This is a genomic window from Bacteroides sp. AF32-8BH (assembly GCF_003435205.1).
GTDB lineage: Bacteria > Bacteroidota > Bacteroidia > Bacteroidales > Bacteroidaceae > Bacteroides > Bacteroides ovatus.
In genome coordinates this window covers 115344-173014 of sequence record NZ_QVLZ01000009.1, presented here as the reverse complement: position 1 = coordinate 173014, position 57671 = coordinate 115344, and the positions used below count along the sequence as shown (strand labels likewise).

The window sequence follows — 57671 nt, the reverse complement described above, 5'->3', positions numbered from 1 at the left end:
TCAACGGGAAGACGGAGTAGAATATATTCTTGATGCGGATGTATGGCAGGGAGAAGACGGAACCTGGCCTGCATTCAATCATGCACAGCTGCCGTTAATGGGAGAATGCAATGCAGAGCTTAAATTCCTGTTTATGCCCTACATGGCACAAACGGACGAAGTGATAGCCTGCCTGAAACATCATCCGGAAGTAGTGATTGTTTCCCAAAGCAATCATCCGAACCGTTTGGGTGAGCACCGTGCACTGGTACATCAACTAATGACGGAAGGTTTGCAAAATCCGGTTGTCTTCTTCCAGCATTATTCGGAAGATGATGCGGAGAATTTGCAGATAAAGTCCGCAGTCGATATGGGAGCCTTGATTTTTGACGGTCTTTGTGATGGCATCTTCCTGTTCAATCAGGGTAACTTGAGCCATGCCGTCGTTGATGCTACTGCTTTCGGAATCTTGCAGGCCGGACGTACCCGTACCTCCAAAACAGAATATATATCTTGTCCCGGTTGCGGCCGTACACTTTACGACTTGGAAAAGACTATTGCCCGTATTAAGGCAGCCACTTCACATTTGAAAGGGTTGAAGATCGGCATCATGGGGTGTATCGTGAATGGTCCCGGTGAGATGGCAGATGCTGACTACGGTTATGTAGGAGCAGGACGGGGCAAGATCAGTCTTTATAAAGGTAAGGTGTGTGTAGAGAAGAATATTCCTGAAGAAGAGGCGGTGGAACGACTCTTGGAGTTTATCCGGACAGACCGGGAAGAAAACCAGCAATGATATTATATTGGGCACGGAATACAGGTGATGGGGTACTAAGCTCATAGAAAAACTGTAATCCGTGCCTGACTAAGTACTACATATCTTCCAACGACAAACACATTGTTTCAATGGTATAACGAGGCAATAGCTTTTTCTTCAAATGTTCAACTTTCTGTTCCAGCAACTCCGGCTTAAAGTTTTTACGTTGGCGTTTTACTTCAGCAACTACTGCTTTGTTTTTTTCAAGACCGAGTGCAACAATATCTATTTCGTTTTGATTCCCTTTGGTTTCCCACCATGATCCGATAGCACGGAATTGATAACTTTCCGCGAATTTCTGTTTGAAGTAAAGTTCTAATATCTTTCCGCTGTAGGTTGGATAATCAGTTTCTATGATATTACGCAGCCCTACAAAGTTTTTAATTTCTATCAATGAACGGTTACGATCGAAGTAATTGAACCAAAACCTAATAAAATTATCGCATATTTCATATCGGACAGTTGTTGAGCTTTCTTTAGCTAAAATGGGACGTTGGCGTATGATAATATTATAATCGTCTATCAGACGTTTCAGATAGCCGCCTACGCTTTTTTCTCCTAGTGTTGCCTCAATTTCTGCTTGTGTATTTCTACCTCCGGCAATTGCACTTAAAATAGAAAAGTAGGTCCCGTAATTTTTCCCAAATTCTTCTATCAACAGATTTTTTCCTTCTTCGGTAAAGGGAGAATTATCACGAGCCATAAAATGGATCATGCTTTCCACGTGGAGCGTATGGTTGTCACAAAAAAGTTCTACGTATTTAGGCACCCCGCCAGTAAAAGTATAAAGTGCTAAAAGGTCATCATTCGAGTGTGTCGGGGCATATTCACACATGATTTCTTTCAGGACAGAGAGATTGAATGCTGACAGCTTGATTATGTTATCAGCTCTTCCGAAGAGTGGCTCTTTATTGTCTTGGAAAATTCTCTGCATCAGAGAATAGATGGAACCACTGACGATCAAATTCATGTGTGAGGACTTCCGGTATTGGTCCCAAATATTTTGCATATCGCTGAATATGGATTCATTAATAGTATAGAATTCCTGAAATTCATCAATAACCAGATTGAAAGTCCGTTGTGTCGAAAGCTGCATTAGGTATTGGAATAAGTTTCGGAAACTTCGGATTTCTGTCGGAACAAAGATTTGCAGGGCTTGTGCGATAAGTGGGATGAATTCTTCGCACAAAGTTGCCTCATTTTTACGTCCTATAAATAGGTAGACAGTGGGAGTCTGTTCAACAGCTTTCATGATGAGGCTTGTCTTCCCAATTCTACGGCGGCCGGTAACGACTGTCATTCTTGAACTTTCCTCAAATGCCAATTTCTGAATTCGTTTTAGCTCTTTTAGTTCTTCTTCTCTATTATAAAACCTCATAGTCAGTGAATTATATTAGTAACTGTGGTTACTGTAACCACGGTTACAAAGATATTTATTCTTAAGGGAACGGCAAACTTTTTCTTTCTTTTTATAAATTCTTTACCCTTCCCAATTAAAAATTTTATGATCGTTTCTATTGATTTATATCAGTCTTATTGTCAAACTGTCAGGATGATATTTAAGTATCTGAATAGCAGTACTATATCACCTGACAATAGATGCTGATAATAGGCTGACAATAAAATATCTCTACTTTTACTGTCAGCCTTATTTTTATCTCTTATCATACTTTTATGACTTGATAAATAATAGCTTTAGAAGCATGTTCTGAAGTAACGTCGCATTTTAATAACAGCCTTCCAAAGTGATATCTACCTATATAGTTCCATTAACGTGCCTATGTAGTTGCCCTTGAGTGCCAGTATAGTTCTACTAAAGTACCGCTATCTTTACTTTGTCACGGCCGTGGTGACTTCTTCCCACAGCCGTGGCGAGTTCCTACCACGGTCGTGGAAAGATCTCGTCACGGCCGTGGAGAGTTAACAATACTGATGCTTTAATGGAACAATACCTACTTGTTAAGTGAAAGATACCGGCTATATAACATTCATTTAGTAGGAGGGTTCATTTTAAAAAGCTGCTTTCTATGTGAATGGTATTGTTACTGCAAGCGATGATGTCCTTCGGGTGCTTATAAAATGGATCAGGCTGGGAATTAAGTCAGAGTATATCGCTGGATTGAAACGAATCCTATAATCCTGCCCCAAAGCAATCAAAGAACAGGCTGACAATAAAAATTCTAATTTTTTATTATCAGCCTATTGTCATGGCTTATTGTCAGCATGTAAACCGATGATAATCATTATACTATCGGGGAAAAACTTTGGTTGACAATAAGAATCATTAAATTTATATGTAGGCCTAATGTCTGTCTTTCCAATAGTACACATCTTTACAAAAATAGAGTGGAACTCCTGGATGAATCCATTTGTTCCCCTCGAGGGTATTGCTAGCCTTTACCTCTTATATTTTCAAAGGCAAGTAGCAACATCTAAATGTTACGTTTTCGACTTTGCAGCCGTTCGGGTGCCGCTCCACCCGAATTGACTTGCCTTTGTGATTATTACTAATTTGTCGTTTGTATCTATTGCAAATTTATAGGCACAAAAAAAGCGGAGAGCATTTGCCTATCCGCCAGAGAGGGAGTCCAAGCCCTAAACACACAAACAGGAAACACTCCCCGCGTATTGCAAGGAGCATCTATCTGCTTCTCTGTGTGTTTGGAATTTTGGACTTTTCTCTGGCACAGAAATCAGCTAAACGCTTTTTTCTTAAAACAAACAATACAGTCGCACTACGACTGATTGTGCAAAGATAACAATTAATTAAGTTATGCAGTCTTTCATTCTTTATTTTTTCTCTGTACAGAGTGTTTTTGTTCTATGTTCCATAAAATCGTTTGAAATAGTCTGGTTTCGTCTACGCAAATTCAACAAGCTTCTAGTAACAAGGGCAAATGTTACGGAGGTTTTCTCTTTGGTGCCGGCGAGAAGCTCGGCTGGTGTGACGAAAGTCTTGCTACAATGGGCTTTGACTACGGTCAATTGAATGGCTACGATCGTTGCTTCGGATTTAAAGTTCGTCCTGTAAAGGATAAGTAGCAGTTGATAACTGAAGAAAATATTAGCTGTGGTTGGAAAGAAAAGGAAGCCTTGCTTAATATATTAAGCATGTTTTTGCTATATTTTTGCAATATAAAGAGCATATTTATGGAAAAGAAGATAGAGTGTTCTTTTATAATAAGGGTATTGAAGTAGACTTTTATCATTACTTGGGATGAAGAAAGGACAATTTCAGGGAATGAATTGGATATAGAAGTAGTGCCTGTTTGAAAATGGTTGCTGCGGTAGTGAAACTTATCGCAGCTATTCAAACAGGTATTACTCCATTGTATAAGATATGTTGAGAAATTATTTATCCATTAAAAAACGCTTATTCCTCTATGCGTTTACATGTTATTACTCTGAAAGCTGTTTCTTCAGGTATCGTATTGATTGGATAACTGAATACTAATTTTTCAGATGTAACATCTCCGATTAACGCATCAATAGTTGTCGGAATATTATTCATCGGGATTCCCTCTGTTCTGACAATGTTTATCATCAATTGCTTATCGTTTTTTATCCAATTGAATAATATTTTGGCTTCAGGATGCCAATCGGCATCAGGATCCTCTGTCCCATCATCCACATCACCGTAATGCATCCCAGTTTGAATACCGGATCTATCCGACTTAAACTCGAATGTTCCAGGATGTTCGCAACGGTAAACAGTTTGGCTACCATCACTATTGTTAATATAAGTATCAATTTGTGTTATGACTTGCCATTTTCCAACTAAAATCTCATATTCAGCACGGTCGTCAGATACCATTGTTTTATCATATATTTTGAATAGCGGGCGGACATAATAATTTTTTCCCTCTTCTAAATTCTCTATCTCAAATTTAAACACTCGTTTTCCGGCTTCCATATCACTTTTCACGTAATAACTATCTTTCAATACCATGCGGATTGGCTGATCATTCTCATCATCTAAATCATATAAGGCGTATCCCATCTGTACAGATTCTGTGAAAAGACACCCTGAACATTGATAGGAAAATATCGCTTTATGCTGCTTATGCTGTACATCAAAATTTAAATCTTCAAAAGCAGGTAAAAGTTTTCGTTTCAGAAGTTCTTTTTCAGGGAATATAGGTTCCTCCCAACTACCTTCAATTTCTATTTCCTTTTTCTTATCCTCATCCTTTTCCTTATCATTAGAATCTTCTTTTTTCTTTGTTATTAAATTGCAAACAGCTTCGGCATATACACAAGCCTTAAAGATGCAAGATAATTCATTTTCATTTAATGAAGCGTATGCTTCTCCATTCTGCAATGAAGCTTTATTAAAGTAGTTAAGCCTGAATTTAGCCTTTTCTGTAAATATTAGACGAGTTCCTAACTCAATACGTATATTTTCATAATTAAAAAGACGAGCCTGAAATGCAAGAGCTAAACTTTCATTTAACTCCGCCTCCATTTCAATGCCATTCAATTTGAAGTCTAACAATGGCCATGCTGGGTTTTCTAAGCCACAACCAAATTGTCCTTGATTATATTGTATGTATGGTTGCATTCGAGAACTAGCCGTTAATGATGCGCTTAATGAAACCTTACCGTTGCCATCCAATTGAGCATACACCACAATGACTGGAGTAATTACAACATTGGCAGGAATTACTCTTATTATAAATTCGCCTATTTTCTTAGGAGGTGTAGCTGTTGCCGTTTTCTTAAATTCAACTTCTTTTGTAAATGAAACGTTCAATTTACTTTTTATCTCATAATCTAAGTCAACTCGAAAATTATGAATATCTCCACCTGAAAAAAGTATTTTAGCTTTCATGTCAAAAGGACCTTCCACAGACCAACCATCTCCCTTAAGTTTAATATTGACTTCTGTCCCGGGTTCTATTCCTTTTGTTATAGGATTTATTGCATAATGTTTTTGTACTACAGCTTCTTCTCCGTCTGACTGGACAAACCCTGTAATATAATCAGCCATGTCAAAAGTTTGATCAGGAAGTGATGTAAAAGCTTCACTGAGTGGAGCCCATTCCGTACTTACAACAAAATGAGCATTTTCTTTATTCACTTGTGCTACCTTTCCATAAAAGCCTGAAGGAAATTTATCTGAAAGTTCATTTTCAAGGATAATCTCTCCCGTAGTTGGCAATAGTTCAGTAGGCGTATTAGCATTAAAATATAATACTCCTTCATTACTATCAATAATATGTTCCTTCTGATTACTTGTGAGACAAACGACATCGTCAGTTACCCACTCTTTTAGATTATCAGGAACAGATGGATTGGTTTTATTTTCCGGAACATCCTCATCTTTACCACATCCTGACAATAAAAATAAAAACAGAAAAATGTATTGTTTCATATATAGATGATTAAAGTACAAAGATATGATAAAATGAACAAATAATTTCTCCTTTATTTCTCATATATGGAATGAATAGCAAATAAGGGAGATTAAATGTTTAAAAAACGAGATTATTTGGATGTTTTTTTTCAGTTCCATGATTATAGTAATATAACATTCACCTTATTTGAAATCACTTTTGCAACTTAGTTGCACGAATCATTCGCTACCTTTGTATCAGAAATAAAAGATGAATAAGTATGGGACATTGTAGTTGTTGCGCACATACACATGAATGTGTAACCGAAAAATATGAAGATAAAAAGAAAAGGATATTCCATGAATATTGGAAAGTAGGACTTTCGTTTATCTTGTTGATAAGCGGTATCGTGATGAATGTGACGAATTTAGCTTTCTTTCGTGAAAGACCAGTCGCTTTAGTTTGGTATCTATTAGCCTATCTTCCGGTAGGAATTCCGGTGATGAAAGAAGCCTGGGGAAGCATCAGGGAAAAAGACTATTTTAGTGAGTTCACCCTAATGGTTATTGCTACTTTGGGAGCTTTCTATATTGGCGAATATCCGGAAGGAGTAGCCGTGATGCTATTTTATACAGTAGGAGAACTGTTTCAGGGTAAAGCGGTAGATAAAGCTAAACGTAATATCGGAGCCTTATTGGACGTAAGACCCGAAAAAGCGTTGGTATTTAGAGAGGGTAATCTTGTTATTGAAAGTCCTAAAAAGATAAAAGTCGGCGAAATCATAGAAATAAAGGCAGGCGAACGAGTGCCACTTGATGGAACCATGCAGAATGAGGTTGCCGCTTTTAATACAGCCGCATTAACGGGCGAAAGCGTACCTCGTAATATCCGGAAAGGAGAGGAAGTGCTTGCCGGAATGATTGTAACCGACAAGGTAATCCGACTCGAAGTGACGAGACCTTTTGACAAGAGTGCACTCGCCCGAATATTGGAACTTGTTCAAAATGCCGCCGAACGCAAAGCCCCGGCAGAATTGTTTATTCGTAAATTTGCCCGTGTTTACACACCGATTGTTATCATACTGGCCGTATTAATTGTATTATCTCCATTTGTCTATTCACTTATCAATCCTGCATTTGTATTCACATTTAATGATTGGCTATACAGAGCTTTGGTCTTTTTGGTGATTTCATGTCCATGCGCATTGGTGGTTAGTATTCCATTAGGCTATTTTGGTGGTATCGGAGCGGCATCCCGATTGGGGATTTTATTCAAAGGCGGTAATTATCTGGACGCTATCACTAAGATCAATACGGTGGTATTCGATAAAACAGGAACCCTGACAAAAGGAACCTTTGACGTGCAGGCTTGTAAAAGTGCAGGCGATATTTCGGAAGAAGAATTAGTGAAACTGATTGCTTCGGTAGAAAGTGATAGCACACATCCGATTGCCAAGGCTGTTGTAAACTACGCAAAAGAACAAAACATAGAACGTGTAGCTGTTATCGATACGAATGAATATGCCGGCTTCGGATTGGAAGCAACGGTAGACGGAATACCGGTTCTGGTTGGTAATTGCCGGTTATTGTCCAAGTTTGATATATCCTTTCCGCAAGAATTATTGAAGATAACGGATACCATTGTAGTCTGTGCTGTTGAAAACCGTTATGCAGGTTATCTGCTGCTGGCTGATGCCCTGAAAGAGGACGCAAAGGTAGCTATTGACAATTTAAAAGCTTTAAATATTGAAAACATCCAGATACTATCCGGTGATAAACAGAGTATTGTTACTAACTTTGCAGAAAAGCTCGGTATATCGAAAGCTTATGGTGACCTGTTGCCGGAAGGAAAAGTGAATCATCTGGAAGAGCTGCGGCAGGATGAGGCAAACCGGATCGCATTTGTCGGTGATGGAATGAACGATGCACCGGTGCTCACTCTAAGTCATGTTGGCATTGCTATGGGAGGACTGGGTAGTGATGCGGCTATTGAAACAGCCGATGTCGTGATACAGACAGACCAGCCGTCGAAGGTAGCCGAAGCTATCAAAGTAGGAAAACTGACACGAAGAATTATTTGGCAGAATGTATCACTGGCATTTGGAGTGAAATTACTTGTATTGATTTTGGGAGCCGGTGGAATTGCTACTCTTTGGGAAGCTGTCTTTGCAGATGTGGGTGTTGCGCTACTTGCCATTATGAATGCTGTCAGAATACAGAAAATGATAAAATAGGAGAAAGATGGAAGAAGATATTTATTTGGATAAGTTGGATAGAAGAGGTATCAAGCCAACTGCCATAAGGCTTCTGGTGATAAAAGCGATGATGCAGGCAGAGCGTGCGGTGTCATTGCTCGATTTGGAAACACTGCTCGATACAGTCGATAAATCGACTATATCCCGTACCATCGCTCTCTTCTTGTCTCATCACCTCATACATAGCATAGACGATGGGAGCGGCTCGTTGAAGTATGCCGTTTGCGACAACTCCTGCAATTGTGTGGTACAGGATTTACATTCGCATTTTTATTGTGAGAAATGTCATCGTACATTCTGCCTGGAAGGTACACATATCCCGGTGATTGATTTGCCTAAAGGATTTACTTTGCATAGTATAAACTATGTACTAAAAGGAGTTTGTTCCGAATGTACTTCTCAAAAATGACAGATATTTTATAAACTTCGATGCGCAGTTTTATTCCATTCACTAATTTGGATAGGATAATCACTATATTTCGCACTTTGAGTACCTGTAACTTCAGTTTAGGTACTTTCCCCATTTTGTCTATTTTTTTAATTGACGAATTATCCCCAACTTTGCATAGTCATTTGAATTGGAGTCTTGAAAGATTTATAGACTAAGTGGGGGGTATATGTGATATGTAAGTAATTGGAATAAAAGCCGAAAAAGAGATGTATTTTCTCTTTTTCGGCTTTTTGCTAATATTGTTTGATTAGTCAATATTGGGATTCAATGCGTGCCAGTCTTTAATAGCTGGGATGATCCCCATTTCAATCACTTCATCACGAAGTTTGCATAAATGCTCGTAGCTTTTTTCCAATTCTTCCTGTTCGGCAGGAGTTCCGGCTACTTCTTTATAAGTGACGCCGTCTTTAGTTATTGAAGTTTCCATCGCCATCATGATATGGTCGAACTTACTGTTAGAAACATACGTTCCGGCAGGCCAGCGGAAAGGTTGTCCACCCATAGCAGCGGCAATCATTTCGATAGAAAGATAAGCCGGGCTTTGGAAAGAAGAACGACCGCGCAGGTCGATAATATGCTTACCACCCTGGATGACACGTACTTTCAGTGCTTCCCAATCTGCCAATGGAAGACGGGTAGTGCCGATGAAATCGGTCAAAGGCTCTCCTTTTATTTTGGTTGTAGATGCGAATACAGCCATTTGTTCGCCATGACCACCATACGTACGGCAATTCTGAATGTCGGAAGCCGGGATATGGAAGAATTTCACCAGTTCGTTTTGCAGACGCGTGCTGTCCAGGGCAGCCAGTGTAGAAACTTGAGAGGGTTTCAAACCTGAATACAACAAAGTAATCAATCCGGTGATGTCTGCAGGATTAAAGATCACAACGATATGTTTTACGTTCGGGCAATATTGATGAACATCTTTACCGAATTGAGCGGCAATTTCTGCATTTCCCTTCAGCAAATCTTCGCGGGTCATACCTGCTTTACGGGCAGCTCCACCGGAAGAGACAATGTAAGAAGCTCCTGTCAGCGCTTCTTTGATATCGGAAGTAAATGTAAGGTTGACACCTTCAAAACCGCAGTGATACAATTCTTCAGCTACTCCTTCCAGAGCCGGGGCAAATGGATCATACAGGCAAATATTCGGAGTGAGTCTCATCATCATGGCTGTTTGTGCCATATTGGAGCCGATCATTCCGGCAGCTCCTACAATCGTAAGTTTCTCGTTGGTTAGAAATTCCATAAGTTTATATGTTTAAAGGTGAATAATTTACTTTTTCTTTTTGTCGCTACAAAGTTAACATATTAGAAAGCAGATTGTTCATTGCAAATAGTTTTGCCCGATAACGAAAAGTTATGGCTGACTGTTTGAGAGATCTATTCAAAATAGATTATCTTTGTGTCTTATTACAATAAATAGATAAGAATATGAGCATCGAATTAGGAAAGTTCAATCAGCTTGAAGTCGTGAAAGAAGTAGATTTCGGCGTATATCTCGATGGTGGGGAAGAAGGTGAGATTTTGTTGCCTACCCGCTATGTGCCCGAAGACTGTAAGATAGGAGATTTTTTGAACGTGTTTCTTTATCTGGATATGGATGAAAGACTGATTGCTACGACGCTGACTCCGTTGGTGCAGGTAGGTCAGTTTGCCTGTCTGGAAGTCTCCTGGGTGAATCAATACGGAGCTTTCCTGAACTGGGGATTGATGAAAGACCTGTTCGTTCCGTTCAGTGAGCAGAAGATGAAAATGCAGGTTGGGCGGAAATATGTGGTCCATGCGCATTTGGATGAAGAGAGTTATCGTATTGTGGCTTCAGCAAAGGTGGAACGTTATCTGTTGAAAGAAAAGCCGGAATATACTCCGGAAGCAGAAGTGAATATCCTTATCTGGCAGAAGACGGATTTGGGCTTTAAAGCGATTATAGATAATAAGTATAGCGGTTTGCTGTATGAAAATGAAATATTCTGTCCGTTGGAAACAGGAATGGAGATGAAAGCTTTTGTGAAACAGGTGCGTGAAGATGGTAAGGTAGACCTGATTCTTCAGAAACCCGGTTTTGAAAAGATTGACGATTTTTCGAAAACGCTGCTCGACTATATCAAAGCGCATGGAGGACGGATCAACTTGAATGATAAAAGTCCTGCGGAAGATATTTATGACACGTTTGGTGTTAGCAAGAAAACCTTTAAGAAAGGAGTGGGCGACTTGTATAAGAAACGTCTGATTACCTTGCATGAGGATGGCATTGCTTTGGCGGATTCCTAAACAGAATAGGAATTTCCCTACATACGAATAGAGAGAATCATTGGGGTGGGGAGTTTCCTCACCCTATTTTTGTGCTATCAGATTAAAGATATAAATAATAAAAACTAGATAAGCTATGCGTAAGATTATAATAAGTTTCTGCATCCTGTTCGCTGCCCTCTCCTTACAAGCGCAGTCTGTTAACGGAATCCGTATCGATGGCGGGAATACTCCGATTCTTGTTTACCTGGGAGGGAGCCAGATATGTTTACCTACTACTACCTGCTTTATAGCCAATTTAAATCCCGGACATTATACTGTTGAAGTGTTTGCCACCCGCTTTACCCGTGCGGGAGAGCGAGTATGGAAAGGAGAAAAATTATATAAAGATTTCGTTTATTTTGATGGGAGGGGAGTGACAGAAATATGGGTAGACGGACGTGATAACATGCGCCCGGAAAGACTCGGCCGTCCCGAACAGGGAGAACATCGTCCGGGATATGGTTACAACAGGGTGATGAACGATCAGCTCTTCCAAACGTTTTATAAAGAGATGAAGAATGAGCCTTTTAAAGATGACCGTATGAAGTTGCTCAATGCTGCATTGGCTGGTTCTGATTTCACATCTGCCCAATGTCTCCAACTGACCAAACTATATACATTCGATGATGACCGGATGGAGATTATGAAGATCATGTATCCCCGGATTGTAGATAAGGAAGCTTTCTTTACGGTGATTAATACCCTGACATTTAGCTCCAGCAAGGAAAAGATGAAGGATTTTATCATAGGGTACGGTAAACGTTGATACTATTAACTAAAAACGATACGGTTATGAAAAAGATACATATTATGCTGTGTTTGGCGTTGGGAATATTGGTCAGTGGCTGTTTTACCAGCTATGTATCTACCAAACAGATGATGGGTATATATCAGGGAATGACTCAATCGCAGGTAGAGTCCGTTTTAGGAAAACCTGATTTCCGGCGTTTTGACGGTGATATGGAAGAATGGGAATTCCATCGTGATAACGGTACGCCTGTACTTACTTCGGAACCTGTGACGATAATCGTTCAGTTTGTAAATAGAGAGGTGGTTAGTATGGATACGTTCAAAGGTTATGGCAGACCTGCACCAATGCATTCCGTTGTAGTACCGCCTGCTGTGAACACTACCGTTGAAGTCTTTCCTAATCATGAACAAGTGGAAGAAGCTCGTTTGATGACTGATCCGGAGTTTGATGAATTTATCAATAAGCTCAAAATAACGGTTATGAATGAAGACCAGAAGAAGCTTGTCGATCGGATGTTGAGAACGTATGATGTCACTTCAAATCAATGTGTGAAAATAGTGAAGGAGATTTCGTATACTCCTGACCAGGTGGAGATGATGAAGAAGCTGTATCCTTATGTAAGGGATAAAAGAAATTTTAATAAGGTGATCGATATTTTATTTTCTAATGCATATAAAGATGAGATGCGTAAGTTTATTGAGGAATATCATCAGAATAATAAATGATAGGAGATTGAATTATGAAACGAATACTGTTTTTACTCTTTGCTGTCGGTCTGACTGCCAATATGACCGTAATGGCTGGAATGAGCACTAGCAAGGTACGTAAGGAGACGCGTTTTCTTACCGATAAGATGGCATATGAATTGAGCTTGAGTACACAGCAATATAATGATGCGTATGAAATTAATTACGACTTTATTTATTCTGTCCGTAATATCATGGATTACGTAGCACGTGGTTACGAATGGGCATTGGATGATTATTATGAAGCGTTGGATATCCGTAACGACGATCTTCGCTGGGTATTGAGTGATGCACAGTATCGCCGGTTCCTCGGTGCCGGGTATTTCTATCGGCCAATCTATGTAACCGGAGGGAAATGGAGTTTCAGGGTTTATGTTAATTACCCGAATCGTAGTTTGTTTTATTTTGGTGTGCCTTACCATTACCGTACTTATTGTGGAGCACATTATCGTCCACACTTTCACCATGTGAGTTATTATCGGGGCAGATATACTAATTTCAACCATTATTCTGCACCGCATCGGGTGAGAGATCAGCGAGTATTCCACTCTTATCGTCGTTCGGATTTCGGTTCTGTCCGGTTCCGTCCGAATACTTCCACTCGTCCGCATAATGCACCGACACGTCCGGGTAATTCTTCCCGTCCGGGTTCATCGACAACGCGTCCTGGTACGTCTCGCCCAAGTACCTCTACTCGTCCTGATACTTCTACTCGTCCCGGAACGACAACAAGACCTGGTACGTCAACACGTCCCCGTCCGGAATCTGGAGGAGATCGACCTTCGACTTCTGTCAGACCATCTACACCGTCCGGAAGTGGAAGACCTGGTAACAATGTTGCTCCTGATAAAAATGGGAATACGAATAGAGTAGAAAGTGATCGTAATTCTGGTCGTCGTCCGGAAACAGGTTCCGGTTCTTCAAGCTCTAATCGCAGACCAACAAGCGGAAGTTCAACTGGTTCCAGTTCCTCCAATCGTGAAAGTGGAAAAACAAGTAGCAGTTCGAGAGAAAGTTCAAGTAAACGAAACGATAGTGGTTCCTATAATAGAAATAACAGTTCCGAGAGAAATAATAGCTCTTCCGGTTCCAGTCGCGGTAGTTCCAATCGTAGTAGTTCCAGTCGCAGTGATTCTGGTCGCAGTAGCGGTAGTACTACCAGTCGTAGCAGCAGTACCACTTCTAACCGGAGTAGCGGTAGCTCGAGCTCTACCCGGAGCAATGTTTCTAGTGGACAAACAGAAAGACGCTCTTCTTCCGGAAGTACGAGAAGCAATAGCACTCAAAGTTCTTCCCGTTCCTCTGAAAGAAACAGCAGCAGTTCAAGAAGATAACCTATTCCTTTATTATTTATATCAATCTCATTACTCCTCAGCGGAAGGAGAACTAGACTCCGGGTTTTCACCGGCTAGACTATTCCGGGCAGCGCCCGTAACTTGGATATCGGGGCGGATACTATCCGCCTCGATTTCACTTATTACTCCTTTCTGTGCAAGCCGCTTGGCTATCAACTTATAATAGCCTTCCATATTCTCCTTTAACTGTCCGCCTTCAGCAAAAGAGCTGCGGAAATGCTTGGGCTTCGGGATAATGGAAGCCAGGAAAATACTTTCTTCCGTGTTCAGTTGTGAAGGGCGTTTATTGAAATAATAAGCAGAAGCTTCCTGAATACCATAAACGAGCGGTCCCCATTCAACAATGTTCAGATATACTTCGTACATGCGTTCTTTAGAAGTTAATCTTTCATTTTCTATTAGCCATACAATCAATGCCTCTTCCAATTTACGTGCAAAGTTCTTATTACGGTTCAGGAATACATTCTTTACGAGTTGCATGGTGATCGTGCTTCCTCCACGTGCAAAGCGTTTCACTTGCAGGTCGTAAATCAATGCTTCCCGTAGGGCATCGGGCAGGAAACCGCGATGGTAAAAGAATGCTCCATCTTCACTTTGCATAACGGACATTCTTAGGATGGGTGAAATGCTATCCAATGGTGTAAAGTGTTTGCACGAGGGACCAATAGGAAAAGTCCGCACCGGTATTCCATTCTCATAAGCTGTATAAATGAACTCGCCGGACATTTTGGAGAGTGAAGTGGCTCCATAGCTTGTGATGCGGAAGTCTTTCTCTTTCAGTTCGGATTCCAGTTTGAGACTATCTAGTTGTGCAAAATCAATATCTAATAGAAAATGATAGGCCAACTCGCCACTTGTCTTGATGCCTTCCAGATTGCTGAATAATCCTTTGGGGAGAGAGCTGAACAGATCATCTGCCGGAAACCAGGATTTGTTGACCGCAGCAGTGAAATGCCAGTTTCCTTTCTCTTTCTCGGCTCGCAAATAAGGATGAAACTGGAGTTTGTTGAAATCAACAATGGTCGTACTATCCAGTTCGAGTGAGTGCCCGCTAATGTTCATCTCGTAACAGAGTTGTCCACGATCGAGATGAATTACTTCAGGAGAGAGAGCTTTATGAAATACGTCAAGTCCGTTCACTCTCGCTTTTCCTTTGAGGAGCAGTTGATTGGATGCACGCTTATCTTTAGTCATATTATAAGATAGGGTGTCGAAAGTGACTTCTGCTCCAAAACGGCGGGTAATATAAGGTAGTGAGATTTTTCTTTTTTCCGGGGCAAAGAGAGATGCTTTTAATGTATAGTCTCTTCTGTTTAGTTCGCCGGTCGCTTCCCATAGTTGTTGAGGCAGTGTATCTTCTTTTATCTGAATGGTTGATTGGAAATGATTGTTCTCAATAATAAAAGAAGGAATGTTGACTGCAACGAAATTACTATCTTTACGTTCGGTTATATTGATTTGCCTGAGTTGCCCGTTTTCAGGCAAGAAACCGTAAATGAGGTTTAATATCCGGTCAATACGGTTGGCATAGTCACTTTCTATGACAGGTTGGAGTTCTGCTTCTTGTTGCCGTTTAAAGAACAGGAAATCGTAGTTAGCTATGCTATCATGCTTGATGAAGTTGATTGCAAGGCCATTCATAAGCACATTCCGTACTTCGATTTCTCCTTTTAGCAATTCCCAAAAACTTAGTTTTACATTGACGGATTGTAATGTCAGGAGGGTATCCCGTTGGTTGGGAACAATAGAAAGTCCTTGTAAAGCCACTTCATTGTAGCCTTTCATTCGTAACTCCTGATAATGAATTTGTAGACCGTATGTTTGTTCGGCACGTGTAGCTCGTTTGTCAACGATATGGCATAAAATGACATTGCGGAATGCAAAGAGACAAATAAGGCTGGTAAGCAAGATACCGATAGCCGATAGAATGATAATTCTTTTTTTGCTGGACGTTTCCATCTTCTTTTTCTTGATATGATAATCGCTGCAAAGGTAGATAATAATTCGGGCAACAAGCGGAGTATTTTCCCATTTTTAGAGTTATATTCATCAGTAGAAAGAAGAAAATGCGAAAAAAATGGTTAGTTGTTCGCTTTTAAGCGTACAACTGTTCGTTTTCGTACACCGTTCTGTTTTATGATTTCCTTGATTATTAGTTAGTTATCGTTTTGGCACGCTCGTTGCATCTCTATAGTCGCAAGCGGACAACGAAGAAAAATGAAAAAAACTTCAGAATGTTGCAACCGTTTGAGACGCTTGATCCGTCTAATAAACAGAAGAACAAAAACAGAATGTTGAACAAATAAAAAATATACAATTATGAAGACTACAGTATTATTCAGAATGATCGTTTTAGTTGCTATGGTATTTGCAGGAATCGCTAATACAACAGTGAAGGCACAGGGTAATAACTTCATTACTAATGAAGAAAAAGTAGATGATCTTGTAGTATCGAAAGTGATTTACAGACTCGATGGTTCTCTCTATCGCCACATGAAATATGATTTTACCTATGACGATCAGAAGAGAATGTCCTCCAAAGAAGCTTTCAAATGGGATGCTTCTACTGAAAAATGGATACCGTACTTTAAAATTGATTATACTTATTCATCTAATGAAATCACTTTGGTATATGCACGCTGGAATGACTCTCACAGAGCTTACGACGCATCTGTTGAAAAGAGCGTTTATGAACTGAACGACGCTAATATGCCGGTTGCTTATATGAACTATAAATGGAATGATAAATGGATTGAAGAATCCGCTGCTAGCTGGGCTATGAATGTATCTACTCCGGCAACTAATGAAGCAACTCTGCTGACTGCCAGCAGATAAAAATAAATCGGAGTTGTGAAACTCCTTCTCTCTCTTTTAATTTAATTACATTAAAAACGGTGGATTTCCTTATGGGATAATCCACCGTTCTGTTTTTCTAATGAACAGTTACGATTAGCTTTTGTAACTCTTCAATATCTATTTAACGAGTGGTAGATATTCTCCATAACCTTCCTCTTTCATTTTATCTTTCGGGATAAAACGAAGTGAAGCGCTATTGATGCAATAGCGTAATCCACCTTTCTCTTTCGGCCCATCTGTGAATACGTGTCCCAAATGAGCATCTCCGGTTTTACTGCGTACTTCCGTACGTATCATGCCGTGCGAAGTATCTTTCTTTTCTGCGATTAGATCTTTTTGAATCGGTTGGGAAAAGCTTGGCCACCCGCAACCTGAATCAAACTTGTCGGTAGAGACAAACAGAGGTTCTCCGGTAGTAATATCCACATAAATGCCGGGACGATGCTCATTCCAGTATTTATTGTGGAAAGCAGGTTCAGTGGCATTCTTTTGGGTTACGGCATATTGTTCCGCCGACAATTCCTTACGAAGGGTTGCATCATCCGCTTTTTGATACGCTTTAGCTTTCGGCGCATTCGCTTTGCGTGCCATTTCGAATAAAGCGGGATTGATATGGCAGTATCCACCCGGATTTTTATCCAGATAGTCCTGGTGGTAAGTCTCTGCCGGATAGAAATTTGTCAATGGCTTTACTTCTAGGACGATAGGAGTTTTATATTGCGCGGATAATAGTTGAATCGCCTGCTTGATGACAGGGAGATCTTCTTTATCTACATAATAAATTCCGGTTCTATACTGCGTTCCCCGGTCATTACCTTGCCGGTTGAGGCTGGTAGGATCGATTGTCTTGAAATATAGATCGAGCAGTAAATTCAAATCTACCGTTTTCGGATCATAAACCACCTTTACTGTTTCGGCAGCATTGGTTTTTCCTGAACAGACCTGTTCATAACTCGGATTGGCAACATTACTGTTGGCATACCCTACCTGAGTATTTTCTACTCCTCGAATTTGTTTCAGGAAATGTTCTGTCCCCCAGAAACATCCTCCCGCAAAATAGATTTCTGCTTGATTCTTCATTGGTTTAGCAACTCCTAAAAATGTATTACTAATCATTACAATCACTAGGACGATAAAATACTTCATATCCGTTAGTTCTTTCTATAATAACGAATGAACCAACGGATATGTTTTAAGGAACTACTATACTAAACTCAACTTTATCTTTTTTCATTCAATGACCTGTCCTTTGTAGAAATCCAGAATTTTAGTCCGGAACAGGTAGTCATATTTTGCCTGCAACTTATCCGAAAGAGCTTTCGTCAGATTAAGTTTGGCTTCATTGTATTCCACAAAGGTAGCCTTGCCGTTATTGAACTTCTCACTCATCAGGCGGAAAGATTCTTCGTTGGCTTTTACTGCCACTTCACTGGAGTTGTATTTACTTTCTGCTGCCAGAGCATTGTACCAGGCTTGCTGAATTTCTTTATAGAGTATTTTTTTACTGTTATCCAACTTCAAGGATAAATCTATTTGTTGCAAACGAGCGGTGCGTACCCGGTTTCTTGTGGCAAAACGGTTGAAGATTGGCACGCTCAAATTAAATCCTATATATTTATTCAGATTGTTTTTCATCTGACTGCCGAAGCTGCTCTCTGATCTTCCGCTAACCGTATAATAATTACTTCCCAGACCGGCACTGAAAGAGAGTTGTGGATAAAACGCACTTTGGGCAATACGAATACTATTAAGACTACCTTGTAAACGATATTCTGCAGCCTTAATGCTTGGTTTGTAAGTAAGCGCCTGTGTATATATGTCATCCGGCGGAGTGAGAGATTCGAACTCTAATTCTTCCTTAGGGCTTTCGAGTACAAATCCTTCAGGCGTGGGTAATTCCAAGAGTTGGGTGAGATCCAGTAAGGACAGTTTGTACGTATTGTCTGATTGTACAGCAGTCATTTCATCCTGTGCAACACGGGCTTGTGCTTCGGCCACTTCAGAAGAGGATGCCTTACCCACTCCCTGAAGACCTTGAATACGTTTTAACTGGTCTTTGCTTAAATCGACCTGATTATGAGCAATCTTACTTAATTCTTGATTGAATAAAACCTGTAAATAAGCCGAAGTGACATTGATTGCAATATCCTCTCTGGCTTTATTCAAATCTTCTATAGCAGCTTTTAAATCCAGTTTGGCAAGTGAATATTGGTTGGACAATTGCAAACCGGTAAATATAGGTACGTTTGTTCCCAAGCTGAAACTGGTATTGGCGCTGTTGATGTCACTATACGAGTTGTCTATCGGAGAAGCGGTACGACCCCAACTCCAGTTTTGGCTGGCACTACTGCTCAGATTCGGAAGGCGTGCCCATTTAGTAGTGTTTACACTCACTTTGCCTGCTTCGACATTATTGGCCGATTGACGGATTTCTATATTATGTTCAATGGCATAGTCGATACATTGCCGCAGCGTCCACGCTTGCGAAGAGTTGTTCTGTGCCTGGATGGAGGTGATTCCGACTCCGGCAAGCAGAATGGCTGATATGGTTTTACGAATTATTTTCATCGGATTCAATTATTTATCTTTTTTCTCTGCACCACGTATTTTGTCCTGAATGGTTACCCCTTTCTTGATTTCTATCTTGATTCCATCACTCATACCGGCAGTCACCTGTGTACGCTGGAACTTTTGTTCGGGCACTGAATCTGTCATGATGTACACAAATGTAGAGTCACCACTAAATTCAACAGTGCTTTCGGGCACTGCCAATACCTGATTGGCTTTTTGTAATACGATTTCCGCATTAGCCGAATATCCGGAACGAATCTGAACAGAATCCGGAATGGTAATCGCAGCCTTGATTTCAAACTGGTTGGCTCCATTGGTTTCCACCCCTTTCGGAGAGATATATTCCAGAATGGCATTGAAAGTCAGATTCTGTAAGGCTCCGATGGTCAGCTTGATTGGCATTTGTTCGTGGATACGTCCCACTTCTGTTTCATCAATATTGCCGCGGAAAATCATATCGTTCATGTTGGCTACCGTAGCAATCGTGGTTCCATCATTGAACGTATTACTCATAATCACCGAATTACCAGCTTTTACAGGTACGTCCAGGATTAACCCGTCAATGGTAGAGCGAATCATCGTGCTACTGAAAGAGGCACTGTTTTTGGTAATTCCTTCTTTTACGATTTCCAGATTGTCTTTGGCCGTCTGTCTCTCTTCGCGAGCCTGTTTCAAAGCCACTTCACTTTTCTCGTATTCCTCCCGGCTAATTAACTGACCGTCATACAACTTCTTCACACGGGCGAAATCCGTTTCTGCCTGGGTTGCATTAATTTCTGCCAGGCGCACACGGCTTTCTGCAGAATTCAGTTGTCCGAGTTCAGGGATTACTTTTACTTTGGCAATAACTTCCCCTTTTCTTACAGCTTGTCCGGCTTCTTTATATACTTCGTCGATAATACCCGAAATTTGCGGTTTGATTAAAATTTCGTCTCTCGGTTCCACTTTTCCGGTAGCTACTGTAGTTTTTTGGAGGTCAGTCATTTCCGGTCTAACTGTTTCGTAAGTGATTACCTTAGGCTTGGATTTCTGATAAAGGAATACGAATGTTCCGACAAGAATGATAGCAATGACTACCAATAATGTGATTTTCAGATACTTTTTCATGATTTTATTTATGATTTTATTATTTACGATTGATGATTGAAATCTCTACGTCTCTAAACAATTGAACAACACCCGCTCTACAATGATTTCTCAATCGTAAATCGTAAATTGTCCAATCGTCCAATCTCCTTATTCATCCCGGATTGCTTCAATCGGTTTGATAGCCATGGCCCGGTAAGCAGGTGCCAGACCTGCCAACATGCCCAGTGCAATCAGAAGCGCACAAGTGCCGATTGCCAGTCCGAAAGTAACTTGAAAACGGACATCCCCTCCGTCAGCATTTGCTCCCATCTCAACCAGTTGCAATACCATGACGGCAAAGGAAATTCCACACATTCCCGCAATGGTAGTAAGTACCATACTTTCCGATAGAATTTGCTGCAGGATATCTTTCGGTCGTGCGCCGATCGCCCGGCGGATACCGATTTCGGTGGTACGTTCTTTGACGGTCACCATCATAATATTGGATACGCCGATGGCACCTGCCAGCAAAGTTCCCAATCCTACCATCCAAACCAGTATGTTGATACCGATAAACAAGTTATCGACCATAGAGAACATGGCTTCGGCATTCAGGCACATGACAGCTTGTTTGTCATCCGGAGAGATATAATGTGCGGCTTTAATGACCTGTTCCATTTTGGGTTGTACTTCAGACACTTTGACTCCATGCTTCGCGGTGAAACAGATCACATCGATTTGTCCTCCCATGTTGTAAGTCTGCTGCATCGTAGTGAAAGGAAGAGTGACGGCTTCCGACGCCCGCCCCTGTATATTCATGTCCCCTTCGGAAGAAGACATGCCAATCACTTGATAATAAATGCCATCTACTCTTACATATTTGCCACACGGGTCTTCTCCCGGTTTGAAAAGACTTTCATAAATTCGTTTTCCGATGACACATACTTTGCGCGCTTCCTTTATATCCACCTCATTGATGAATCTGCCGTATGCCATTTCCTGCGATTCAATGTGGAGATAATCCGGATACAGCCCTTTCACGCTACAATCATATTTCTTATCTTCATATACGGCTTTGGAACCCCAACGGGCTACGGACGGAGTAATGATCTCCACCTCTTTCACTTGGGAACGAAGACGGTCGATGTCGGTAGATTCCAGATTCCACCATCTCCCTTTGCGGAAGCCTTTGTAAGCCTCACCCGTTCTTTGCGAGGCAAGGAAACCGGAATTGGTGGCAAATCCTTCAAAGTTCTTTTTCATCATGTCCTCCAATCCTTGTCCGCCGCCGATGAGGGCGACGAGCATGAAGATTCCCCAGAAAACACCGAATGCAGTCAGCAGGCTTCTCGTCTTATTTCTTGTAATGGTGATGAGGATTTCCTCACACGTATCCATGTCTATTCTCATAGTCTTAATCTGCTCTAAGTGCTTCGATTGGCCGGATGCTGACTGCTTTTCGGGCAGGGAATAATCCGGCTAACGTACCAGCTATTATTAATGTGAGTGTAGCCTGTATGGCGATTCTTATATCTACTGTCGGGTTCAGGAAAACAGTTTCCGTCCACATTCCGGTATCCATTGTCTGATTGCCGAAGGCACTGTTCATCCATTCGGTCACTCCGATACCGGCTACCATGCCGATGTATCCGAATATGGTGGTGATGGTGACACTCTCTACGATAATCAACCAGAGAATGGAAAGCGGCTTGGCTCCCAAAGCCTTACGAATACCAAATTCGCGGGTACGTTCTTTTACGGTAATCAGCATAATGTTGGAAACTCCTACGATTCCGCTTAGCAATGTGAAGATACCGATTACCCAAATAGCAATACGTAGCATATTCGAGCCTTGCTGCTGTTGCAAATAGTTGGTAAAACGATTCCAGATCCAGATAGCGCTGTGGTCTGTCGGGTCAAAACGATGATTGGCTCCCAATACTTTGCGGTAATGGGCTTCAAAAGCCTCATTGGCCTCAATTGTTTCCAGATTTTTGGTAGTCATGACCAGGTTATTCAGCTTGTCTCCTTTGTTATAAATCGTTTGAAGAGTGGTAAAAGGAATGTATGCATCGCTGTCACCGCTATCTCCTTTATCATTGTAGAGACCTACTACCTGATAAACCACATTACCGGCATTGACAAACTGTCCGATTGGTTCGGTATGGGTTTTATCAAAAAGAATTTCTGCTGTCTTTTTATGGAGCACAATTACTTTCCGGCGCTCTTTAATATCAATCTCATTGATAAAACGTCCTTTGAAGAGTTTCACCACTTCTACCTCTGTATGGTTGGGATATACGCCGGAAAGGCTCAAACTGACGTATTCTTGCCCGAAGCTAAGATTTACATCTCCCTGCCATACGGTTGCTCCGGCCTTGATGACATGGTTCGGGAAATAATGACTGGTAGCATCCATGTCTTTATTGTCCAGTTGCACCCGTCTTCCTTCTTTCAGTCCGTCGTATGATTTGCTGGTCCATCCCGGAAAAATCTTGATGGAGTTCATGGCACGTTCGGAAGCCGATTGCTCGAATGCGTGGATCAGTCCGTTGCCTGCACCTAGCAGGACGATAAGCATAAAGATTCCCCATGCCACGGCAAATCCTGTGAGAAAAGTCCTAAGCTTGTTACGTTTGATGGTACTATATATTTCTTGCCAGATGTCAATCATGATAATGTTTGTATAGTGGTGGATTTTAGATTATTTCATGATACCGTCTTTTCCGAAAGGAGAAGCGTCATGGTCGATATTATCTTCAATACGTTCGATGATTCCATCTTTGATATGTATAATCTTGTCTGTCTGGTTGGCGACTCCACTTTCGTGGGTGACAACGACAATCGTCATTCCCTGTTTATGAAGATCTTTCAGAATCTGCATTACTTCTACAGAAGTTTTACTATCCAAAGCTCCTGTTGGCTCATCTGCCAGAATGATTTGTGGTTGAGTGATTAAAGCCCGTGCGATGGCCACACGTTGTTTCTGACCGCCACTCATTTCGTTCGGCATGTGATGCGCCCAGTCTTTTAAACCCAGGCGGTCGAGATATTCCAATGCAAGTGCATTCCGTTTTTTGCGACTTATTCCTTGATAGAATAAAGGAAGTGCTACATTCTCTACGGCATTTTTAAAGGAAATCAGATTGAATGACTGGAAGATAAATCCGATCATACGGTTGCGATATTCGGCAGCTTTGGTCTCGCTCAAGTTCTTGATGAGTACGTTGTTCAGATAATAATCTCCGGTATCGTAGTTGTCGAGGATTCCCAATATGTTGAGTAAAGTTGATTTTCCAGACCCGGATGCTCCCATGATAGAAACAAATTCTCCCTGTTCGATATTGAGATTGATACCTTTAAGTACATGGAGAGGCGCTCCGTTGTTGTAGGTCTTGTTGATATTCGTTAGTTGTATCACAATTTTCTTTATTTAGTTTCTGTTTTCTGATAATTTTCTACTATTAGACGTGTGAAAGATACGAAAAGTTGCAAACAGGTTGAACTTTTTTCAAAAAACATTTTGTAGACTCAATCTTCTTTACGTAATTTGTGTGCAGTAAACTTAATGATTAACTAACCCTTTTAAATAGAAGTATCATGAATTCAAACATGGAAAAACCCTACGTAGTAGGTATTGACATAGGCGGAACGAATACCGTCTTTGGAATTGTAGACGCACGCGGAACTATTATTGCCAGCAGTTCAATCAAAACATCCGGTTACCCTACAGTGGAAGAATACGCTGATGAAGTGTGTAAAAGTCTGCTTCCATTGATTATTGCTAATGGTGGTGTTGATAAAATCAGAGGTATCGGTATCGGTGCTCCGAATGGTAACTACTATACGGGAACGATTGAATTTGCTCCGAACCTGCCTTGGAAGGGAATTCTTCCGTTGGCAGCCATGTTTGAGGAAAGACTGGGTATTCCCACTGCTTTGACAAACGACGCAAACGCTGCTGCTATCGGTGAAATGACTTACGGTGCTGCCCGTGGTATGAAAGACTTTATCATGATTACACTGGGTACTGGTGTGGGTAGCGGTATCGTTATCAACGGTCAGATGGTGTATGGTCATGACGGTTTTGCTGGTGAATTGGGACACGTTATCGCCCGTCGCGATGGTCGTCTTTGCGGTTGCGGTCGTAAGGGATGTCTGGAAACCTACTGCTCGGCTACCGGTGTAGCTCGTACAGCCCGCGAATTCCTCGCTGCCCGTACGGATGCTAGCTTGCTTCGTAACATTCCTGCAGAAAACATCACTTCAAAAGATGTGTATGATGCAGCTGTACAAGGTGATAAACTGGCACAGGAAATCTTTAGCTTTACAGGTAACATCTTGGGTGAAGCACTGGCAGATGCTATTGCATTCTCCAGCCCTGAAGCAATTGTATTGTTCGGTGGTTTGGCTAAGTCCGGTGACTATATCATGAAACCAATTCAGAAATCAATTGATGATAATATTCTGAATATCTATAAAGGCAAGACTAAATTGCTCGTTTCCGAATTGAAGGATTCTGATGCTGCTGTATTGGGCGCCAGTGCATTGGCTTGGGAACTGAAAGATTTGAAAGAATAACATTTCATTATTATAATAAAGGTAATGAAGCCTCGGGAGTTTATGACTTTCGGGGCTTTGTTTTATTTGGTCCTTTCTGACGTATACGGGTTATTCAGACAAAGGGTTATTCTCACCGTAGTGAGAAAATATTCTCATACCTATGAGAAATTATTCTCATTGCAATGAGTATTTTTTCTCATAGGTATGAGAATGTTTGAGAAAATGCACAATAAAAAAGGGAACCTCATAATGAAGTTCCCTTTTTTATTTCGAATCGAAAAGTTCGGCTTATCCGTTAACTCTTTTTTCTTTGATTCTAGCTTTCTTACCAGTAAGAGCGCGCAGGTAGTACAATTTAGCGCGACGAACTTTACCTACCTTGTTCACTTCGATGCTATCGATAGCCGGTGATTCGATTGGGAAAATTCTTTCTACGCCTATAGTTCCTGACATTTTACGTACAGTAAAACGTTTTTTGTCTCCGTGACCGGCGATTTTGATAACAACACCACGGTACAACTGTACACGTTCTTTGTTACCTTCAATAATACGATATGCTACTGTTACAGTGTCTCCTGCTTTGAAGCTCGGGTGCTGTTTTCCGGTAGCGAATGCTTCTTCTGCAATTTTAATTAAATCCATTGTTGTTATTATTAAATTGTTTCATCGTTACAACGCAACATACCAAGTATCTCTTCTCTTGACAGCGATTGCGCGAAAGCGGTGCAAAGTAACGAATTATTTGCCAGATAGCCAAATGTTTTTGTATATTTGTAGCATATCTAAAAATAGCGAACATGAAACAGACTTATGCAAAGTATCTGATGGTGGCAGCGTTGACAGGAGGCTTCCTGTTTACTTCCTGCCGGACCGCACGCGAGACTACGGCTCAGTACGAAGTAACTAAAGTAGAGGGTAGCATGATAACGATTGATTCCGTTTGGAACACCCATCCCAACGCGAAAGCTGCCGAAATATTAAAGCCTTATAAGGAAAAGGTGGACGCGATGATGTATGAAGTCATCGGTACCAGTGCGATGAAAATGGAAAAAGGAGCTCCTGAAAGCTTGCTTTCCAACCTTGTTGCAGGTGTTTTACAACAAGCAGCGGTTCAGGTGTTGGGGAAACCTGCCGATATGGGATTGGTAAACATGGGCGGCTTGCGAAATATTTTGCCTGCAGGAGATATCACAGTGGGAGATGTTTTTGAAATTCTTCCTTTTGAGAACTCCCTTTGCGTGCTGACTATGAAAGGGACGGACTTGAGACGTCTTTTTGAAGCGATTGCATCTTTACATGGGGAAGGAGTGAGCGGTATCCGCCTTGAAATTACCAAAGATGGAAAGTTGCTGAACGCCTTTGTCGGTGAAAAGCCACTAAAGGATGACCTGCTTTACACGGTGGCTACTATCGACTATCTGGCAGATGGAAACGGACGGATGGATGCTTTTCTGCAGGCAGAAAAGAGAGTATGCCCTGAAAATGCAACCTTGCGCGGACTATTTCTTGATTATGTACGCAAACAGACTGCCGAAGGCAAAGCGGTTACCTCCAAACTGGATGGACGTATTACCATAAAATAAAAAGGAGAATCTAAAAATATATTGAATATGAAAAGATTTCAGATATTATTCCTGTTATGTCTTGCATTGGGCTTTACTTTCTCAATCTTTGCGCAAGATAAGGATACCAAAGAAGTGATTATTTTACAAACAAGCGATGTGCATAGCCGTATCGAACCTGTCAACCAGAAGGGGGACGAATACTATAACAAAGGCGGTTTTCTTCGTCGGGCTGCTTTTCTCGAACAATTCCGCAAGGAGCATAAGAATGTGCTGCTTTTCGACTGCGGAGATATTTCGCAGGGAACACCTTATTATAATATGTTCCGCGGAGAAGTGGAAGTTAAACTAATGAATGAAATGGGTTATGATGCTATGACTATCGGTAACCATGAGTTTGATTTCGATGTGGATAATATGGAACGCATTTTCAAGATGGCTAATTTCCCGGTTGTTTGTGCCAACTATAATCTGGATGCTACGGTATTGAAAGATATAGTTAAACCCTACGTCGTTCTTGAGAAATATGGTTTGAGAATTGGTGTGTTTGGCCTTGGAACCCAACCGGAAGGGATGATCCAGGCTAATAAATGCGAAGGAGTCGTTTATGAAGATCCTATCCGCGTATCCAACGAAATTGCTGCTTTGTTGAAAGACGAAGAAGGTTGTGATTTGGTAGTATGCCTGTCTCATCTGGGCATTCAAATGGATGAACATCTGGTTGCCGGGACATGCAATATCGACGTGATTCTGGGCGGGCACTCTCATACATTTATGAAAGGCCCCAAAACATACTTGAATATGGACGGAAAAGAGGTGCCTGTTATGCACACGGGAAAAAATGGTGTTCGTGTAGGCCGTCTCGATTTGACTTTGAAACATAAATGAAGATAATCCCCTCAATAGTAACTTTTTTATTCTTTATCGCAGCCGGTACGGTTTCAAGTCCGGCGCAAAATGCTACAACCGTTGAACCTCTGCTGGTGTATAAAGCCCTTCAGGACAAGGACTGCCGGCATTGGGTTGATTCGGTTATGGATAAGCTTTCCTTTAAAGAAAAGGTAGGGCAGTTGTTCATCTATACCATTGCCCCGGTAGATACCAAACGAAACCTGGAACTGTTGCGCGAAGTGATCGACACCTATAAAGTGGGCGGACTTCTCTTTTCCGGTGGGAAGATGCAAAATCAGGTTGAACTGACAAACCGGGCGCAACGGCAGGCTAAAGTCCCTTTGATGATTACCTTTGATGGAGAATGGGGACTGGCTATGCGTTTGCGTGGTATGCCTGTTTTTCCACGGAATATGGTATTGGGATGTATCCGTGACAACAAGCTGCTCTATGAATACGGGCGTGAAGTTGCCCGTCAATGCCGGCAGATTGGAGTACAGGTCAACTTTGCTCCGGTGGCGGACGTGAATATAAATCCTAAAAATCCCGTTATCAATACCCGTTCTTTTGGAGAAGATCCGATACAGGTGGCTGACAAGGTAATCGCTTATGCTTCCGGTTTGGAAAGCGGAGGGGTTTTATCTGTGTGCAAACACTTTCCCGGACATGGAGATACCGATGTCGATTCGCATAAGGCGCTTCCGGTACTTCCTTTCACTCGTGAACGTCTGGACAGTGTGGAACTTTATCCATTTAAAGAAGCCATCCGTGCCGGATTGGGCGGTATGATGGTAGGACATTTGCAAGTTCCGGTGATAGAACCGATTGGTGGACTTCCGTCTTCCTTGTCCCGCAATGTAGTATACGATTTGCTGACAGATGAACTGGCGTTCAAAGGACTGATATTTACCGATGCGCTTGCCATGAAAGGAGTGGCGGGAAATGGAAATGTCAGTTTGCAGGCTTTGAAAGCTGGTAATGACATGGTGTTGTCTCCCCGAAACTTGAAGGAAGAGATACCGGCCGTACTGGAAGCCATTGAAAAAGGTGAGTTGACCCGCGAAGATATTGAAAGCAAATGCCGTAAGGTCTTGACTTATAAATATGTGTTGGGGCTCAAGAAAAAGTCGTATGTACAATTGTCCGGCTTGGAACAACGGATCAACAGTCCGCAAACGCGTGATTTGGTTCGTCGGTTGAATTTAGCGGCAATAACAGTTCTGAACAACAAGAATCATATTCTCCCTCTGCATACAGACAAAGAGCAGACGATTGCATTGCTCGAGGTAGGAGATCCCGGAGAAACTGATGCGTTGGCGAAACAACTTTCCCGCTATACGTCTTTGGCTCGTTTTTCCCTTCGTGCCAATCAACCGGAAGGGGTAAATCAGCGGTTGCGTGATTCTCTGTCTGCTTATAAACGGATCATTGTAGCTGTCAGCGAACAGCGGCTGGCTTCTTATCAGTCTTTTTTTGCGAAATTTGTTCCTGAAAGCCCGGTCATTTATCTGTTTTTTACTCCCGGGAAGATGATGTTGCAGATTCAGCGGGCGGTGGCTCATGCTTCGGCGGTGGTGCTGGGACATAGTTATAATAGTGACGTGCAGCGTCAGGTGGCAGATGTGTTATTTGCCAAGGCATCCGCAGACGGGCAGCTGTCGGCAAGTTTGGGAGAGCTGTTCCCGGCGGGAGCAGGAGTGACCATTACTCCCAAAACACCGTTGCATTTCGTTCCGGAAGAATACGGGCTTTCCTCTGTTCATCTTAAACGGATTGATTCCATTGCATTGGATGGTATTCGTCAGGGAGCCTATCCCGGTTGCCAGGTGGTGGTGCTGAAAAACGGTCATATTATGTTCGACAAGGCTTTCGGTACTTATACGGGCAAAGGAAGTTCTCGTGTCGAATCTACGAATATTTACGATCTGGCTTCCCTTTCAAAAACGACGGGCACCTTGCTTGCCATTATGAAACTCTACGATAAGGGACGTTTTAATCTGACAGATAAGATTTCGGATCATTTGCCGTTCTTGCAACGTACTGATAAGAAAGATATAACGATTCAGGAAATTCTGTATCATCAATCCGGTTTACCCTCCTGGATTCCTTTCTACCAGGAAGCTATTGACAAGGATAGCTATGATGGAAGGTTATTCAGTGCACGAAAAGATGCACACCATCCGTTACAGTTGGGGACCACCTCATGGGCGAATCCGAAATTCAAGTTCAAGAGTGAATATGTCTCTTCCGTTAAAACCGGTGATTATATTGTTCAGATCTGTGACAGCTTGTGGTTAAACCGTTCTTTCCGGAAGGTGATAGAAGAGAAAATAGCAGAAGCTCCGTTAAAGCAGAAACGCTATGTATATAGTGATGTAGGATTTATATTGTTGGGAATGTTGGTGGAACAACTGGCCGGTATGTCTATGGAAGCCTATTTGCAACGTGAGTTTTATGAACCGATGGGGTTGGAGCATACTGGTTATTTGCCTTTACGCCGTTTTGCCAAGTCGGAAATTGTTCCTTCTAATAAAGACCGTTTCTTGCGTAAAGAAATTTTGCAGGGATTTGTGCATGATGAGGCTTCCGCTTTCTTTGGCGGATTGGCCGGAAATGCCGGACTTTTCTCTACTGCCCGTGATGTAGCCCGCGTTTATCAGATGTTGCTGAATGGAGGGGAAATAGACGGTCAACGCTATCTGAGTAAGGAAACCTGTCAGTTGTTTACTACTGAAACATCGAAGATCAGCCGGCGTGGTTTAGGCTTTGACAAGCCCGATGCAGATGATCCGAAGAAAGGGAATTGTGCTCCTGCCGCACCTGCCGAAGTGTATGGCCATACCGGATTTACCGGTACATGTGCATGGGTGGACCCGGTGAATGAACTGGTTTATGTATTCCTTAGCAACCGGATTTATCCGGACGTAACGAACCGCAAATTGAACCAGCTGCACATTCGTGAGCGAATACAGGGAGCTATTTATGATGCGATGAAGAAAAAATAAAAAAAGAAAGGTAAAAGGTGCCTATATTAAAAGCTACCTTTTACCTTTTTTATTATTAACGTAATATTCTGATAGTTGCAGTTCTTTTTAGAACGATACACCCAAGCGGAAACCGAAGTTACTCAATCCGTCTACACTGTAATGCAGTACGTCAGCCTTGTTGGTACCATAGCTGTAGTACAAAGCAAAGTGCAAGCCCGGTCCGTAAACCCATGGGAATACATTGATACCTACTTCAGGAGAAGCGTAGAATCCCCAGCTGTTTTCTCTTGCTTCCAGCATATTGAAGTTAGAGCGGACTTTTGCATATTCAGCACCTAATTTAGCACTGACATAAGGTTGGAAAGACCCGCCACGATTCCACTGGTAACGTGCAGCAGCACCGAAAGGCAATTGGAAAATAGTATGCTGTTGGTCGGTAGTAACTTCACCGGCACCCATTTGGAAGGTTTCGCGGCCTACATATTCGTGGTTGCTGTGATAGTTCAGGAAAAGACCCAAGCCAATGTTAGGAGTAACGAAATAACCACCTTCGAAGTTCATACCCCAACCGCTTGCTTTATCTGCAAAGTGATTACTTAATGGAGCGTTGAACTGCCAGTCGATATTTGCATATCCATTGTCTGATAGCTGTGCCTTAGCCGGCATGGCGAAGGCGATGGCAATAGCCGCCAAGGCTACTACCTTGAAGTATATATTTTTTCTTGTTTTCATAACAGTTGTAGTTGATTATTTGTTAGTAAGATAAGGTGACTGTGTAAATGATTGGTTGACAGCTTCTACTGCAAGAGTACGGTTGATAGCTTTGGAACCAGTTTCAAATCCGGTCAGATAACTTGTCCATACAACAGGCAGTTTTTTACTGTCTCCCTGTTCGGCTTTCAAGTTCACCATTTCTGTCAGGAAGGAGTTGGTGCTATAACTATAAGTTACAGCGTACGGGTAGTACCATCCACCACCCCAGTTGCCACCCCAGTAGCCAGGTCCCCAGTATCCGGGATAACCCCACCACCATTCAGGTTGTGTGTAGCTGGTGAAATAATAAGTACTTGCGATGTAGCTCACTTGGATACCAAGATCTGCACTTTCTTGGTCTGCTGCTGCTTCGTAGCCTCTGGCTACCATATTGTCTGTATAAGCAGCCAGAATTTGTTCTGCGCCTTCACCTTCGAGATATTCCGGTTCTTTACTGTCACTAATCACCAGAATCTGGGGTGCCAGATAGAATGTAGGAACTTTGAAATCGGCTTTCTTGTCATAGTTAGTGTATACCAGATAATTGTCATCCAGCTTACCCATGTCCGGGTCTTTTTCACATGAAGCGAGTGCAAAGACCGCCAATAAAATAGGAATTAATTTCTTCATATCTTTTATAATGTTTAGGTTATATAAAAATCGCGCCCAGGTACCTTGGGCTTTTGATAGAAACAACAAGAAAGGTGGAAAAAGGTTCAGATGGAAATTTCTTTTGCCGGAAAATTAACATATATCTTTTGCCCTGTTTAAAGAGAAACGGTGAGCACTCTGCCCCATTATCAGGGAGTTTGCTCACCGTTCATTATTTACAGATAATTGTTTGAAAATCCGTTTATTTAAACAGGGGTTTAAGTAGATCGGGTATCTCTACCTTATCAAGTTCCAGTTCATTTACTCGCTGCTTGCCCGTATGGGTCAGGTGGAAGTACATCTGTCTCCGGTCTTCGCTTCCGAGCGACCGGACGATCAGTCCTTTTTCCTCCAGTATTCGCAGCATTTTAGATGTGTGTGAGGGGCTTAGCTCGGTTTGCTTGGACAGGTTGGTAGCCGTCACTTTCTCCGATGCCTCTTTGAGGGCACACAATATCATTGCTTCATTTAGCGTTATCTGGTACATTTTTTCAAATGCTGTTTCAAAGTTTCCCATTGCTTTGAATACATCACGCATTGCACATATTGTTTTCATACCTTATTTGAATATTTTATTAGTTCATTTTTTAAATAAATAGATTAACGTTTGCGTTATCCGCCCGTTCCATATACGTTGCTACACCGCCAATGGTCACCTCGTCCAGGAGTTCTTCTTGTTTGACTCCCATCACATCCATTGACATCTGGCAAGCGATAAATTCCACACCGTTTTCCAGAGCTTGCTGGCGCAAAGATTCCAGTGAATCAATCCCTTTTTTGTTCATGATATACCGCATCATTTTTCCGCCTATTCCGCCCATGCTCATCTTAGAAAGTTTCAGTTTCTTGGAGCTGGAAGGCAGCATCATACCAAACATTTTTCCGAAAATATCCTTTTCGGTTTCCGGTTTGTGCAACTTCTTGATAACGTTCAGTCCCCAGAAAGTGAAGAAGATGGTGACTTTTTGTCCCGTAGCTGCTGCGCCGTTTGCCAGTACAAAAGTAGCCAAGGCTTTGTCCAAATCATCACTAAACATGATGAAGGTTTTTCCTTTGCCCTCACATGAAGTAACAATATTGCACGATTTTGGTTCTCCTTTTTCTATTACAACAATAGATTTTCCTCCGGAGGTATCTTTCGAAATCAATTGATTACCCGTCGAACTGCACCATGCGGCGGCGTCGCGCGGAAAGCCTGGATCGGTTGAGGTGATTTCCACCCGTTCGCCTGAAACCAGTGTATCCATTGTTTTCTTCATTTTCAGAATCGGACCGGGACACTGTAACCCGCAGGCATCCACCCGGACTGTTTTGGCAGGGGTAGCAGCAGTGACGGGAGCCGTAGAAACGTTGGGTTGACTGGTTTGGGAAGCGGTTTCCTTTTGTATGGGTGATTCGTCCATTTCGTTTCCATTTTCTTCCCGTATGATGATGGGAGCAGTGGCAGCCCGATAAGTCTTTAATCCTCCCGAGAGATTACGTACCTTGTCAAATCCGTGTTGTGTCAGTATACAGTAAGCAAGATACCCCCGTAACCCGACTGCACAGAATGTATAAATCATTTTATCTTTCGGTAATTCTGCCAACCGGTCGCGAAGTTCATCCAACGGAATATTCACGGCACCCGGTAAGCTACCCAATGAAAATTCATCCGGGGTGCGGACATCCAACAGGAACTTATTTTCCATTTCAATGTCTCGCAATTCTCTCCAATACACAGGATTGTTTTTGCCTGTGATGATATCTTCAGTTACATATCCTGCCAGTGCTACCGGATCTTTGGCCGAAGAGAACGGAGGAGCATACGCTTGTTCCACTTTCATCAGATCGTAGATTGTTCCCTCGTGCTTGATGACAAGTGCGAGTTCGTCAATCCGTTTGTCCACCCCATCGTAACCAACGATTTGTCCGCCATACAATCTTCCTGTCTTTTTATCGAAAGTGATTTTAATGCTCATCGGCATGGCATCCGGATAGTAACCGGCATGGGAAGCGGGATGAATGGTAGACGACATATAGTCTATCTCTTCCTGACGCAGACGCTTGCCGGGTAAGCCGGTTGAAGCAACGGTCATGTCGAAAACCTTTGCGATTGAAGTACCGATAGAGCCTTCGTAAGGAATCTTTGCTCCGAGGACATTGTCCGCAACGATGCGTCCCTGACGGTTGGCGGGTCCGGCGAGATAGTTGAGCCAGGGTTTGCCCGTGATCGGGTGGCGGAACTCGATCGCGTCACCGATGGCATAAATAGACTCGTCAGAGGTTTGCAGGTAATCGTTTACAGCGATACCTCCTGCAGGACCGATAGTCAGTTCGGCAGCCCGTGCCAGATTGGTTTCCGGACGTACGCCGATAGATAGAATAACGATGTCGGCAGAGATTGACTGGCCATTCTTGAAAGTAACTTTCAATCCTCTTCCATCCCGGCTAAAAGAGGCGACAGCTTGCTCCAAATAGAGGTTTACTCCTTTATCCATCAGATGTTGATGGACAAGTGATGCCATCGAAAAATCAATAGGGGCCATCACTTGATTGCCCATTTCCACAATCGATACTTTCGCTCCCTGTGCATGTAAGTTTTCCGCCATTTCAAGGCCGATAAATCCGGCTCCTACGACAACGGCTTTTCGTGGGGCGTGGCTCTTGATATATTCTTTGATCCGATCTGTGTCGGTGACATTCCTTAGTGTGAAAATTCCACTTAGGTCGATTCCGGGAAGAGGGGGGCGTACCGGAGAGGCTCCGGTAGATATGACTAACTTATCATAGCTCTCTTCATAAGTATCTTCACTGCTTTGGCGGACAGTCACTGTCTTTCTTTTCCGGTCAATGAAAATCACTTCGTTTTCTGTGCGTACATCTACGTGAAAGCGTGTAGAAAAGGTTTCGGGCGTTTGCACGAACAATTTATCCCGTTCCTCTATCACTCCCCCTATATAATAGGGCAGGCCACAATTGGCGTATGATATGTACTTTCCTTTTTCTAAAAGGACAATTTCAGCTGTTTCATCTACTCGTCTGATTCGGGCAGCAGTGGTGGCTCCTCCTGCAACTCCCCCAATAATAATTATTTTCATCTGTTTATAGCGTAAATAGTTTCCTGTGGAAAGAACAAACTGTATGGAAGAAATGTTCATGGATTCAGATAAAAAAACTATATTTGCGCACCCTGTTTTTCATTCTTCTATTTAATGTAGATAAATTGTATGAATAAAATTCTTATTATTGACGATGAAGTCCAGATTCGCAGCCTTTTAGCTCGTATGCTGGAACTTGAGGGCTATGAAGTGTGTCAGGCAGGTGATTGCAAAGCTGCCCTCAAACAACTGGAAATTCAATCGCCCGACGTAGCTTTATGCGATGTTTTTCTTCCTGATGGAAACGGAGTAGATCTGGTGTTGAACATCAAGAAAATAGCTCCCAATGTAGAGGTGATTCTTCTTACTGCTCACGGCAATATTCCCGACGGGGTGCAGGCTATTAAAAACGGTGCATTTGATTATATAACGAAAGGAGATGATAATAACAAGATTATTCCTTTAATCAGCCGTGCCGTGGAGAAAGCAAAGATGAATGTCCGTTTGGAAAAACTGGAAAAGAAAGTCGGGCAGATGTACTCGTTCGATTCTATTCTGGGTGAGTCAAAGGTGTTGAAAGAGGCTGTATCTCTGGCGCAGAAAGTGTCTGTGACAGATGTTCCCGTATTACTGACGGGGGAAACAGGAACAGGAAAGGAAGTCTTTGCGCAAGCTATACATTATAGTAGTAAACGGAGCAAACAGAATTTTGTGGCGGTCAACTGTTCGTCTTTCAGTAAAGAACTGCTCGAAAGCGAGATGTTCGGACATAAGGCTGGCTCGTTTACCGGTGCGCTGAAGGATAAGAAAGGACTTTTTGAAGAAGCTAATAACGGAACGATCTTTCTGGATGAAATCGGAGAGATGGCTTTCGAATTGCAGGCAAAGTTACTGCGTATCCTTGAAACAGGAGAATATATAAAGATCGGTGATACCAAGCCGACAAGAGTCAATGTGCGTATCATTGCTGCTACCAACCGCAACCTGCAGGAGGAGATCAAAGCAGGACATTTCCGTGAAGACTTGTTTTATCGTCTTTCGGTTTTTCAGGTGCATCTTCCTTCGCTTCGTGAACGTACCGGTGATATCAGAATTCTTGCAACTGCTTTTGCCAAAAGTTTCTCCGAAAAACTTTCGTATGCCATCAATGAGATGACTCCCGCTTTTCTGGAAGCGCTGGAACAACAGCCGTGGAAAGGGAACATCCGTGAATTGAGAAATGTGATTGAGCGTAGCCTGATTGTGTGTGAAGGGGGGCGACTGGATATTTGTGATCTTCCTTTGGAAATCCAAAACACTCATTATGAATGTTCGGATGATAGTGTAGGCAGTTTTGAGTTGGCCGCAATGGAACGCAGACATATTGCACGTGTGTTGGAATATACAAAAGGGAATAAAACGGAAGCTGCCCGTTTGTTGAAAATCGGACTTACCACCCTGTACCGGAAGATAGAGGAATATAAAATCTAAGCATATATTTTCTTAAGTCCTTTTATGCTGGCTTTGGGATATATAGTATTTCAAAATAGGCAAAAAGGACTTGAGAAACCATACCATAAGGACTATCGGAAATTTTTTGCATCTTCTTCCTCTTTGTCAATCAAAGTTGTGGCACTGCTTTTGATGGCTTGAATAATAGAAGAAGTGAAGCCTTTGTGCTCCAGTTCGTTCAATCCTTTTATAGTGGTTCCGCCCGGAGTGGTTACTTTCTCTATTTCCAGCAATGGATGAGTGTTATGATTCAGAATCAGTTCTGTCGCTCCTTCCATGCTATACGCTGCCATTTGCATGGCATCCTTGCCGGGAATTCCTAGCTCAATCCCTGCCTGTATAACCGCTTGCATATATTTTAAGGCGAAAGCTATTCCGCTGGAGGTTAATGCGGAAGTGGTATCTAGTTGTTTCTCTTGCAGGAACAGGCATTTTCCTCCTTCTTCAAATATCTGTTTTATTAATTGCTGATATTCTTTATCGGTTCCGCGGGAAGCTATCAAAGTGAGGCTGGAACGTTCTGTAATGGCCATATTGGGAACTGCCCGAAAGATAGGCATCTCGGCTTCTGTTAAATGAGCCAGGTGGGAGATACATACTCCGGACACAAGAGATACGAGGATTTGTGTACGCGAGAAACGTAGAGGGGACAATACTTCATCTACTTTCCAGGGATTGATGGCGAGGACGATTACTTCGGCTTCCGATATGGCTTGTTGGTTATCGGTCGTTATGTGTATTGCAGGGAAATGTTCTTGCAGTCTCTCCAGTTTATCAATGTTTGGATTGGAGACAATAATGTCTTTCTCATTGTAAAGATGTCCTTGCGCCAGACAAGTGACGATTGCACTCCCTATGTGTCCGGCTCCTATAATAGCTATTTTCATCTCTTTATTTTTTTTATTTGGCTTTCAGATGTCTCTTTTTATCCGGCTTTGAATCAGGCTGCGCACTGACTCTCGAAAAATTGTCTGGATAGCGAACTAATCAGTCTGTTTTTATCTGTGGTATGTACAGATAGTGTGAAACAATGATCGCTTCCTCCATAAGAAATGAGAGATACGGGGATATCTTTGATAGTATCCATAATATGACTTTCTACTTGTGTGCGTTCCCAATGAAGGGAGCCGATGATATGTATTACAGACATATTTTCGTCCATAACCATTTCGGTATATTTATGTAGTTCCCTTTGAATGATTCGCAGGGTGTCCCGGCTGGCTGTCAGCATCATCGAGATGGATACATTGGATGAGGCCATTGAGATGACATTGATTTGATATTTGTTGATAACTTCCAATATCTTACCCATAAACAAATATCCGGGCAATACATTCAATGAGGTAAAACGCACAAAAGTAGCCGAATCCTGTGAGAGGATGGCCTTGACACTGTTGCCTGTGTCATGGGAAGATATATAGAGTCGTTCTGTTGACAGATCGTGTGTATCGGTTAGGCGGATAATTATATTGGAGCGTGCCGCAAGGGTTATACAATCTGCGTAGAGCAGGTGTACTCCGCTGTTAATCAGTTGTTCGGCTTCTATGTAAGTTAGTGAATGTTGTTCTCGCAGGCAATTCCGGTTTGCGTAGATATGATTGATAGGGGTGGATAACAGTATTTCGTCCGCTTTGAATAGGGTGGCAAGCACTGTTGCATAGTAATCATTGCGTTGTTCGCTCATGAAGTCTATTTCACCATACACATTCCTGCAAATGGAAAGTGGGGCGATAAAAATATCCACATTCCGGTTCTCGTCAATGTATTGTTGGATAGATTCTTGAATATATGGGATATCCGGCTTTCTTTCCAGGTTGATCTGTATAAGTTTGCCGGTATCTAATGTTTGGGCACGAAGACCCTGTTGACGTAAGCAATAAGTGAATAAATCGCTGGATAATCCGTATACTTCCGCTTTTATCATTTTATCAATCAGTAAATCTGCTTTGTCTTCTACAAGTATATGTATTTTCTTTATACACTCCAGAATCCGGTTTTTAATTTCCTGATTTAAGTGCGAATCTGTAACGAGATGATTGGCAAGGGTACAGCAATATGCTTCGATGGCATTGACTGTGGCATGAGAAACTTCATCTTCTTCGTGAAACCAACTGATGGAAATAGCCTGTAACCACTCCTGTAATTGTGCCAATATAGGGACTACAGCTACATAAGGATGTTCTTTCTGAATACAATTGATTACTTGCTTCATTTCATCCTCATCTTTAATTTTCTCGAATTTACAAACTTTCATTGTTATCTGGTTATTTATTGGTTACTACTCTTTTCAAAATGATATGCCTTTTTTCAAAAGAGAAAGATATTTAAGAATCATTCCTTAGCTTTAGAATATGGTATATCTGTATAAATCAATCTGTTAATGTTGCAATCAATGTTTTTAATACATCTCTTTACTATAAGTAATCTGCTAATACCATACCACATTGGGATATGAAAATAAGATTTCTTATCTTTGTTGCGTAATTGATTGATAAACCAGCAATATTCATCCATTTATGAAACTCTGCATATAGCTACGCTCAACGAATAGCATCATTTCTAACAGGGCTATTCAGCTATCCGACAGGCAACTACTCGCCTGCCAAAGAGTTTTATATCCATTTTTATAAATTTACGGAACTGTGTGCTGCTATGATGTGGTATACCGTATCGTGTTATTTTTAAGTTGAGCAATGAATTATACATATAAGCAAATATGGCTCATCAACTTTCCTGTGATGATGAGCATTCTGATGGAACAATTAATCAATATTACCGACGCTATTTTCCTGGGGCATGTGGGAGAAGTCGAACTGGGAGCTTCTGCGCTTGCCGGAATCTATTATTTAGCTGTTTATATGCTGGGCTTCGGATTCAGCATCGGGATGCAGGTGATGATTGCCCGGAGAAATGGGGAACAACATTATAAAGAGACGGGACGTACATTTTTTCAGGGAGTATATTTCCTGTCGGGGATGGCAGTCATTCTTTGCCTATTGCTCCATTTGGCTTCTCCCTTGATCCTGTGCCGGTTGATAACTTCGGATGAAATTTATCAGGCAGTGATTCATTATCTGGATTGGCGTAGCTTCGGTTTGTTATTCTCATTTCCTTTTTTAGCTTTCCGGTCTTTTCTGGTAGGGATAACAACGACCAAAGCATTGTCCGTGGCAGCTATCATGGCTATCTGTATTAATATTCCTTTTAACTATCTGCTGATATTCAAACTGAATCTGGGTATATCCGGGGCGGCGATGGCTTCTTCTTTGGCAGAGTTCGGAGCTTTTATCGTACTCCTATTATATATGTGGGTGAGGGTAGATAAAGTGAAATATGGGCTGAAGGTCGTTTATGATGGGAAAGTGTTAATAAAGTTGTTGAGGATATCTGTATGGAGTATGCTTCACTCTTTTATCAGCGTTGCTCCCTGGTTTCTGTTCTTCGTTGCTATCGAGCATCTGGGAAGGACAGAGCTTGCTATTTCCAATATTACTCGTAGTGTTTCTACCGTCTTTTTTGTGATTGTCAACTCTTTTGCATCCACTACTGGTTCATTAGTCAGCAATCTAATTGGGGCGGGGCAGGGGAAGGAACTTTTTTCCGTTTGCCATAAAGTTCTTAGGTTGGGTTATGCCGTGGGGGTTCCATTGATAGTTATGGCTCTTTGGGGTAACCAATGGGTTATCGGATTTTATACGAATAACGATAATCTGGTGAGACTAGCTTTCTATCCTTTTATAGTTATGCTGTTGAATTATGCTTTTGCACTGCCCGGATATGTTTATATCAATGCTGTTACCGGTACAGGAAAGACGAAGCTCGCCTTTATCTTCCAGTTAATCACCATTCTTGTATATTTGATTTATCTGTATCTGTTAAGTGAATGTTTTCATGCTTCTCTGACTGTGTATATGACGGCAGAATATTTGTTTGTTATTTTATTAGGGATACAATCTATCATTTACTTAAAGAGGAAATCCAACTAGAATATGTATTTTTGTAAAACGAAGTTATGAGAAAGGTCTAAGATATTGAAAATGAGCATGCATTATCCGCTCATTATGGTAATAGGTTACGATTTAGTTAGTTATCTACTGCATCATCCTTCTGCACGTTGCGTAACCTTCAAAGAACTCTTCAAGTGCAAAAGTACAAATAAAACGGGAGATTAAGACAAAATCTCCCTGATTTTTTCACCTTATTTTTGCGGGCTTTTCCGTAAAAGCGGTTTTGTCCGTCGGTACACCATCGCCCAAAAGGATTTTGGACGACCGTATGCCGACTACCGCATAAGCGGAGAAAAGGGCTTTGCGTCACGCCTGAACGAGCGATTATCGTTTCAGACTTATGACGCGAGGCCCATTTCTTTTTGCGCTTATGCCAAGGAGGTGCTTTTACGGATTTTCAGAGGACTTTTTCTTTTTTGCTGTTCCTTTGAGCCGTAAGCGGAAAGCCGTGCATGACCGCTTGCCCATGAATGGCACAAGCCGTCACCCACAGCAGGCAAACCGGGAAGAATGATTTTATCCGCCCGATCTGACAAGTCTGGCCGAACATATAAAATCATACTTCCTTGCATGTGGTTTGCCCGGTTTCACGCTTCCGGCGATATTCCTTTTCCTTTGAGGCTTCTTCTTTTTACGGATTTCTCTTTTGAAGTTTTTCCTGTCTAATCTGCCTCCACTTCCGTTTACCTCCATTTTCGCGCCTTTCAGTGGGCCGCATCAGGCAGTCATTTCCGTTCTGGGCGCAAAGGTAACTCCGGGATTGGACGGGAAAGCAAGGTCAAGCCTCCTGTTTCCGGCAAAAATCTCCAGCCCTGCGGGTAGTATTTTGGCCGAAAAACCTTGCATTCCCTAATCCCTACCTTTTCAAGCACCCGAAACGAAAACGACCGATGCGACAGAAAGACGCATTAAAAAAATGTCGGATAAACGAGAGGCAGATAGATAGTTTGAAACTCAACTCCCTCAGCTCTTGAATCCGCATTAAAAAACAAAAAATCAAAAACAGCGAAAATATGACGGCAACGGCAAATTTCAGACAAATGGCGCAGTACATAGGGCTTGCGATATGCGGCTTGATGGTGCGCACCGCCTTCGGGATGTTCGGCATCCTTTGGGACATCATCATGGAGATTGTAAACGGAGTGTTCCGAGTGGCGATAGGCGTAATCGTGGCTATCCTTTCCACTATCGCCTTCTTCGGATTTATTCTTTGGTTATTTACCCTTTAACCCCTACCGACATGGCAAAGAGAAGCAGCAAGACAGTAGAACAGCAGTGCAGATATTACGAGGTGGGCAACATCTTCGTGTACATGGTGGAAACGTACACGGGCGGCAACATATCCGTGTTCCGTGAACTCTACCGAGAACTGAACAAGGACGCACGAAAGGACTTCATGGACTTCCTTTTGAGCGAGGTTGAGCCGACCTATTGGAGAGGAATACTGAAACAGACAATCTAAAATGACAGCGATATGAACAAGACAACGGAAAAGATACCTACATGGAGCTTGTGTTACCTTACGGGCGGTGACCGGGCGGGGCTGACGGAGGAAGAAGTCCGCTTGATAGACAAATGGACAAGCGATTGGCAGGTGCAAATCGTTTCGCCCCTCACGGACATGGACGGCAACGCACAGCCGTACTTCTCATACTATCCACTTTTCGGACTACCTGCCGAAGTGGAGGACTGCGACATACTTTATCTGAATGACAACCCAGCTAAAATTTGACGATATGAAAGGAACAGACCATTTCAAGAGAACGATACAGATGTATTTGGAGCAGCGTGCAGCGGAAGATGCGCTCTTTGCCAAGAACTACCGCAACCCTGCCAAGAACATGGACGATTGCATCACCTACATTCTGAACTATGTGAAGAACAGTGGTTGCAACGGCTTCACGGACGGGGAGATTTACGGACAAGCCGTGCATTACTATGACGAGAACGAGATAGAGGTGGGCAAGCCTATCCAATGCCAAGTGGCGGTGAACCACGTTGTGGAACTCACGGCGGAGGAAAAAGCGGAGGCACGGCAGAAAGCCGTCCGCCAATACCAAGAGGAAGAACTCCGCAAGTTGCAGAACCGCAACAAGCCGACAGCGAAGAAAGAAACCAAAGTAGAACCCTCATTATTTGACTTCTGACCATGAAACCGAGAAACAAGTTTGAAAAGGCTGTGCTTGCCCAAAGCAAAAGCCTTCGTCCGATAACCAAACGGCAAATGGATTGGGCTTTCCGTGAGTGCATAGACCATTACGCCTATCGACTGCCGAAAGGTCGCACCACCTGCATGGACTGCGGACACGGCTGGCTTATGGCAGAGCCAAGCGACAGCTGCACCTGCCCCAAGTGCGGTGCAAGGCTGAAAGTGCGCCAAACTTTCGAGCGCAAACTTCCGCAGAAGCAGTATTTCACCGTCCTCACCACGAGCGGAGAATACCAAGTGCTGCGCAAGTTCCTGCTTGTCGTGGAGATGGAGAAAGGCTGTAAGGCAAAGCCTTATTCGCTTGAAATCGGGCAGTATTGGTGGAACGCACAAGGGCGCATGGCGGTGGTGGGCATACAGCGTGTGTTGGGTCGCTACATCGGCACGTTCTCCTTCGGCTCTCCGCTTGCAGTCCGCAGCGACAATGCGGCATACCGCCACATCGCCTATTCCCCGATATATCCCAAGTCCAAGGTTTTGGACGTATTGCGCAGGAACGGCTTTGACGGTGACTTCCACGACATAGTGCCGACCAGACTCATCCCTGCCTTGCTTTCCGACAGCCGAGCCGAAACACTTATGAAGGCAGGGCAATACCCGATGTTGCACCACTATCTGACATCACGTTTCGACATGGAGAGGTATTGGGCATCCGTGAAGATATGTATCCGCAACGGCTACACCATTTCGGACGGCTCAATGTGGTGCGACACCATAGACCTCCTGCGGCATTTCGGCAAGGACACGAACAGCCCGAAGTACGTCTGCCCCTCCGACCTCAAATCCGAACACGACAAGCTGGTGGCAAGGCGCAACCGACAAAGGGAACGTGAACGGACGGAACAGCAACGCATGAAAGCGATTGAGGACGAGAAGAATTATCTGAAAACCAAAGGAATGTTTTTCGGACTTGCATTCTCTGACAACCTTATACTTGTCAAGGTCATTGAAAGCGTGGAGGAAATGGAAACGGAAGGAAGGCTAATGCACCATTGTGTGGGCGGCTACCACAATCGGAAAAATTCCCTGATACTCTCCGCACGGATAGACGGCAGGCGCATAGAAACGGTGGAGGTGTCACTGAAAACCTTTGAGGTGGTGCAGTGCCGTGGCGTATGCAACGAGAACACCGAGTACCACGACCGCATCATCGCCCTTGTGAACAGTAACATGAGCCTTATCCGTCAGCGGATGAACGCAGCATAATATCAACCTATAATTATAATATTGAACAACATGGAAGTAAGATTTGAAAGCATGGTTTGCTTGTGGGACGATAAAATCCCCACGATGTTTCTTGAATTTGTGAACCTCCTCACTCTGACAACGAGTGAGGAGCAGTTAAGACGGGGTGTAAAGGAGTTTGCCGAAAAACACGAACTTGACAAGTTCTTCCATTACGGCTACGGACGCAGGCACTTTTGGATTCACCAACGCTATACGAGCAACCCCGAAATGGTAATGAAAAACAGAGTCCTGTCAGTACATTTTTAACGACCATTAAAAGCAACGATTATGGACAGAAAGAGGAAACTTCATTACTACAAGTATATCGTCAAAAGACATTTGAACGATATAAAGGCGCATATCGGATTATCCAAGAACGAAATGGAGAGAAGTTACTACCGTACCTACTATGCTGCCCAATTGAGTGTCTATGCAGAAGCACTCGGAGTGCAGGAAAAGTATTTAGAAAAATTCATTCAAAAATAGATGATTATGGCAACACGAATGACCGTTAACGGAGTAAGCACCTGCACGGAAGCAGGTACGGAGAAATACGAGCGTTTCCAATCGGGTATCGGCAGACGCAAGCGGACACTTGTGCAGTACGACTACCGCCACCCTTTGGACGGAGAGTTGTTCTCTTGTGTCAAACCCACGTTGGACGAGTGCCGAGCCGCACGGGACAAGTGGCTTACGGCAAAAGAAGGGAAGGAGGACAACCGATGAACGCAGCCTACCAAACGCTGATAGTGAAGTTCAGCGAGCCTATCAAAGTATTGGACGGCATCTTTGACGATGCCGAAGCGTGGGGAGTTGATACCCTAAAAGGGTGGATAGACGACTACGAGAGCAGCAGGTTTACCGCCATTGACCGCCATACGGCAGTCATCACAAGCGAGTACAATATGGAGTGCCTTATGGAGTGGTTGAAACGAAACACGCCCATTGCCGAGATAACAGAATGTTGAACAAGTTGGCGGTGTCCGCACCGCCAACCTAAAACCAAGAAAAGCATGATAGCAAAGACGATTTTAGAGCAGATAGGCGGCAGACGCTTTGCCGCCATGACGGGAAGCAAGGACTTCATAGACATGGGCAACGGCTTACGCATGAGCCTTGCGAGGAACAGGACAAGCGCAAACCGCCTTGACATCATCTATGACGCAGGATTAGACCTTTACAATATGCGTTTCTACCGCAGGACGTTCAGCAAAAAGACGTTCGAGTGTAAGACGAAGGACATAGCCACGCACGAAGGTATCTATTGCGATATGCTGGAAGAAATGTTCACGATGGTAACGGGACTTTACACCCGATTTTGAGAGGCGGGCGGCAGAAGCCGCCTACTTTCTTTCATGAGCATGATGGCGGGTAAGAAAGTAGGCAAAGAAACCGCAGTCCTAATCTACGATAGTATTCACAAAAACAAAGTTTTAGTCATGGAAGCAATCAGACAGAACGGAAAAATCATCCTGCACAGCGATGAGGGGACAAGCATAAGGATGATTTTCAAAAACCTCACGGGCAGGAATTTTCAAGGTCAGGAGTATGCGGATTATATCCGGTATATTGCAATCGGGACATGGGATTTTCGCCCGGCATCATCGAGCATTGCAGGGACGGTGAGGTAATCGGCAAAGGAAAAATCCCGAATGTATGAAAAGCGGAAAATCCGATGAAGTCGCGGCTTCATCGGATTTTCATTTGTCAGACACTTTCCATGTTACGGAACGTACAGCAACGCAAACTCCGCCTTTCTCCGTTTGAGCAGCATGGCGTGTCGTTTCCCCTTGTAATGGCAGAAAGCGATATATTCCCGGTAAATGTTCCTGTCGCCTGCCTCCAACTTCTTAATTAGCGTGCTTTTGGGGTATCGCTTGCTTCCCAAGAGCTTCGCAGGACCCACATTGAAAGCCAACGTGCCAAGCAAAACGCTGTCGCGCCCGAACTGTCGGAACATGGCACAGAATTTCCGCAGGTCTTTCCGCAGGAGTGCGTCCGCCTGCCGCTTCGTCATGGTGCGTGCCGAGTATTTCTCGCCTTTTTGTAAACGATGACCCCAGCCTATGTATGGATAGCAACCCTCCGAGTGCCAGCCCTCAAAGTAGCGCGTACACAAGAAAGCCCTCTCATGCAGGGACAGATGGTATAGTCCCGTTCCCTTACCTGTTTCTCTATGGCGGTTGCCCTGCGCCCACAAAGAGCAGACCGCCGAAAGGAAACAGAGCGTCAGTATCATCCTGCACTTCCTCATAGGCTCATAACAGGATGATAGTAACCGGCAGGCAGGGTGCCAACAACCTTTTCTTCCTCATCATCGGAGCGGTTTGAGTTGTTGAAGTCAAATTCCAGTTCGTAGGAATTTTTGAAGTTATCTTCTATTACCACGATGAAGTTGTGCGCCTCGTCACCCTGCGCCGTGTAATACAGCCGGAACTTCCCGTTTTCGAGCAGGTAGCGGTCATTGGGCAGGAAGGTGATGCCATTGTCCATTTTCAGTGTGCCTTCACCCTCGAACTGGAAATACCGGATGGTATAGAGGGTATTGGCGAAATCGCCCGTCTTTTTCAACTCACAGCGGATTTCCACCGTCTGCCCCTTTGTGACCTTGTTCGGCACGGGCATGGTTTCCACCGTAAAGGGATAGGATTGCTGGATTCCATGTCGTCATCGCACGATACGAATGTGAATGACACTGCGGCGACGAGGCAAAATGCCAATGCCTTGAAGATTGATGTTCTCTTGTTCTTGTTGTTCAGTATGTTCATTATTCTTTGATTTTTAGATTGTTGTTCTTTTGTTGTTTTCTTGATACTTGTTGCAGGTACTCGTTCAAGTCCTTGCAGCCTTGATAGATGCCGGAACGGTCTGTCACCTTTCCTCCGTAGCGTGTCCGCAGGGCTTCCATTGCCCTGCGCCCTGCCTCGTCACGGTCGAGGTAACAGTCGATGCGCCCGTACCCGTCTAAGTGTTTCACCGCCTTACCTACGTTGGCGACGGAGTTCAGCACAAGGCTGTCACTCGTCGCCAAACCGAGTGTGGCGGCGGACAGGAAGTCCATGAAGCCCTCGAACACGCTGCACACGTCGGCAGCGGTATCTTCCGCCTTTATCAGTGACACATCTTTGGGTGGCACGCAACCCTTGAAGCGGCGGCTTCGGGTTTCATAGCCGCCCGACACGTTCGGAAAGCCGACGGCAAAGTACCGCTTACCACGCACACCGTAGTTCAGGCGGCAGCAGTGGCGGGATGCAACAGCATAAGGGATGCCCCGTTCCGCCAGATAATCCGTCAGTGGAGAGCGAAGCAGCGGAACTGCCTCCAATCTTTCAAAAACGGGTTCGGTCGGCTCCGGTTGATAGGTCGGCATTTTTAACCTATCAACCGTCATATTGGCGGCATCCGCAATGAACTTCACCTGTTCCATAAAGTCACCGCTTTGCGCCAACTCCCCGGCAAGCGTGAAGATGTCACCGCCTTTGCCCAAACCGAAGTCATACCAGAGCTGCTTCGCCACGTTCACACGGAAAGAGGGCGTGCACTCGTTTCGGTACGGCGCACGATACCACAGCTCGTTGCCGCTCCTTCGTACAGGCTCGTGCCCCAACCGTGCGAGGAAGTCCGCAAGGGGTATCCGCCTCATGTTTTCAATGTCCGTCCGTTCCATACTTTCCGTGTCAGTTGATGATGAACTTGACGCCCGCCCCGAACTGCGTATGGAACTTTTGAGTGTCGCCACCCCACAGCAGGCGCTCCCGGAGGTTGGCGAGCAGGGCGATACGGTCAGCCACGTAAAACTCCACGTCCAATGTCAGCGCACCGCCATAGATGAAGGCGTCCCGGTCATGCAGTGTCGAGCCGTCATGCAGCACCTTTTCGCCCCAATTCACCGACTCATATCCGGCGAGAGCCGAAGCCCCCGCATAGACGAACATGATTTTACGGGCATCGGAAAGTATCTTGAAATAGTAGCCGCCCTCCGCCGTGAACTGCGCCACAGGTATGGCGGTGTCCTTGTACGGGTTGTTCTTCAACAGGTATTCGCCACCGAACACCCATTTGTTCCCCTTCTTCGTGTATGCGGAGAGAGCCGCCCCGAAACTGTACCCGCCATTGTTGCCGCCGGGCTTGAAGCCGTCCGCCAGATTCGTCCTTACCTCGATACCCTGCATCTTCGGCAGGCACCGCTGGGCGTGCGCCTGCCCCGTGAAAAGGGCAAGCGACGCGATGATGATTGCGATGTACTTTCTCATGGTCAGTGCTTTATTTTACAGAAAGTTCGTCAATTGTATTGGCACGCACCAAATCCTCGTTCTCAATCACGAACGACTGGTGGCGACCACCGTTCTTCTCGTTCAGCTCCACCACGAGGCACTTGCCGTCGGGAATGGTGAACTTCGCCATCGTGAACACCGTGCGTTCGCTTTTCTTTCCCGGCACACAGGTGGCGTAGTTCTGCGCACGGAGCGGCAGGATGATCTGCTCCTGCACGGCGGTACGCTTCGCCACCTTCTTGTCCACGATTTTCCATGTGATGTAGTCCACATCAAAAGGCACGTTGCTCCGGTTCTTGATTTCCGTATGGAAATAGAGAAGCCCGTTGTGCGTGTAGATGCCTTTCAACAGATATTGGATGCCGAAACGCTTGCAGCCGATATGTTTCACCTCGCGCTTGTCCTGCTTGTGGATGGACTTCATGATAAGGCGCACCAGCATGGGGCTTTCGCTGCCTAATTCTTTCAGGTAGATTTCCTGCGCGTTGTTCGGGCGGTTCACCGCCTCGCCGTCATGGATGAAGTCGCACATCTCCACGTTGAGCAACAGCGGTTCGGCGGCGTACTTCACGTTGAAGGTATAGAAACTCCCGTCCTCCGTGATGACGGACATGTTGGTCTCGTTCGGGAAGTCCCTTACGGTAGCCTTCACGCGGATGACGTTTTCCGCACCGTCCGCCTTGCCCGCTATCAGGTCGGGCGAGCCTAAATCCACATAGCGCACTTCCGAGGGGAAAATGATGTGGACGGTCTTGTCGTAGGTCACTTCCAGACCGTGGGGCGGTATCATGCGGTCGAATGTCAGTTTCTTCGTCAGACCGTGGTACAGGTCGCCGTCCGCCTCCTTCTGCGGATAGACCTCCTTTGTCAAGGTCGGCTGTCCGTCCGTCTGTTGTTCACTTCCGTTGCTTTGTCCAACGGTTACATTCTCCTGCGCGTTGGCAGTTGCGATGCCCATAGCGAGGGCAAGCATCATGATTGCTTTTCTCATTACTTTGGATTTTAGTGGTAAATTAAAAATTGGGTTGTTATCTTAATTTGTTTCCTGATAGAGCATGACCCTGTATCCCGATTTCAGATGCACTTTCACGGTACGCATCTTTTTGGCGATATACTGGCTCGTGCCTTGTATCAGTCCTTTGCCTAAGTCGGAGGCGAGCTGCGCCCCCGCGTTGGTGGAGATGTTGATGCTGCTGCCGAGCGAGCCGCCCATGTTGGCGGCGACTTCCCTGACCGCGTTCATCTCCATTGAGTTGGGGATGAATATTCCGGGCTGTCCGTCCGTGTCATAGACCTCCAGCTCCACCGGTATGATAGTGCCGTCATATTCCAGCGAGGTGATTCCGATGCCGAGCCGTTCTCCCTGAATCTTGGCAGCACCTACCACCACCGCATTTCGGGGGATGATTTTGTCCGCCACCGCCATCGGCTCCAGCAGGCGCAACTTGACCGTCTGCCCGTCCGTCACGCTCTGCGCCCCATAGACGCACGCCGATATGATGTTCCTGTCCGATACGGTCGTGACACCCACTGCCGTGTTGAAACTGCGGTTGCGCTCCTGCGAGAAGGAGGCGACAAACTCTGCATTGCTCATCGGCTGTCCGAGTGAGGACACCACCTGATGCGCCACCTGCCTCACGGGTTTTGCCGTGTTCTTTCCGGCTTTCCGCACGGGAGACGGCTCTGCCGCCTGCATGGTTTCTGGCTTGACGTTGTTATGACCGCCCATGTACTTTGCCGCCAGCTCATAGGACTTCTCCATGAGAGCCACTTGGTCATCCATAGAAGATGCCTTGCCTTTCCCGCTTTCAAGTTCCGACTCCAGCGAGGCGATACGCTCCAACAGTTCGTCCATCTCCGCATTGTCGTTCTTCGGCTGTTCGTAGAAATTGCCGAGCGTGGCGTTGAGGTCACGGTAGGCGGCTGCGGAGGATTGGATAGTCTTCGGTGCGGACTTCTCCGGCTCTTCCTTTCCGCCGGGGTCGGCAAGGTCGAAGTCCCTGCCACCGTCCGTTTCCGCCACCTCGCGGTCGAACAGGTCGCCCAACTGCTGCATGGCGCGGCTGCGGTTCTCCTGCCGTTCCTCCATAGCACCCTGTTCGTAGGCTTTCGCCTTGTCGCCGATGATGAGCCGGTTCTCCTTGTCCGCATCGGGCATCTCGGTGTTGTAGCCGTTCACACCCGGCTGCTGCCCTTTGTCGGAAGAGGGCGCGAATATCCACCACATCGCCCCGATGAACGCCAGCACCATAGCGGGCAGCACTATCATCTTCTGCCGTTTCAGCCGTTGGACTTCGGTCAGCGGCTTGCGCTCATTCTTCGGCTTGTCATTGCCGGGAGCGGCTTTGTTCTCGTTTTTTGGTTCATTCTTCGTCTGTTCCATATAAATAAGGTATTACGTTATGATTGTTTTCAGGCTTTACGGACAGTTCCACCTGTCCGGCATGGTCTATCTCAATCCGGCTGCCGTCATTCCTGCCGATGTCATAGAGGGCTTTGCCGAAGGTGTAGAGGGCAAGCGCGGCAAAGGCGGCGAGCATCGCCAGCACGATGCGCCTGCGAGTCTTCGGGGGCAAGCCGTCCAAGTAGCCTTTGAGCCTTGCCGCCAGCATTTTCTTCTTGTCGTGGAGCTTCCAGTACGCGCCCCACAGCGATTTTCTGATACTTTTTCTTTTCATTGTCCTGTTAGCGTTTGATGGTTTGTAAATCCTTGTTCTCGATGATGGTGAACCCCTCGATGGTGAAGCCGTTGGGATTGTCGTCCGAACGGGACGAGTTGAGCAGGCGGCAGGTGGTCACGAGGCTGCGCTCGGTGACGTTGCTCTGCCGGATGATCTTCTGCGTGGCATAGGTCACGGCACGGTAGGGATAGCCGTTGAAGTCGCACACCACGCTGTCCACCTTCAGCACTTGGTTGATGTTCCCCGCGATGATGCGGTTGTAGTACCCCTTCTCCGCGAAGTCCGAGTAGTAGTTGTACACGCTTTTGTCCGCCAGCAGCAGGGCACGCTTCACGTTGTGTTCTATCGCACTCTTTTCGGGCGAGAGCGTGAAGAACAGCTCGTGGAAACGGCGCACATGTTCCCGTGCCTCCGCCGGACGGTTCTGCGAGAGGTCTTGCGAGAGTGCCAGCATTAGCGACTTGCCGTTATCCAATACATAAATCTTCTCCCTCTGTCTCTCCGCGAAGCGGTAGGAACTCCACACGCTCCATACCGTCACCACGGCGCACAGCGAGAGGAAGACGATACCGAACAGGCGTATCTGCCTGAACGATGACTCTATGTTTTTGAGTGACTTGAATTCCATTTTATTCTGTTCGGTTTATTATTAGTTATTATTCCTGTTGTGTCCGGAGCGGTTTCCGCTTGTCGGCGACAAGAGGCGCACAAGTCAGCGACAAGAGGCTGTCGAGTCGGCGACAAGGGAAACACGTCCCGTCATGTTCGTTTCAGCAGTTTGCCGAAGCGTCCCACGGTGTTGCCTGCCGTTGCACCCGCCACGCTGCCCGCAAACCCTCCGACACGTCCGGCAGTCTGGTTCACGTTGCGCCCGTAGCTGCCCATGCCCCCGGCTTGGATGATCCAGCCCGCCACAGTCGGTATGGTGAAGTAGCCGATGATGCCGATGATCATGAACACTATATACACCCCGTCGCTCGAATCCAGCGAGAAGTTCGGGTCAGCCTGCATACGCTCGATGTCGCTTTGCAGCATCAGCACCTGTATCTTGGCGAGTATGGTGCTGAACATGTCCGACACGGGCAGCCACAGATAGACCTGTATGTAGCGGCATATCCACTGCGTGAGCGTGCTTTGGAAGCCGTCCCACACCGATATGGCGAAGGCTATCGGGCCGAGTATCGCCAGCACCACGAGGAAGAACGTGCGGATGGTGTCTATCACGAGGGCGGCGGCCTGGAACATCAGTTCCAGTATCTCGCGGAAGAAGTCGCGGATGTTCTTCTTCATGCTGTACATCCCGCGTTCGATATACATCCCCGCCATCGTCACCATGTCGGAAGGTGACCAACCCAATTCCTCCAACTGTTTGTCAAACTCCTCGTTGGACACCAAGTAGGCGGTTTCGGGGTTGCGCATCATCGCCTCATGCTCCAGTTTGTCCTTCTGCTCCCGGTATTGGTTCATGTCCAGCGTTTCCGCCTCCAGCATCTTCGCCGTGCCCTGCACGATGGGCGAGAGGACGCTGTTTATCGTGCCCAGCACCACGGTGGGGAAGAACATGATGCACAAGCCTATCGCGAAAGGACGCAGCATGGGGAACACGTCTATCGGCTCGGCTCTCGCTAATGACTGCCATACCCGGTAGGCGACATAGAACAACGCGCCCAGCCCGGCGATGCCTTTCGCCACGCCCGCCATGTCCTCGCACAGCGGCATCATCTGCTCATAGAGCGAGCGCAGAATCTGGTGAAGGTTGTCGAACTCCATAGGCTACCAGTATCTTTCGTTCATACTGCCGTACAGCCCCATGATGCGGTCGAGGTCGTTTTTCTTCTTCGCACGCAGGTAGCTCACGCTGATGTTCTTGTTGGTGTAGTATCCCACGAGGTTGCGGTAACGCTTCATCTTGGAGTAACACCGCTCCACCACGTCCATGCGCTCCTTGTCCGTCATGGAGAGCGTGGTGATGTTCACCACGTTCTTCAGCTCCGTCAGCACGTCGTTGGATTCCTCTAACAGCTTCGTGTAGCCGAAGGCGATGGCTCCGAGTTCCTCCACCGTGAAGTTGTCGTCGCGCATCATCCGTTGGAAACTGGTCACGTAGATGTCCGTGATGTCGCCCACCATCAGTATGGTCTGCTGCACCTTGCGTGCGTCCTTGACGAGGTTGTTCACCGATTTCAGCGCGTCGTAATACTTCTTGCCCTGCTCGTAAATCTTTACGGTCTCCTGAAAGTTCTTCACCATGTTCGTGGCGGTGGTCGAGGTATGCACCACGTTCTTCGAGGTGTTCACGATGCTCTGCGCGATGTTGGACGGGTCTATCACCGCCCACTGTGCGCTTGCCCTGCCCGCGAGGAGCAGGCACAGGCAGATGGTAAGAGTTATTCTTGTTCTCATGTTTCTTTGGATTTAGCGGTTGATTATTTCTTATCGTACTCTTTGAAGATGTCGTTCAATTCCGAAAACGAAGCCCCGTCCATATCTTTGGAAAATGACAATCCGGAATGTTCCATATCGTCCTCCGCTTTCTTTGCGGAACGTATATAGTCCCCGCCCGGCGAGAAGGTAAGGATGTCCGTTGCCTCGTTGTAGGACACATCTATGCGGAAGCCGGTATTCATGAACAGGTTGCCGTTCTCCTCCTGCAAGAGGTAGGTCTCCGGTTTCAGTTTGCGGCGCAGTCCGCTCCGCTTGAACACCGTCACCTTGTAGGCTTCGCCCTCCTTGTAGATAAGCACGTCGGGCTTGCCCTCCACGCTTTCCCAGTTCCCGCACAGTTGGTCGCGGCAGTTGTCCGCTGTCTCACAGGATTGCAGCGCCATGACCGCCAACCCGATTAAACACTTGCTGACTTGCAGCATTTTCATTCTTGATACACTCATACGCATTTTTCTTTTTTAGTTCGTTGATAAATCTGTTTTACTGGTTATTGATTGCTTATTGCTTGTTTCTCCGCCTTTCGGCAAGTTGCCGGATGGCGGCTTCGATGTCGCCGCCCAGCTGTTCCGCCAGACGGTACACCTCCACCTTCTCCGTTTCCTCAGTCGTATAGGCGAGGTATTCTTCCGTGCTCACCTCTGTGGCATAGACCGCCGACTGCGTGCCGCCAAGTCCGACCCACACTTCTTTATAGAGCCTTGAAGGGTTGTTCGCCATGTTGATGGAGAGTATCTGCGACTTCTCCTTCTCCGTCAGCCCCAACAAGGATTGTATGGTATCAAACTTGTTCATATATTTCCTTTGGTCGAGAAGTATCTTGCAGTCCGAGTTGTTGATGATGCTCTCCTTGACAATTGGTGAGCTGATGATGTCGTCCACCTCCTGCGTCACCACGATTGCCTCCCCGAAATACTTGCGCACCGTCTTGTAGAGGTACTGGATGTAGGTCGCCATGTTCGCCGATGCCAGCGCCTTCCACGCCTCCTCGCATATCAGCTGTTTGCGCACGCCCTTCAACCGGCGCATCTTGTTGATGAAGGCTTCCATGATGATGATGGTCACCACGGGGAACAGCTCCTTGTTGTCGCGGATGCTGTCAATCTCGAAAACGATGAACCGCTTGGAAAGCAGGTCAATGTTCTCCGTGGAGTTGAGCAGGAAGTCGTAACGCCCGCCCCGGTAATATTGCCGCATGGTGGTGAGCATGTTGTCGATGTTGAAGTCGGACTTCTCCACCTTGATGTCACGCTCCGCCAGTTCCCTGCGGTAATCGTCGCGCATGTACTCGTAGAAGGTGTTGAACGAGGGGACGATGGTGCGGTCTGCCTTGATGCGCCCGATATAGGCACTCACGGCACTGCCCAGTTCCCCGCTCTCCGTTTTCGTCACCTTGTCGTCCTCCGACTTCCATAGCGTCAGCAGCAGCGTCTTGATGCTGTCCTTCTTCTCCACGTCGAACACGTAATCGTCGGTGTAGAACGGGTTGAAACTGATGGGTTTTTCCTCCGTGTATGTGAAATACACTCCATCGGCCCCATTCGTCTTACGCCGTATCATTTCACACAGCCCTTGGTAGGAATTTCCGGTGTCCACCAGCACCACGTGCGCACCCTGCTCGTAATATTGGCGCACGAGATGGTTCATGAAGAAGGACTTGCCGCTGCCCGAAGGACCCAGCACAAATTTGTTACGGTTGGTCGTGATGCCCCGTTTCATCGGCAGGTCGCTGATGTCGAGGTGCAGCGGTTTCCCCGTGAGCCTGTCCACCATCTTGATGCCGAAAGGCGAGAGCGAACTGCGGTAGTTGGTTTCCTCCGTGAAGAGGCACACCGCCTGTTCGATGAAGGTGTGGAAACTCTCCTCCGCAGGGAAGTCCGCCGCGTTGCCGGGCATGGCTGCCCAGTAGAGCGTCGGGCAGTCGGTGGTATTATGGCGGGGTACGCACCCCATGCTTGCAAGCTGGCTTCCTACATCGTTCCTGATATGCTTCAGTTCCTCCGCATCGTCGCTCCACGCCATGACGTTGAAGTGCGCCCGTACAGAGGTCAGACCGTAGGAATGGGCTTCGTTCAGGTACTGGTCTATCCACTCGCGGTTGATGCTGTTGCTCCTCGAATAGCGGGAGAGCGACTGCATATTGCGGGCGGACTTCTCGAATTTCTGCAGGTTCTCCTCGCTGTTGTCGATAATCACATACTGGTTGTAGATGTGGTTGCAGGATAGCAGCAGCCCCACGGGGGAAGCGAAGGAGAGGCGGCAGTCCGAGCGGTCGGTGGACAGCCGCTCGTAACGGGTGTCTGTCGCCACCGCGCCGGGCAGGTCTTCCGCGTCGGAAAGGGTGTGCAGGCACAGGCGGTTGTCGCCGATGCGCATTTCCCTTGCCGAAAGCTCGATGTCCTGCAACGTGGCGTTATCTTCGGGCAGTAGCGAGAAGTACCGCTCCAGCAGTCCGGCTTTGCCGTCCGTCCCCACAATCTCATCGGTGGAGAGGCGGCGCAGCCTGACAAAACCGCTGTCGTTCATGATGCGCCCGAACTGCTCCGTTGCCTCCAGAAACTTCGCGGCGGTTTCCCCGTCCAGTTCCTTCGGGATGATATGCCCCCGGCACAGCGTGCTGAAGTTGCTCTGCATCCGGTTACGTTCTTTTGTCGTCTTGGTCAGGTAGAGGTAGCACGTGTGCTTCAGGTACGGACGCTCGTTGAAGTGACGCTCGAAGCTCCGCGAGAGGAAGCTCATCCCGTCCTTATCCAGTTCCGGCTTATACCGTTCCTTGATGAACCAGTCCTGCTTGTGGACGACGGAGAAGTCCGGCAGCACCTTGACAGCCTTGCACCAGCAGCCGTGTATCGCCTCGTACTCCGCACCCGTCACGGTGTAAAGCTCCGGCAGTTCCACCTCGAAAGCTACCGTGATGTCGGCATCCTTGGAGATGATGCAGCCGTGTTCCACCGCCAGCAGCGGGAACTTGTTTTCCAGTGTCGTCATTTTCGATGTATTTCTCATTTTGTTTCTTCCTTTCGTTTCCGTATGAATAATCGGGTGATCCGCCGCCGGTTGATAAGGTATCGGGGATGGCTCCGTGCAGCTCCCAGCTTCATCAGCCCGTGTTCGCCGTACCGGGCGTTCAGCGCGAAGGTCTGCCATACGAGGACGGAGGACGATACCGCACCGAAGCCGATACATATCCACTGGCCGATGCCGACCATGTAGAGGATGACGAACAGGACGAAGAGAGCGAGCAGACCTCCGCAGAAGATGAAGAGGTACTGGGCTTTCAGTCCCTTGAACTCGACCGGACGGCCGATACCCTTGTTTATCGGGTATTCAGCCATACATTATCATATTAAAGGAAGAACGAGCGCAGGATGGTGGCGGCTACAATCAGGAAGATGCAGGCTCCGAACCATGAGGCGGCAGTCTTGCTCGTGTCGGGGTCTCCCGAAGAGAATTTCCCGTACACTTTCACGCCTCCGATAAGCCCGACTACCGCGCCGATGGCGTAAATGAGCTTAGTGCCCGGATCAAAATAGCTGGTGACCATAGAGGTGGCTTCCGTGATGCCTGCCAGACCGTTGCCCTGTGCGAAAACGGAGACGGTGGCGGCGATGGCAAGTGTCGCTGAAAGGATTGATTTCTTGCTTGTCAAAGCGTTCTTGATGTTCTTGTTCATAAAATGTTCTTGTTTTGTGCCGTCGAAAGAGTGGATGGTCCTTTGTCGGGCGGTTGATACTTGATTACTTTTCTTTGGTTCAGTGGTATGCCCGTTTGTTTCCACGGACTTGGGCTGTCCGTTGCGAACCGGATGCGCCTTGCGCTTCCTCGCCGCATGGGTGTCGTTTTACGTTTTCATTTCCATTTCTTTTTTTAGTTGTCGTTACACATAGTTGCGGATGTCGAACTCCTCGATGTTGTCAGGCACGACGAACTCCTTTTTAGGCTTCTTCAGCCGGATTTCGATAAGCCCCTTGATACGGACAGCTATCTCCGAGGAGCCTTCCATCATTTTGTCGTACAGCTCCGTGCCTTCCATGTCGGCGAAGACCTTTGCCGCCTTTTCACGCTCTGTACGGGTCGCCTCCGGGTTCTTGGCTGTCCTTACCGCATCGTCAATCTCGTCAAAACTGCTTCCCGATGCCCGAGGTGCGTCCGAAGCGTCGTCCTCCGGCTCGTCTTCCCCGTATTCCATCTCCTCCGGTGTCATGCTCGTGAAGGTTTCTTCGAGCTTGTCCTCCGGGACTTGTGTGGAATGGGTGGCGGCTTTCCTGTTTCCGTCGTCAAAAGTAGCCTCTTCCTCCGACAGCTCAATGCCTTTTTCCGAAATGGCAGCTTCCTGCACCGGTATGGCAGCGTTTGTCCGGGTTGATGCCATTTTGA

At 45.3% G+C, this 57671-nt stretch carries 55 protein-coding genes and 3 pseudogenes (2 of these 58 cut by a window edge); 25 read left to right on the top strand and 33 right to left on the bottom strand.

The window, feature by feature from the left end; all coding sequences use genetic code 11:
* On the top strand, nt 1-775 hold the 3' portion of the coding sequence (locus DWZ47_RS08375) for a 4-hydroxy-3-methylbut-2-en-1-yl diphosphate synthase (RefSeq protein WP_117512795.1). It extends 1067 nt beyond the left edge of the window; only the last 775 of its 1842 coding nucleotides appear in the window; the start codon falls outside the window, past its left edge; the stop codon is at nt 773-775.
* Nucleotides 776-851: 76 nt separating this feature from the next.
* Here DWZ47_RS08375 and DWZ47_RS08370 read toward each other — a convergent pair whose 3' ends face one another.
* Nucleotides 852-2174, bottom strand: coding sequence for an ATP-binding protein (locus tag DWZ47_RS08370; protein ID WP_117512793.1), 1323 nt, complete (start codon nt 2172-2174; stop codon nt 852-854).
* Between the two features lie 1995 nt (nt 2175-4169).
* Nucleotides 4170-6170 carry a hypothetical protein gene (locus tag DWZ47_RS08360; RefSeq protein ID WP_117512788.1) on the bottom strand — a complete coding sequence of 667 codons (2001 nt, stop codon included), beginning with the start codon at nt 6168-6170 and terminating at the stop codon, nt 4170-4172.
* Between the two features lie 242 nt (nt 6171-6412).
* On the opposite strand from DWZ47_RS08360, the gene DWZ47_RS08355 reads away from it, so the two are divergent.
* Both DWZ47_RS08355 and DWZ47_RS08350 read left to right on the top strand, forming a co-directional pair.
* Entirely contained in the window at nt 6413-8365 is a 1953-nt protein-coding gene (locus DWZ47_RS08355) for a heavy metal translocating P-type ATPase (protein ID WP_182281602.1), read from the top strand.
* 7 nt (nt 8366-8372) lie between these two features.
* Complete coding sequence (locus tag DWZ47_RS08350) at nt 8373-8795, top strand: Fur family transcriptional regulator (RefSeq protein WP_004296218.1); 423 nt, start codon at nt 8373-8375, stop codon at nt 8793-8795.
* A gap of 289 nt (nt 8796-9084) precedes the next feature.
* On the opposite strand, the gene DWZ47_RS08340 is transcribed toward DWZ47_RS08350, so the two are convergent.
* Nucleotides 9085-10086 (bottom strand): malate dehydrogenase, encoded by a 1002-nt coding sequence (locus DWZ47_RS08340; RefSeq protein ID WP_004296217.1) that lies wholly within the window; start codon nt 10084-10086, stop codon nt 9085-9087.
* 185 nt (nt 10087-10271) lie between these two features.
* Here DWZ47_RS08340 and DWZ47_RS08335 point away from each other — a divergent pair, with 185 nt between their 5' ends.
* From DWZ47_RS08335 to DWZ47_RS08320, 4 genes are all read left to right on the top strand, one after another.
* Nucleotides 10272-11111 (top strand): S1 RNA-binding domain-containing protein, encoded by an 840-nt coding sequence (locus DWZ47_RS08335; protein ID WP_004311957.1) that lies wholly within the window; start codon nt 10272-10274, stop codon nt 11109-11111.
* Nucleotides 11112-11226: 115 nt separating this feature from the next.
* The gene (locus DWZ47_RS08330) at nt 11227-11898 is read left to right on the top strand and encodes a DUF4476 domain-containing protein (protein ID WP_117512784.1); all 672 of its coding nucleotides are present in this window, start codon (nt 11227-11229) and stop codon (nt 11896-11898) included.
* Between the two features lie 26 nt (nt 11899-11924).
* A complete protein-coding gene (locus tag DWZ47_RS08325) occupies nt 11925-12608 on the top strand; it encodes a DUF4476 domain-containing protein (RefSeq protein ID WP_004306992.1) in 684 nt (227 codons plus the stop codon).
* Between the two features lie 14 nt (nt 12609-12622).
* Nucleotides 12623-13963, top strand: coding sequence for a hypothetical protein (locus tag DWZ47_RS08320; protein ID WP_004306993.1), 1341 nt, complete (start codon nt 12623-12625; stop codon nt 13961-13963).
* Nucleotides 13964-13993: 30 nt separating this feature from the next.
* Here DWZ47_RS08320 and DWZ47_RS08315 read toward each other — a convergent pair whose 3' ends face one another.
* Entirely contained in the window at nt 13994-15943 is a 1950-nt protein-coding gene (locus DWZ47_RS08315) for a transglycosylase domain-containing protein (RefSeq protein WP_117512782.1), read from the bottom strand.
* A 360-nt stretch (nt 15944-16303) separates the two neighbouring features.
* Between DWZ47_RS08315 and DWZ47_RS08310 the strand changes: the two genes are divergently transcribed.
* Entirely contained in the window at nt 16304-16819 is a 516-nt protein-coding gene (locus DWZ47_RS08310) for a DUF3836 domain-containing protein (RefSeq protein WP_004306995.1), read from the top strand.
* Between the two features lie 138 nt (nt 16820-16957).
* Here DWZ47_RS08310 and msrB read toward each other — a convergent pair whose 3' ends face one another.
* The 6 genes from msrB to DWZ47_RS08280 form a co-directional block, all read right to left on the bottom strand.
* Complete coding sequence (gene msrB / locus DWZ47_RS08305) at nt 16958-17986, bottom strand: peptide-methionine (R)-S-oxide reductase MsrB (RefSeq protein ID WP_117512781.1); 1029 nt, start codon at nt 17984-17986, stop codon at nt 16958-16960.
* Nucleotides 17987-18070: 84 nt separating this feature from the next.
* Nucleotides 18071-19408, bottom strand: a complete 1338-nt coding sequence (locus tag DWZ47_RS08300; protein ID WP_117512838.1) for a TolC family protein — start codon at nt 19406-19408, stop codon at nt 18071-18073.
* A gap of 9 nt (nt 19409-19417) precedes the next feature.
* A complete protein-coding gene (locus DWZ47_RS08295) occupies nt 19418-20518 on the bottom strand; it encodes an efflux RND transporter periplasmic adaptor subunit (RefSeq protein ID WP_004306998.1) in 1101 nt (366 codons plus the stop codon).
* A 129-nt stretch (nt 20519-20647) separates the two neighbouring features.
* Nucleotides 20648-21889, bottom strand: coding sequence for an ABC transporter permease (locus DWZ47_RS08290; RefSeq protein WP_117512779.1), 1242 nt, complete (start codon nt 21887-21889; stop codon nt 20648-20650).
* Between the two features lie 4 nt (nt 21890-21893).
* A complete protein-coding gene (locus tag DWZ47_RS08285; RefSeq protein WP_117512777.1) occupies nt 21894-23153 on the bottom strand; it encodes an ABC transporter permease in 1260 nt (419 codons plus the stop codon).
* A 30-nt stretch (nt 23154-23183) separates the two neighbouring features.
* A complete protein-coding gene (locus DWZ47_RS08280; protein WP_117512775.1) occupies nt 23184-23900 on the bottom strand; it encodes an ABC transporter ATP-binding protein in 717 nt (238 codons plus the stop codon).
* Nucleotides 23901-24079: 179 nt separating this feature from the next.
* Here DWZ47_RS08280 and DWZ47_RS08275 point away from each other — a divergent pair, with 179 nt between their 5' ends.
* On the top strand, nt 24080-25060 hold the full coding sequence (locus tag DWZ47_RS08275) for an ROK family protein (RefSeq protein ID WP_117512773.1): 981 nt from the start codon (nt 24080-24082) through the stop codon (nt 25058-25060).
* A gap of 270 nt (nt 25061-25330) precedes the next feature.
* On the opposite strand, the gene rplS is transcribed toward DWZ47_RS08275, so the two are convergent.
* The gene (rplS, locus tag DWZ47_RS08270) at nt 25331-25684 is read right to left on the bottom strand and encodes a 50S ribosomal protein L19 (protein ID WP_008026232.1); all 354 of its coding nucleotides are present in this window, start codon (nt 25682-25684) and stop codon (nt 25331-25333) included.
* A 155-nt stretch (nt 25685-25839) separates the two neighbouring features.
* On the opposite strand from rplS, the gene DWZ47_RS08265 reads away from it, so the two are divergent.
* Genes DWZ47_RS08265 through DWZ47_RS08255 form a run of 3 tightly spaced genes read left to right on the top strand, consistent with a single transcriptional unit; the run spans nt 25840 to nt 30500 of the window.
* Entirely contained in the window at nt 25840-26625 is a 786-nt protein-coding gene (locus DWZ47_RS08265) for a 5'-nucleotidase C-terminal domain-containing protein (protein ID WP_117512771.1), read from the top strand.
* 27 nt (nt 26626-26652) lie between these two features.
* On the top strand, nt 26653-27492 hold the full coding sequence (locus DWZ47_RS08260) for a bifunctional metallophosphatase/5'-nucleotidase (protein WP_117512769.1): 840 nt from the start codon (nt 26653-26655) through the stop codon (nt 27490-27492).
* Nucleotides 27489-30500, top strand: coding sequence for a glycoside hydrolase family 3 N-terminal domain-containing protein (locus tag DWZ47_RS08255; RefSeq protein WP_117512767.1), 3012 nt, complete (start codon nt 27489-27491; stop codon nt 30498-30500). Before DWZ47_RS08260 ends, DWZ47_RS08255 begins: the two co-directional genes overlap by 4 nt.
* 87 nt (nt 30501-30587) lie before the next feature.
* Here the strand turns inward: DWZ47_RS08255 and DWZ47_RS08250 are convergent, their stop codons facing one another.
* The 4 genes from DWZ47_RS08250 to DWZ47_RS08235 form a co-directional block, all read right to left on the bottom strand.
* Entirely contained in the window at nt 30588-31214 is a 627-nt protein-coding gene (locus tag DWZ47_RS08250) for a porin family protein (protein WP_004307005.1), read from the bottom strand.
* 15 nt (nt 31215-31229) lie between these two features.
* Entirely contained in the window at nt 31230-31865 is a 636-nt protein-coding gene (locus tag DWZ47_RS08245) for a DUF4136 domain-containing protein (protein ID WP_004307006.1), read from the bottom strand.
* Nucleotides 31866-32088: 223 nt separating this feature from the next.
* Nucleotides 32089-32442, bottom strand: coding sequence for a MarR family winged helix-turn-helix transcriptional regulator (locus DWZ47_RS08240; protein ID WP_004296191.1), 354 nt, complete (start codon nt 32440-32442; stop codon nt 32089-32091).
* Between the two features lie 31 nt (nt 32443-32473).
* A complete protein-coding gene (locus tag DWZ47_RS08235) occupies nt 32474-34963 on the bottom strand; it encodes an FAD-dependent oxidoreductase (protein WP_117512836.1) in 2490 nt (829 codons plus the stop codon).
* 129 nt (nt 34964-35092) lie between these two features.
* On the opposite strand from DWZ47_RS08235, the gene DWZ47_RS08230 reads away from it, so the two are divergent.
* Nucleotides 35093-36433 (top strand): sigma-54-dependent transcriptional regulator, encoded by a 1341-nt coding sequence (locus DWZ47_RS08230; RefSeq protein ID WP_004296189.1) that lies wholly within the window; start codon nt 35093-35095, stop codon nt 36431-36433.
* A 92-nt stretch (nt 36434-36525) separates the two neighbouring features.
* On the opposite strand, the gene proC is transcribed toward DWZ47_RS08230, so the two are convergent.
* A complete protein-coding gene (proC, locus tag DWZ47_RS08225) occupies nt 36526-37341 on the bottom strand; it encodes a pyrroline-5-carboxylate reductase (protein WP_117512765.1) in 816 nt (271 codons plus the stop codon).
* A gap of 53 nt (nt 37342-37394) precedes the next feature.
* Nucleotides 37395-38708 (bottom strand): aspartokinase, encoded by a 1314-nt coding sequence (locus DWZ47_RS08220; protein ID WP_117512763.1) that lies wholly within the window; start codon nt 38706-38708, stop codon nt 37395-37397.
* Between the two features lie 439 nt (nt 38709-39147).
* Between DWZ47_RS08220 and DWZ47_RS08210 the strand changes: the two genes are divergently transcribed.
* Complete coding sequence (locus tag DWZ47_RS08210) at nt 39148-40440, top strand: MATE family efflux transporter (protein ID WP_117512761.1); 1293 nt, start codon at nt 39148-39150, stop codon at nt 40438-40440.
* A gap of 389 nt (nt 40441-40829) precedes the next feature.
* Here DWZ47_RS08210 and DWZ47_RS08205 read toward each other — a convergent pair whose 3' ends face one another.
* Complete coding sequence (locus DWZ47_RS08205; protein WP_106624768.1) at nt 40830-41021, bottom strand: hypothetical protein; 192 nt, start codon at nt 41019-41021, stop codon at nt 40830-40832.
* Between the two features lie 453 nt (nt 41022-41474).
* Between DWZ47_RS08205 and DWZ47_RS08195 the strand changes: the two genes are divergently transcribed.
* The 11 genes and pseudogenes from DWZ47_RS08195 to DWZ47_RS08145 all read left to right on the top strand — a co-directional run bounded on the left by DWZ47_RS08195 (nt 41475) and on the right by DWZ47_RS08145 (nt 45557).
* Nucleotides 41475-41690 (top strand): hypothetical protein, encoded by a 216-nt coding sequence (locus DWZ47_RS08195; RefSeq protein WP_032941018.1) that lies wholly within the window; start codon nt 41475-41477, stop codon nt 41688-41690.
* An 11-nt stretch (nt 41691-41701) separates the two neighbouring features.
* A complete protein-coding gene (locus DWZ47_RS08190; RefSeq protein ID WP_117512759.1) occupies nt 41702-41923 on the top strand; it encodes a hypothetical protein in 222 nt (73 codons plus the stop codon).
* A gap of 12 nt (nt 41924-41935) precedes the next feature.
* A complete protein-coding gene (locus DWZ47_RS08185; protein WP_008655927.1) occupies nt 41936-42193 on the top strand; it encodes a DUF6926 domain-containing protein in 258 nt (85 codons plus the stop codon).
* Nucleotides 42194-42197: 4 nt separating this feature from the next.
* Nucleotides 42198-42608: a PcfK-like family protein gene (locus DWZ47_RS08180; protein WP_032941016.1), complete on the top strand. Its 411-nt coding sequence runs from the start codon at nt 42198-42200 to the stop codon at nt 42606-42608.
* Between the two features lie 2 nt (nt 42609-42610).
* Nucleotides 42611-43876 carry a PcfJ domain-containing protein gene (locus DWZ47_RS08175; protein WP_117512757.1) on the top strand — a complete coding sequence of 422 codons (1266 nt, stop codon included), beginning with the start codon at nt 42611-42613 and terminating at the stop codon, nt 43874-43876.
* 30 nt (nt 43877-43906) lie between these two features.
* On the top strand, nt 43907-44164 hold the full coding sequence (locus DWZ47_RS08170) for a hypothetical protein (RefSeq protein ID WP_008655920.1): 258 nt from the start codon (nt 43907-43909) through the stop codon (nt 44162-44164).
* Between the two features lie 21 nt (nt 44165-44185).
* Nucleotides 44186-44383 (top strand): hypothetical protein, encoded by a 198-nt coding sequence (locus tag DWZ47_RS08165; protein WP_008655918.1) that lies wholly within the window; start codon nt 44186-44188, stop codon nt 44381-44383.
* Nucleotides 44384-44389: 6 nt separating this feature from the next.
* Nucleotides 44390-44623, top strand: coding sequence for a DUF3873 domain-containing protein (locus DWZ47_RS08160; protein ID WP_008655916.1), 234 nt, complete (start codon nt 44390-44392; stop codon nt 44621-44623).
* The gene (locus tag DWZ47_RS08155; protein ID WP_032941014.1) at nt 44620-44865 is read left to right on the top strand and encodes a DUF6956 domain-containing protein; all 246 of its coding nucleotides are present in this window, start codon (nt 44620-44622) and stop codon (nt 44863-44865) included. Before DWZ47_RS08160 ends, DWZ47_RS08155 begins: the two co-directional genes overlap by 4 nt.
* A 45-nt stretch (nt 44866-44910) precedes the next feature.
* On the top strand, nt 44911-45219 hold the full coding sequence (locus tag DWZ47_RS08150; protein WP_008655912.1) for a hypothetical protein: 309 nt from the start codon (nt 44911-44913) through the stop codon (nt 45217-45219).
* 117 nt (nt 45220-45336) lie between these two features.
* Nucleotides 45337-45557: pseudogene (locus DWZ47_RS08145) on the top strand (hypothetical protein).
* A gap of 63 nt (nt 45558-45620) precedes the next feature.
* Here DWZ47_RS08145 and DWZ47_RS08140 read toward each other — a convergent pair.
* The 15 genes and pseudogenes from DWZ47_RS08140 to DWZ47_RS08070 all read right to left on the bottom strand — a co-directional run.
* Nucleotides 45621-46151, bottom strand: coding sequence for a glycoside hydrolase family protein (locus tag DWZ47_RS08140; RefSeq protein WP_008655907.1), 531 nt, complete (start codon nt 46149-46151; stop codon nt 45621-45623).
* Nucleotides 46148-46665, bottom strand: a pseudogene (locus DWZ47_RS08135) (DUF3872 domain-containing protein). Before DWZ47_RS08135 ends, DWZ47_RS08140 begins: the two are co-directional and overlap by 4 nt.
* Nucleotides 46665-47564 carry a toprim domain-containing protein gene (locus tag DWZ47_RS08130; protein ID WP_106624771.1) on the bottom strand — a complete coding sequence of 300 codons (900 nt, stop codon included), beginning with the start codon at nt 47562-47564 and terminating at the stop codon, nt 46665-46667. The pseudogene DWZ47_RS08135 and the gene DWZ47_RS08130 overlap by 1 nt, the downstream one beginning before the upstream one ends.
* 10 nt (nt 47565-47574) lie before the next feature.
* On the bottom strand, nt 47575-48150 hold the full coding sequence (locus DWZ47_RS08125) for a conjugal transfer protein TraO (protein WP_117512755.1): 576 nt from the start codon (nt 48148-48150) through the stop codon (nt 47575-47577).
* Between the two features lie 10 nt (nt 48151-48160).
* On the bottom strand, nt 48161-49162 hold the full coding sequence (traN, locus tag DWZ47_RS08120) for a conjugative transposon protein TraN (protein WP_032941013.1): 1002 nt from the start codon (nt 49160-49162) through the stop codon (nt 48161-48163).
* Nucleotides 49163-49204: 42 nt separating this feature from the next.
* On the bottom strand, nt 49205-50554 hold the full coding sequence (gene traM, locus DWZ47_RS08115) for a conjugative transposon protein TraM (RefSeq protein ID WP_117512753.1): 1350 nt from the start codon (nt 50552-50554) through the stop codon (nt 49205-49207).
* Nucleotides 50535-50849, bottom strand: coding sequence for a TraL conjugative transposon family protein (locus DWZ47_RS08110; protein WP_008655899.1), 315 nt, complete (start codon nt 50847-50849; stop codon nt 50535-50537). Before DWZ47_RS08110 ends, traM begins: the two co-directional genes overlap by 20 nt.
* Before the next feature lie 7 nt (nt 50850-50856).
* Nucleotides 50857-51480: a conjugative transposon protein TraK gene (gene traK, locus DWZ47_RS08105; protein ID WP_008655898.1), complete on the bottom strand. Its 624-nt coding sequence runs from the start codon at nt 51478-51480 to the stop codon at nt 50857-50859.
* Nucleotides 51481-51611: 131 nt separating this feature from the next.
* Complete coding sequence (gene traJ, locus DWZ47_RS08100; RefSeq protein ID WP_008655896.1) at nt 51612-52622, bottom strand: conjugative transposon protein TraJ; 1011 nt, start codon at nt 52620-52622, stop codon at nt 51612-51614.
* Between the two features lie 3 nt (nt 52623-52625).
* The gene (locus DWZ47_RS08095) at nt 52626-53255 is read right to left on the bottom strand and encodes a DUF4141 domain-containing protein (RefSeq protein WP_008655894.1); all 630 of its coding nucleotides are present in this window, start codon (nt 53253-53255) and stop codon (nt 52626-52628) included.
* A gap of 122 nt (nt 53256-53377) precedes the next feature.
* A pseudogene (locus DWZ47_RS08090) lies at nt 53378-53740 on the bottom strand (DUF3876 domain-containing protein); the annotation flags it as partial.
* A gap of 55 nt (nt 53741-53795) precedes the next feature.
* Nucleotides 53796-56300 carry a TraG family conjugative transposon ATPase gene (locus tag DWZ47_RS08085; RefSeq protein WP_032941012.1) on the bottom strand — a complete coding sequence of 835 codons (2505 nt, stop codon included), beginning with the start codon at nt 56298-56300 and terminating at the stop codon, nt 53796-53798.
* A complete protein-coding gene (locus DWZ47_RS08080) occupies nt 56297-56629 on the bottom strand; it encodes a DUF4133 domain-containing protein (RefSeq protein ID WP_075559428.1) in 333 nt (110 codons plus the stop codon). The genes DWZ47_RS08085 and DWZ47_RS08080 overlap by 4 nt, the downstream gene beginning before the upstream one ends.
* Before the next feature lie 11 nt (nt 56630-56640).
* Nucleotides 56641-56967 carry a DUF4134 domain-containing protein gene (locus tag DWZ47_RS08075; protein WP_008655888.1) on the bottom strand — a complete coding sequence of 109 codons (327 nt, stop codon included), beginning with the start codon at nt 56965-56967 and terminating at the stop codon, nt 56641-56643.
* A 204-nt stretch (nt 56968-57171) separates the two neighbouring features.
* Nucleotides 57172-57671 carry the 3' portion of a hypothetical protein gene (locus DWZ47_RS08070; RefSeq protein WP_008655886.1) on the bottom strand. Its footprint extends 217 nt past the window's final position, so only the last 500 of its 717 coding nucleotides appear in the window; the start codon falls outside the window, past its right edge; it ends in the stop codon at nt 57172-57174.

Bases quoted from the DNA above. Each gene is read 5' to 3' on its own strand.
- DWZ47_RS08370 (WP_117512793.1), bottom strand. From the start codon at position 2,174: ATGAGGTTTTATAATAGAGAAGAAGAACTAAAAGAGCTAAAACGAATT.
- DWZ47_RS08360 (WP_117512788.1), bottom strand. From the start codon at position 6,170: ATGAAACAATACATTTTTCTGTTTTTATTTTTATTGTCAGGATGTGGT.
- DWZ47_RS08355 (WP_182281602.1), top strand. From the start codon at position 6,413: ATGGGACATTGTAGTTGTTGCGCACATACACATGAATGTGTAACCGAA.
- DWZ47_RS08350 (WP_004296218.1), top strand. From the start codon at position 8,373: ATGGAAGAAGATATTTATTTGGATAAGTTGGATAGAAGAGGTATCAAG.
- DWZ47_RS08340 (WP_004296217.1), bottom strand. From the start codon at position 10,086: ATGGAATTTCTAACCAACGAGAAACTTACGATTGTAGGAGCTGCCGGA.
- DWZ47_RS08335 (WP_004311957.1), top strand. From the start codon at position 10,272: ATGAGCATCGAATTAGGAAAGTTCAATCAGCTTGAAGTCGTGAAAGAA.
- DWZ47_RS08330 (WP_117512784.1), top strand. From the start codon at position 11,227: ATGCGTAAGATTATAATAAGTTTCTGCATCCTGTTCGCTGCCCTCTCC.
- DWZ47_RS08325 (WP_004306992.1), top strand. From the start codon at position 11,925: ATGAAAAAGATACATATTATGCTGTGTTTGGCGTTGGGAATATTGGTC.
- DWZ47_RS08320 (WP_004306993.1), top strand. From the start codon at position 12,623: ATGAAACGAATACTGTTTTTACTCTTTGCTGTCGGTCTGACTGCCAAT.
- DWZ47_RS08315 (WP_117512782.1), bottom strand. From the start codon at position 15,943: ATGGAAACGTCCAGCAAAAAAAGAATTATCATTCTATCGGCTATCGGT.
- DWZ47_RS08310 (WP_004306995.1), top strand. From the start codon at position 16,304: ATGAAGACTACAGTATTATTCAGAATGATCGTTTTAGTTGCTATGGTA.
- msrB (WP_117512781.1), bottom strand. From the start codon at position 17,986: ATGAAGTATTTTATCGTCCTAGTGATTGTAATGATTAGTAATACATTT.
- DWZ47_RS08300 (WP_117512838.1), bottom strand. From the start codon at position 19,408: ATGAAAATAATTCGTAAAACCATATCAGCCATTCTGCTTGCCGGAGTC.
- DWZ47_RS08295 (WP_004306998.1), bottom strand. From the start codon at position 20,518: ATGAAAAAGTATCTGAAAATCACATTATTGGTAGTCATTGCTATCATT.
- DWZ47_RS08290 (WP_117512779.1), bottom strand. From the start codon at position 21,889: ATGAGAATAGACATGGATACGTGTGAGGAAATCCTCATCACCATTACA.
- DWZ47_RS08285 (WP_117512777.1), bottom strand. From the start codon at position 23,153: ATGATTGACATCTGGCAAGAAATATATAGTACCATCAAACGTAACAAG.
- DWZ47_RS08275 (WP_117512773.1), top strand. From the start codon at position 24,080: ATGAATTCAAACATGGAAAAACCCTACGTAGTAGGTATTGACATAGGC.
- rplS (WP_008026232.1), bottom strand. From the start codon at position 25,684: ATGGATTTAATTAAAATTGCAGAAGAAGCATTCGCTACCGGAAAACAG.
- DWZ47_RS08265 (WP_117512771.1), top strand. From the start codon at position 25,840: ATGAAACAGACTTATGCAAAGTATCTGATGGTGGCAGCGTTGACAGGA.
- DWZ47_RS08260 (WP_117512769.1), top strand. From the start codon at position 26,653: ATGAAAAGATTTCAGATATTATTCCTGTTATGTCTTGCATTGGGCTTT.
- DWZ47_RS08255 (WP_117512767.1), top strand. From the start codon at position 27,489: ATGAAGATAATCCCCTCAATAGTAACTTTTTTATTCTTTATCGCAGCC.
- DWZ47_RS08250 (WP_004307005.1), bottom strand. From the start codon at position 31,214: ATGAAAACAAGAAAAAATATATACTTCAAGGTAGTAGCCTTGGCGGCT.
- DWZ47_RS08245 (WP_004307006.1), bottom strand. From the start codon at position 31,865: ATGAAGAAATTAATTCCTATTTTATTGGCGGTCTTTGCACTCGCTTCA.
- DWZ47_RS08240 (WP_004296191.1), bottom strand. From the start codon at position 32,442: ATGAAAACAATATGTGCAATGCGTGATGTATTCAAAGCAATGGGAAAC.
- DWZ47_RS08235 (WP_117512836.1), bottom strand. From the start codon at position 34,963: ATGAAAATAATTATTATTGGGGGAGTTGCAGGAGGAGCCACCACTGCT.
- DWZ47_RS08230 (WP_004296189.1), top strand. From the start codon at position 35,093: ATGAATAAAATTCTTATTATTGACGATGAAGTCCAGATTCGCAGCCTT.
- proC (WP_117512765.1), bottom strand. From the start codon at position 37,341: ATGAAAATAGCTATTATAGGAGCCGGACACATAGGGAGTGCAATCGTC.
- DWZ47_RS08220 (WP_117512763.1), bottom strand. From the start codon at position 38,708: ATGAAAGTTTGTAAATTCGAGAAAATTAAAGATGAGGATGAAATGAAG.
- DWZ47_RS08210 (WP_117512761.1), top strand. From the start codon at position 39,148: ATGAATTATACATATAAGCAAATATGGCTCATCAACTTTCCTGTGATG.
- DWZ47_RS08205 (WP_106624768.1), bottom strand. From the start codon at position 41,021: ATGATTTTATATGTTCGGCCAGACTTGTCAGATCGGGCGGATAAAATC.
- DWZ47_RS08195 (WP_032941018.1), top strand. From the start codon at position 41,475: ATGACGGCAACGGCAAATTTCAGACAAATGGCGCAGTACATAGGGCTT.
- DWZ47_RS08190 (WP_117512759.1), top strand. From the start codon at position 41,702: ATGGCAAAGAGAAGCAGCAAGACAGTAGAACAGCAGTGCAGATATTAC.
- DWZ47_RS08185 (WP_008655927.1), top strand. From the start codon at position 41,936: ATGAACAAGACAACGGAAAAGATACCTACATGGAGCTTGTGTTACCTT.
- DWZ47_RS08180 (WP_032941016.1), top strand. From the start codon at position 42,198: ATGAAAGGAACAGACCATTTCAAGAGAACGATACAGATGTATTTGGAG.
- DWZ47_RS08175 (WP_117512757.1), top strand. From the start codon at position 42,611: ATGAAACCGAGAAACAAGTTTGAAAAGGCTGTGCTTGCCCAAAGCAAA.
- DWZ47_RS08170 (WP_008655920.1), top strand. From the start codon at position 43,907: ATGGAAGTAAGATTTGAAAGCATGGTTTGCTTGTGGGACGATAAAATC.
- DWZ47_RS08165 (WP_008655918.1), top strand. From the start codon at position 44,186: ATGGACAGAAAGAGGAAACTTCATTACTACAAGTATATCGTCAAAAGA.
- DWZ47_RS08160 (WP_008655916.1), top strand. From the start codon at position 44,390: ATGGCAACACGAATGACCGTTAACGGAGTAAGCACCTGCACGGAAGCA.
- DWZ47_RS08155 (WP_032941014.1), top strand. From the start codon at position 44,620: ATGAACGCAGCCTACCAAACGCTGATAGTGAAGTTCAGCGAGCCTATC.
- DWZ47_RS08150 (WP_008655912.1), top strand. From the start codon at position 44,911: ATGATAGCAAAGACGATTTTAGAGCAGATAGGCGGCAGACGCTTTGCC.
- DWZ47_RS08140 (WP_008655907.1), bottom strand. From the start codon at position 46,151: ATGAGGAAGTGCAGGATGATACTGACGCTCTGTTTCCTTTCGGCGGTC.
- DWZ47_RS08130 (WP_106624771.1), bottom strand. From the start codon at position 47,564: ATGGAACGGACGGACATTGAAAACATGAGGCGGATACCCCTTGCGGAC.
- DWZ47_RS08125 (WP_117512755.1), bottom strand. From the start codon at position 48,150: ATGAGAAAGTACATCGCAATCATCATCGCGTCGCTTGCCCTTTTCACG.
- traN (WP_032941013.1), bottom strand. From the start codon at position 49,162: ATGAGAAAAGCAATCATGATGCTTGCCCTCGCTATGGGCATCGCAACT.
- traM (WP_117512753.1), bottom strand. From the start codon at position 50,554: ATGGAACAGACGAAGAATGAACCAAAAAACGAGAACAAAGCCGCTCCC.
- DWZ47_RS08110 (WP_008655899.1), bottom strand. From the start codon at position 50,849: ATGAAAAGAAAAAGTATCAGAAAATCGCTGTGGGGCGCGTACTGGAAG.
- traK (WP_008655898.1), bottom strand. From the start codon at position 51,480: ATGGAATTCAAGTCACTCAAAAACATAGAGTCATCGTTCAGGCAGATA.
- traJ (WP_008655896.1), bottom strand. From the start codon at position 52,622: ATGGAGTTCGACAACCTTCACCAGATTCTGCGCTCGCTCTATGAGCAG.
- DWZ47_RS08095 (WP_008655894.1), bottom strand. From the start codon at position 53,255: ATGAGAACAAGAATAACTCTTACCATCTGCCTGTGCCTGCTCCTCGCG.
- DWZ47_RS08085 (WP_032941012.1), bottom strand. From the start codon at position 56,300: ATGAGAAATACATCGAAAATGACGACACTGGAAAACAAGTTCCCGCTG.
- DWZ47_RS08080 (WP_075559428.1), bottom strand. From the start codon at position 56,629: ATGGCTGAATACCCGATAAACAAGGGTATCGGCCGTCCGGTCGAGTTC.
- DWZ47_RS08075 (WP_008655888.1), bottom strand. From the start codon at position 56,967: ATGAACAAGAACATCAAGAACGCTTTGACAAGCAAGAAATCAATCCTT.